The 51,989-nt window shown below is 31.0% G+C and carries 60 protein-coding genes and 2 tRNA genes; 54 read left to right on the forward strand and 8 right to left on the reverse strand.

The window, feature by feature from the left end:
- Positions 1-197 precede the first annotated feature (197 nt).
- The 4 genes from BUA92_RS21085 (at position 198) to BUA92_RS21095 (ending at position 2,394) form a co-directional block, all read left to right on the forward strand.
- On the forward strand, positions 198-587 hold the full coding sequence (locus BUA92_RS21085) for a hypothetical protein (protein ID WP_073022626.1): 390 nt from the start codon (positions 198-200) through the stop codon (positions 585-587).
- 139 nt (positions 588-726) lie between these two features.
- Positions 727-1,497 (forward strand): alpha/beta hydrolase, encoded by a 771-nt coding sequence (locus tag BUA92_RS21090; RefSeq protein WP_073022627.1) that lies wholly within the window; start codon positions 727-729, stop codon positions 1,495-1,497.
- Between the two features lie 119 nt (positions 1,498-1,616).
- A complete protein-coding gene (locus tag BUA92_RS23425) occupies positions 1,617-1,790 on the forward strand; it encodes a hypothetical protein (RefSeq protein ID WP_175550941.1) in 174 nt (57 codons plus the stop codon).
- Position 1,791: 1 nt separating this feature from the next.
- Complete coding sequence (locus BUA92_RS21095) at positions 1,792-2,394, forward strand: Fic/DOC family protein (RefSeq protein ID WP_073022628.1); 603 nt, start codon at positions 1,792-1,794, stop codon at positions 2,392-2,394.
- Between the two features lie 122 nt (positions 2,395-2,516).
- On the opposite strand, the gene BUA92_RS21100 is transcribed toward BUA92_RS21095, so the two are convergent.
- Together BUA92_RS21100 and BUA92_RS21105 are read right to left on the reverse strand one after the other, a co-directional pair.
- Positions 2,517-2,954, reverse strand: a complete 438-nt coding sequence (locus BUA92_RS21100; protein ID WP_021800378.1) for an ImmA/IrrE family metallo-endopeptidase — start codon at positions 2,952-2,954, stop codon at positions 2,517-2,519.
- Positions 2,955-2,969: 15 nt separating this feature from the next.
- Positions 2,970-3,392 carry a helix-turn-helix domain-containing protein gene (locus BUA92_RS21105; protein ID WP_021800379.1) on the reverse strand — a complete coding sequence of 141 codons (423 nt, stop codon included), beginning with the start codon at positions 3,390-3,392 and terminating at the stop codon, positions 2,970-2,972.
- Positions 3,393-3,613: 221 nt separating this feature from the next.
- On the opposite strand from BUA92_RS21105, the gene BUA92_RS21110 reads away from it, so the two are divergent.
- From BUA92_RS21110 to BUA92_RS23650, 22 genes are all read left to right on the forward strand, one after another.
- Complete coding sequence (locus BUA92_RS21110) at positions 3,614-4,135, forward strand: hypothetical protein (RefSeq protein ID WP_073022629.1); 522 nt, start codon at positions 3,614-3,616, stop codon at positions 4,133-4,135.
- Between the two features lie 502 nt (positions 4,136-4,637).
- Positions 4,638-4,922, forward strand: a complete 285-nt coding sequence (locus BUA92_RS21115; RefSeq protein ID WP_073022630.1) for a head-tail connector protein — start codon at positions 4,638-4,640, stop codon at positions 4,920-4,922.
- 9 nt (positions 4,923-4,931) lie between these two features.
- Complete coding sequence (locus tag BUA92_RS21120) at positions 4,932-5,273, forward strand: phage head closure protein (protein WP_073022631.1); 342 nt, start codon at positions 4,932-4,934, stop codon at positions 5,271-5,273.
- Positions 5,270-5,746, forward strand: a complete 477-nt coding sequence (locus BUA92_RS21125; RefSeq protein ID WP_073022632.1) for a phage tail terminator family protein — start codon at positions 5,270-5,272, stop codon at positions 5,744-5,746. Before BUA92_RS21120 ends, BUA92_RS21125 begins: the two co-directional genes overlap by 4 nt.
- A gap of 4 nt (positions 5,747-5,750) precedes the next feature.
- Positions 5,751-6,806 carry a phage tail sheath C-terminal domain-containing protein gene (locus BUA92_RS21130; RefSeq protein ID WP_073022633.1) on the forward strand — a complete coding sequence of 352 codons (1,056 nt, stop codon included), beginning with the start codon at positions 5,751-5,753 and terminating at the stop codon, positions 6,804-6,806.
- Between the two features lie 14 nt (positions 6,807-6,820).
- Entirely contained in the window at positions 6,821-7,264 is a 444-nt protein-coding gene (locus BUA92_RS21135; protein ID WP_073022634.1) for a phage tail tube protein, read from the forward strand.
- 61 nt (positions 7,265-7,325) lie between these two features.
- Entirely contained in the window at positions 7,326-7,709 is a 384-nt protein-coding gene (locus BUA92_RS21140; RefSeq protein WP_021800386.1) for a phage tail assembly chaperone, read from the forward strand.
- A 38-nt stretch (positions 7,710-7,747) separates the two neighbouring features.
- Positions 7,748-7,882, forward strand: a complete 135-nt coding sequence (locus BUA92_RS23785; RefSeq protein ID WP_278335155.1) for a hypothetical protein — start codon at positions 7,748-7,750, stop codon at positions 7,880-7,882.
- A 12-nt stretch (positions 7,883-7,894) separates the two neighbouring features.
- Positions 7,895-10,234 (forward strand): hypothetical protein, encoded by a 2,340-nt coding sequence (locus tag BUA92_RS21145; protein ID WP_073022635.1) that lies wholly within the window; start codon positions 7,895-7,897, stop codon positions 10,232-10,234.
- A 14-nt stretch (positions 10,235-10,248) separates the two neighbouring features.
- The gene (locus tag BUA92_RS21150) at positions 10,249-10,854 is read left to right on the forward strand and encodes a LysM peptidoglycan-binding domain-containing protein (RefSeq protein ID WP_073022636.1); all 606 of its coding nucleotides are present in this window, start codon (positions 10,249-10,251) and stop codon (positions 10,852-10,854) included.
- Complete coding sequence (locus tag BUA92_RS21155; protein ID WP_073022637.1) at positions 10,851-11,861, forward strand: XkdQ/YqbQ family protein; 1,011 nt, start codon at positions 10,851-10,853, stop codon at positions 11,859-11,861. Before BUA92_RS21150 ends, BUA92_RS21155 begins: the two co-directional genes overlap by 4 nt.
- A 1-nt stretch (position 11,862) precedes the next feature.
- Entirely contained in the window at positions 11,863-12,111 is a 249-nt protein-coding gene (locus tag BUA92_RS21160; protein ID WP_073022638.1) for a hypothetical protein, read from the forward strand.
- 1 nt (position 12,112) lies between these two features.
- Positions 12,113-12,556: a DUF2634 domain-containing protein gene (locus tag BUA92_RS21165; RefSeq protein WP_073022639.1), complete on the forward strand. Its 444-nt coding sequence runs from the start codon at positions 12,113-12,115 to the stop codon at positions 12,554-12,556.
- Positions 12,546-13,604 (forward strand): baseplate J/gp47 family protein, encoded by a 1,059-nt coding sequence (locus BUA92_RS21170; protein WP_083553621.1) that lies wholly within the window; start codon positions 12,546-12,548, stop codon positions 13,602-13,604. The genes BUA92_RS21165 and BUA92_RS21170 overlap by 11 nt, the downstream gene beginning before the upstream one ends.
- Position 13,605: 1 nt before the next feature.
- A complete protein-coding gene (locus BUA92_RS21175; protein WP_073022640.1) occupies positions 13,606-15,210 on the forward strand; it encodes a hypothetical protein in 1,605 nt (534 codons plus the stop codon).
- 3 nt (positions 15,211-15,213) lie between these two features.
- Positions 15,214-15,825, forward strand: coding sequence for a YmfQ family protein (locus BUA92_RS21180; RefSeq protein ID WP_073022641.1), 612 nt, complete (start codon positions 15,214-15,216; stop codon positions 15,823-15,825).
- 12 nt (positions 15,826-15,837) lie between these two features.
- Complete coding sequence (locus tag BUA92_RS21185) at positions 15,838-17,820, forward strand: serine-rich family protein (protein ID WP_073022642.1); 1,983 nt, start codon at positions 15,838-15,840, stop codon at positions 17,818-17,820.
- 17 nt (positions 17,821-17,837) lie between these two features.
- Positions 17,838-18,155, forward strand: a complete 318-nt coding sequence (locus BUA92_RS21190) for a hypothetical protein (RefSeq protein WP_073022643.1) — start codon at positions 17,838-17,840, stop codon at positions 18,153-18,155.
- 1 nt (position 18,156) lies between these two features.
- Positions 18,157-18,258: a CD1375 family protein gene (locus tag BUA92_RS23790; RefSeq protein WP_278335156.1), complete on the forward strand. Its 102-nt coding sequence runs from the start codon at positions 18,157-18,159 to the stop codon at positions 18,256-18,258.
- Between the two features lie 118 nt (positions 18,259-18,376).
- Positions 18,377-18,580: a BhlA/UviB family holin-like peptide gene (locus BUA92_RS21195; protein WP_073022644.1), complete on the forward strand. Its 204-nt coding sequence runs from the start codon at positions 18,377-18,379 to the stop codon at positions 18,578-18,580.
- Between the two features lie 20 nt (positions 18,581-18,600).
- Positions 18,601-18,783 (forward strand): hypothetical protein, encoded by a 183-nt coding sequence (locus BUA92_RS21200; RefSeq protein WP_073022645.1) that lies wholly within the window; start codon positions 18,601-18,603, stop codon positions 18,781-18,783.
- 34 nt (positions 18,784-18,817) lie between these two features.
- A complete protein-coding gene (locus tag BUA92_RS23650; protein WP_073022646.1) occupies positions 18,818-19,852 on the forward strand; it encodes a GH25 family lysozyme in 1,035 nt (344 codons plus the stop codon).
- A 447-nt stretch (positions 19,853-20,299) separates the two neighbouring features.
- Here the strand turns inward: BUA92_RS23650 and BUA92_RS21210 are convergent, their stop codons facing one another.
- Both BUA92_RS21210 and BUA92_RS21215 read right to left on the reverse strand, forming a co-directional pair.
- Positions 20,300-20,722: a hypothetical protein gene (locus BUA92_RS21210; RefSeq protein ID WP_073022647.1), complete on the reverse strand. Its 423-nt coding sequence runs from the start codon at positions 20,720-20,722 to the stop codon at positions 20,300-20,302.
- Positions 20,723-20,800: 78 nt separating this feature from the next.
- Positions 20,801-21,745, reverse strand: coding sequence for a fused DSP-PTPase phosphatase/NAD kinase-like protein (locus tag BUA92_RS21215; RefSeq protein ID WP_073022648.1), 945 nt, complete (start codon positions 21,743-21,745; stop codon positions 20,801-20,803).
- 428 nt (positions 21,746-22,173) lie between these two features.
- Between BUA92_RS21215 and BUA92_RS21220 the strand changes: the two genes are divergently transcribed.
- From BUA92_RS21220 to BUA92_RS21260, 9 genes are all read left to right on the forward strand, one after another.
- Positions 22,174-22,584, forward strand: coding sequence for a bacteriohemerythrin (locus tag BUA92_RS21220; protein ID WP_021800402.1), 411 nt, complete (start codon positions 22,174-22,176; stop codon positions 22,582-22,584).
- Positions 22,585-22,688: 104 nt separating this feature from the next.
- Positions 22,689-24,041: a glucose-6-phosphate isomerase gene (locus BUA92_RS21225; protein WP_073022649.1), complete on the forward strand. Its 1,353-nt coding sequence runs from the start codon at positions 22,689-22,691 to the stop codon at positions 24,039-24,041.
- 2 nt (positions 24,042-24,043) lie between these two features.
- On the forward strand, positions 24,044-24,493 hold the full coding sequence (locus BUA92_RS21230) for a YaiI/YqxD family protein (RefSeq protein ID WP_073022650.1): 450 nt from the start codon (positions 24,044-24,046) through the stop codon (positions 24,491-24,493).
- Positions 24,494-24,545: 52 nt separating this feature from the next.
- On the forward strand, positions 24,546-25,715 hold the full coding sequence (locus BUA92_RS21235; protein ID WP_083553622.1) for a CapA family protein: 1,170 nt from the start codon (positions 24,546-24,548) through the stop codon (positions 25,713-25,715).
- Between the two features lie 125 nt (positions 25,716-25,840).
- The gene (locus BUA92_RS21240; protein WP_073022651.1) at positions 25,841-27,847 is read left to right on the forward strand and encodes a triple tyrosine motif-containing protein; all 2,007 of its coding nucleotides are present in this window, start codon (positions 25,841-25,843) and stop codon (positions 27,845-27,847) included.
- 40 nt (positions 27,848-27,887) lie between these two features.
- Positions 27,888-28,577, forward strand: coding sequence for a lytic transglycosylase domain-containing protein (locus BUA92_RS21245; protein ID WP_073022652.1), 690 nt, complete (start codon positions 27,888-27,890; stop codon positions 28,575-28,577).
- Positions 28,578-28,828: 251 nt separating this feature from the next.
- On the forward strand, positions 28,829-29,011 hold the full coding sequence (locus BUA92_RS21250) for a hypothetical protein (RefSeq protein WP_073022653.1): 183 nt from the start codon (positions 28,829-28,831) through the stop codon (positions 29,009-29,011).
- Between the two features lie 54 nt (positions 29,012-29,065).
- Positions 29,066-29,401 (forward strand): YnfA family protein, encoded by a 336-nt coding sequence (locus tag BUA92_RS21255; protein WP_073022654.1) that lies wholly within the window; start codon positions 29,066-29,068, stop codon positions 29,399-29,401.
- Positions 29,402-29,680: 279 nt separating this feature from the next.
- Positions 29,681-30,916 (forward strand): EAL domain-containing protein, encoded by a 1,236-nt coding sequence (locus BUA92_RS21260; RefSeq protein WP_073022655.1) that lies wholly within the window; start codon positions 29,681-29,683, stop codon positions 30,914-30,916.
- A 35-nt stretch (positions 30,917-30,951) separates the two neighbouring features.
- On the opposite strand, the gene BUA92_RS21265 is transcribed toward BUA92_RS21260, so the two are convergent.
- The gene (locus BUA92_RS21265) at positions 30,952-31,920 is read right to left on the reverse strand and encodes a substrate-binding domain-containing protein (protein ID WP_073022656.1); all 969 of its coding nucleotides are present in this window, start codon (positions 31,918-31,920) and stop codon (positions 30,952-30,954) included.
- Positions 31,921-32,207: 287 nt separating this feature from the next.
- Between BUA92_RS21265 and BUA92_RS21270 the strand changes: the two genes are divergently transcribed.
- The 8 genes from BUA92_RS21270 to BUA92_RS21305 all read left to right on the forward strand — a co-directional run bounded on the left by BUA92_RS21270 (position 32,208) and on the right by BUA92_RS21305 (position 39,626).
- Complete coding sequence (locus BUA92_RS21270) at positions 32,208-32,813, forward strand: Fe-only nitrogenase accessory AnfO family protein (RefSeq protein WP_073022657.1); 606 nt, start codon at positions 32,208-32,210, stop codon at positions 32,811-32,813.
- A 721-nt stretch (positions 32,814-33,534) separates the two neighbouring features.
- Positions 33,535-34,362 carry a nitrogenase iron protein gene (gene nifH, locus BUA92_RS21275; RefSeq protein ID WP_073022658.1) on the forward strand — a complete coding sequence of 276 codons (828 nt, stop codon included), beginning with the start codon at positions 33,535-33,537 and terminating at the stop codon, positions 34,360-34,362.
- A 97-nt stretch (positions 34,363-34,459) separates the two neighbouring features.
- Positions 34,460-36,022 (forward strand): nitrogenase iron-iron protein, alpha chain, encoded by a 1,563-nt coding sequence (gene anfD, locus BUA92_RS21280; protein ID WP_073022659.1) that lies wholly within the window; start codon positions 34,460-34,462, stop codon positions 36,020-36,022.
- Between the two features lie 21 nt (positions 36,023-36,043).
- Positions 36,044-36,394: a Fe-only nitrogenase subunit delta gene (gene anfG, locus BUA92_RS21285; RefSeq protein WP_073022660.1), complete on the forward strand. Its 351-nt coding sequence runs from the start codon at positions 36,044-36,046 to the stop codon at positions 36,392-36,394.
- A gap of 15 nt (positions 36,395-36,409) precedes the next feature.
- Positions 36,410-37,798: a Fe-only nitrogenase subunit beta gene (gene anfK, locus BUA92_RS21290; RefSeq protein WP_073022661.1), complete on the forward strand. Its 1,389-nt coding sequence runs from the start codon at positions 36,410-36,412 to the stop codon at positions 37,796-37,798.
- Between the two features lie 100 nt (positions 37,799-37,898).
- Positions 37,899-38,330: a hypothetical protein gene (locus BUA92_RS21295; RefSeq protein ID WP_073022662.1), complete on the forward strand. Its 432-nt coding sequence runs from the start codon at positions 37,899-37,901 to the stop codon at positions 38,328-38,330.
- A 25-nt stretch (positions 38,331-38,355) separates the two neighbouring features.
- On the forward strand, positions 38,356-39,069 hold the full coding sequence (locus tag BUA92_RS21300; protein ID WP_073022663.1) for a type 1 glutamine amidotransferase: 714 nt from the start codon (positions 38,356-38,358) through the stop codon (positions 39,067-39,069).
- A 2-nt stretch (positions 39,070-39,071) separates the two neighbouring features.
- A complete protein-coding gene (locus BUA92_RS21305) occupies positions 39,072-39,626 on the forward strand; it encodes a pyridoxamine 5'-phosphate oxidase family protein (RefSeq protein ID WP_073022664.1) in 555 nt (184 codons plus the stop codon).
- 83 nt (positions 39,627-39,709) lie between these two features.
- Here the strand turns inward: BUA92_RS21305 and BUA92_RS21310 are convergent, their stop codons facing one another.
- The gene (locus tag BUA92_RS21310; RefSeq protein ID WP_073022665.1) at positions 39,710-39,916 is read right to left on the reverse strand and encodes a TOBE domain-containing protein; all 207 of its coding nucleotides are present in this window, start codon (positions 39,914-39,916) and stop codon (positions 39,710-39,712) included.
- 342 nt (positions 39,917-40,258) lie between these two features.
- Between BUA92_RS21310 and BUA92_RS21315 the strand changes: the two genes are divergently transcribed.
- The 5 genes from BUA92_RS21315 to BUA92_RS21335 all read left to right on the forward strand — a co-directional run bounded on the left by BUA92_RS21315 (position 40,259) and on the right by BUA92_RS21335 (position 46,321).
- Entirely contained in the window at positions 40,259-40,978 is a 720-nt protein-coding gene (locus BUA92_RS21315) for a pseudouridine synthase (protein ID WP_073022666.1), read from the forward strand.
- Between the two features lie 310 nt (positions 40,979-41,288).
- Positions 41,289-41,594 carry a YerC/YecD family TrpR-related protein gene (locus BUA92_RS21320; RefSeq protein WP_021800410.1) on the forward strand — a complete coding sequence of 102 codons (306 nt, stop codon included), beginning with the start codon at positions 41,289-41,291 and terminating at the stop codon, positions 41,592-41,594.
- Between the two features lie 155 nt (positions 41,595-41,749).
- A complete protein-coding gene (pcrA, locus tag BUA92_RS21325) occupies positions 41,750-44,032 on the forward strand; it encodes a DNA helicase PcrA (protein WP_073022667.1) in 2,283 nt (760 codons plus the stop codon).
- Positions 44,033-44,060: 28 nt separating this feature from the next.
- Positions 44,061-46,049, forward strand: coding sequence for an NAD-dependent DNA ligase LigA (gene ligA / locus BUA92_RS21330; RefSeq protein WP_073022668.1), 1,989 nt, complete (start codon positions 44,061-44,063; stop codon positions 46,047-46,049).
- Positions 46,046-46,321, forward strand: a complete 276-nt coding sequence (locus tag BUA92_RS21335; protein WP_021800413.1) for a hypothetical protein — start codon at positions 46,046-46,048, stop codon at positions 46,319-46,321. The genes ligA and BUA92_RS21335 overlap by 4 nt, the downstream gene beginning before the upstream one ends.
- A 64-nt stretch (positions 46,322-46,385) precedes the next feature.
- Here the strand turns inward: BUA92_RS21335 and BUA92_RS21340 are convergent, their stop codons facing one another.
- Entirely contained in the window at positions 46,386-46,613 is a 228-nt protein-coding gene (locus tag BUA92_RS21340) for a hypothetical protein (RefSeq protein WP_021800414.1), read from the reverse strand.
- 153 nt (positions 46,614-46,766) lie between these two features.
- On the opposite strand from BUA92_RS21340, the gene BUA92_RS21345 reads away from it, so the two are divergent.
- Positions 46,767-48,275, forward strand: a complete 1,509-nt coding sequence (locus BUA92_RS21345; RefSeq protein ID WP_073022669.1) for an ABC transporter substrate-binding protein — start codon at positions 46,767-46,769, stop codon at positions 48,273-48,275.
- A 46-nt stretch (positions 48,276-48,321) separates the two neighbouring features.
- On the opposite strand, the gene BUA92_RS21350 is transcribed toward BUA92_RS21345, so the two are convergent.
- Complete coding sequence (locus tag BUA92_RS21350) at positions 48,322-49,716, reverse strand: hypothetical protein (protein WP_073022670.1); 1,395 nt, start codon at positions 49,714-49,716, stop codon at positions 48,322-48,324.
- 121 nt (positions 49,717-49,837) lie between these two features.
- On the opposite strand from BUA92_RS21350, the gene rph reads away from it, so the two are divergent.
- The 5 genes from rph (at position 49,838) to BUA92_RS21375 (ending at position 51,983) form a co-directional block, all read left to right on the forward strand.
- Complete coding sequence (gene rph / locus BUA92_RS21355) at positions 49,838-50,587, forward strand: ribonuclease PH (protein ID WP_073022671.1); 750 nt, start codon at positions 49,838-49,840, stop codon at positions 50,585-50,587.
- 4 nt (positions 50,588-50,591) lie between these two features.
- Positions 50,592-51,218, forward strand: a complete 627-nt coding sequence (locus BUA92_RS21360; RefSeq protein ID WP_073022672.1) for an XTP/dITP diphosphatase — start codon at positions 50,592-50,594, stop codon at positions 51,216-51,218.
- Positions 51,218-51,697, forward strand: coding sequence for a metallophosphoesterase (locus BUA92_RS21365; RefSeq protein WP_073022673.1), 480 nt, complete (start codon positions 51,218-51,220; stop codon positions 51,695-51,697). Before BUA92_RS21360 ends, BUA92_RS21365 begins: the two co-directional genes overlap by 1 nt.
- Before the next feature lie 120 nt (positions 51,698-51,817).
- Positions 51,818-51,893 (forward strand) — tRNA-Pro (locus tag BUA92_RS21370).
- Between the two features lie 16 nt (positions 51,894-51,909).
- Positions 51,910-51,983, forward strand: a tRNA-Gly gene (locus BUA92_RS21375).
- The last annotated feature ends 6 nt before the right edge of the window (positions 51,984-51,989 follow it).

The raw sequence follows: 51,989 nt of genomic DNA on the forward strand, positions 1-51,989 counted from the left end.
GTTGAATGGTTGAATGGTTGAATGGTTGAATGGTTGAATGGTTGAATGGTTGAATGGTTGAATGGTTGAATGGTTGAATGGTTGAATGGTTGAATAGCGGAATAGTAGAACGGTAGAAAAGTGGAATCATTTTGAGGGTAAAGCATACTATAAGATTATAAGGAATTTAATGAAATATTATAAAAAAAGGAGGAGAAATGGGGAAGTCAAATAATGATAATAATGAAATACCACAGGAGGGAGAAAAAATTGAGAAGTTTGGTGTTTGGGGAGAAGTTAAGGGAGGAAATACTATAAGAGAGTTTGATATAGCTGATTTAGTGAAAGAAAAGCTTAAAAATAATCCCGTTAAAACGCCTTTTATAGAGCCGGAAAAGAAGAAGAAAGTTGCTATAGAAAGGGAATATGATCATTCAGATACTAAATGTAAAAAGAATTTTTACCTTGGTTTTCCTATAATAAGAATGTTAAATGACTTAAAGATAAAACATCCTAATGTAAATGTGAGAATCAGTAAAATAGTAGAAAGTGCAATAAAGCACTATTATAAATACATTATGGAAGAAGGGGGAACACAAGAGGAGTAGTTTATATAAGCTTGATTAAAATACTCTTAAGATCTTTATAAGAGGAAAGAAACTTATGGTTTAAATTGTGTGCAATCGAATAAAATGATATAATAAGGGCAGATGGAATAAATAAAACTACAGGAAATGAGGAGAAATCATGTCTGAGAAAACAAGTGAAAAATCTTTTTCAAGGAAGAAAAAAGTTTTATTAGTTGTGGGTGTTATTTTAGTAGCCTTTATCATAGGGATTGTAAGATATTTAACATTTTCTCTTCCAGCAGATGAAGAGGCAGTTGCTGCAATGGCATCTAAAAAGGATGTGATTGTAGAGGAGGTAGGCAATACTATTGTATTTAATCCTGTGAATGAAAAGACAAACATAGGTTATATTTATTATCCTGGTGGACAAGTAGACCCTAAAAGTTTTGCTTATGCAGCAGAGAAAATTTCAGAGAGTGGAATTAAGGTAGTGATACAGAAGATGCCTTTCAATTTGGCGTTTTTCGGTAAAGATAGAGCACTTGATGTTATTGATAGTTATCCTGAAATAGATAAGTGGTATATTGGGGGATTTTCGCTAGGTGGAGTTGCTGCAAGTATGGTGGCTTCTGATAATTCAGATAAGTTTGAAGGAATCATTTTATACGCAAGTTATACAACAAAAAAATACTCTTTGGCAAATACTGATTTAAAAGTACTTAGTTTATCAGGAAGCAATGATGGACTAGCTACACCAGAGAAAATTGAAGCAAGGAAAGATTTTTTACCAGCTAGTGCAACATATGTAGAAATACCTGGAGGTAACCACACTCAGATGGCGGTTTATGGTGATGGTAATTTACAAAAAGGTGATAATGAAGCTGGGTTAAGTCGTATGGAGCAGCAGAAGACTATAATAGAAGATACTGTTAAATTTATTAAAAGTTAAAAATAGCAATTAGATTTTAAAAACTTCTGTATTGATATAATATAGGAGTTTTAGTTGTTTTAACAGTATAAATTTACTTATAAATGTGATATAATAAAGGTATATATGGAGGTGGCATTATGAGTGAAAATGAAAGAATTATAGCTAACACAAATGCAACTATGAGTATGGAAAACATGCCACTCATGGAAGAAGATAAAAAAAGAATAAAAGAGTGTTTGGAAGGAAAGATTTCTTTTCAACTAGCTGTTGAAAACTTAGTGAAAAAGTATATGAGTAAACAGGTTATGTAGTATGAGTGATTTATACCATTACGAATATGAGCAAGATGAATTTTATTGTTATCATAAATCACATACATTAAAAAATAAATTAAATATAATTGATGAAGAAAAGTTAAAGCAAGCGGAAAGAGAAATTACAGCTTTAAGAACTGCGCAGTTAATGAAAAATCCTATAAAAGGTAAATTTGACTTTAACCATATAAAGAAAATACATGTATTTCTATTCGGAGATATTTATGAATGGGCTGGTAAAGTTAGAATTGTAAATATATCAAAAGGAAATCAGTTTTGTCTTTGTCAATATATCGATAGCCAGATGGAAGATGTACTTAATAAGTTGAAAAAAGAGAAGTATTTAGAAGGTTTGGATATTGTAAATATGTCTAAAAGGTTATCATATTACTTAGGTGAAATTAATGCAATTCATCCATTTAGAGAAGGAAATGGGAGGACTCAGAGAATGTTTATTCAAGAGCTTTCTGAGTATAATGGATATAGATTAGATTGGTCTAAAATTAAGGACGAAGAGATGTTAGAGGCCAGTGTACAATCCTTTAATTTGAAATATGAATTGATGGAAGAATTAGTATTAAGGGCATTGAGTTCTAAATAGCAATTTAGTTTTAAAGCCACAAACAAAGAATTAGTCTTTGTTTGTGGCTTTTTGCTACCATAACTACAAACATATGTTCTTTTAAAAACAAAAATATATAGATGCACCTGCATCAATCTCTTTTAATCTTCTATATTAAATCTAACTTTTAGTAAAGGAAGAGGAATACTTTCACAACAAGCTATTTGCTCAAGGGTATAGCCAGAATATACGGTTAGTATATCTGAAGGAATTAATAACCTTGCAGCAAAATAATTAGCTTGTTTTTCTAATTTATTAACAGAGTAGAAGGTGTTATTAATTAGAAAAGAAGTATTTGCATTAGGGTGAAAAATTGCATGCCCTAACTCATGACCACAGGTAAATAGTTGTTTTGAATATGATAAATCTTCATTTACATGTATCATTTTTTGTCTAACAAACTTGTTATAATACCCATTTATTAAGCCTAATGGCTCTTTTATAATAATTATATTTTCTCCTTTAGCTATCTCAAAAGGATTATTAGTTTTATATTTTTTTACTAATTTCTCTATCTTATTATCTATATTATCTCTCAATATCCCACACCCCATTTATTTCTTATATTTATTGGGAGTAAATTTATTTTTAGCTATTTGCTTAGCTAATCTCATGGAGTTTTCTAAACTGATTCTAAGTAGTTCTTTAGTTTCTTCGTCAATAGGTTCACCATCGAACATCAATCCTGATTGATCACTTTGAAGTTGTTCTAGAGTTTGACTTAGAGCTTTGCTTATATCTTTTTGATCTTTATTATTTAATTCAGAGGTATAGTTAATATCCTTTTCGTCAGATAAAAGGTAATCAACTGTAATTCCAAAATAGCTTGCTAATTTTATTAATAGTTCTTTACTTGCTCCACGATCATTTCTTTCAATCATTCCTATTGTAGACTGAGATATCTTTAAATCATCAGCCAATTCTTTTTGGGTTAATTTCTTTTTTTGCCTTAAGGCTTTAATTTTATCACCTAACAATTTAATCACCTCTTGTATACATAATAACACTATATGTGATAAAAGCAATAGTATTTTTAAGAAATCTAATGATAAATGGAGAAAAATTACTTTTAATCACTGAAAGTAATTAAAAATAGTACTATTAGTGATTAGGAATATATCACTTTAAGTGATAATATTGTTATATAAAGTAAGAGTGCTCTTAACATAATAAGATTTATAAATAAAGGAGATAGATTATGGAACAAGTAATAAATTATGAGGAATTAATACAAAGGGCTGCTGAACTAGGAGCAAAACAAGCTATTAAAGAATATAAGGCTAAGGAGAGAGAAGAGAAAAAGGGAAAGGTATTTCACAATACACGCTTATTAATGAAGAATTATAATGATTTAAAAAAACATTCGGAGAAGGGAATTGATAGTTTGAAGTTTGCTTTAGATAATGGAGATTATAACGCTTTAAGTGAAGATGAGGTGTATATATTATCAATTAAACAGAGCAAGGCTAAAACTTTAGTTATGATAGCTCATATAGATATAGCGCTGAAAGAGCTAAAGAAAAGACAAAAGTTGGCAGGAACTTCAGAGCAATATAAGGCACTAGAAATGTTTTATATAGATGAAGCTAGTTATACAGATATACAAGACTACTTCAACTGCGGAATAAATACCCCAAGACGTTGGATAAATGAAATGATAAACCAATTAAGTGTTTTGCTATTTGGAGTTGATGGATTGAAGTTAGACATGGTGATGTAGTGGTAAAAAGTTGGAGTTTTAATAGTAATTAAGACAAGCTAAAATGATAGTATGAAGAAATGTATTTAAACATAATAACTAGAAGGGAGCTTAGCTCTTATGATAGGCTAAAATGGACAAGAAGGTTTTTGAACTGATCTTGTCTTTTTTATTACTCAGCTTTGGTTGGATGATAGTAAAAAGCTGGAGTTTTGGTAGTAATTTAAAGATGTTAATATGATAGTATGAAGTAATTGTATTTAACAGTTACTTATAAGACTTAACTACTATTAATATAATCATGTGTGGTTATATGGTGGTAAAAAGTTGGAGTTTTAATAGTATTTTAAAAGAGTTAATATGATATTGTGAAGAAGCTGTATAGTAAATTAAATAATAACAGTAGAGGGACAAGGATAGGATAAAACTATTCATGTCCCTTTCATATTCTCTTGAAAGGGGGTGAGGGAAATGCGGAGATAAATGTATTAAGGAGAGGTGTATTAAAGGAGGTGAACATTGCTTGAAATTTAGTGAAGTGACGTTACAGGATGTTAAAGCATATGCTAGGATTGATTTTGATTATGAGGACAGTATATTAGAGATTATCTTAGAAGCTATGAAAGAGTATATAAAAAATTGTACAGAGCTTTCATATGAGCAAATAGATGAGAAGAGGGACTTAACCCTTGTGTTGTTGGCTTTATGCAATGAGGTATATGATAATAGACAAGTTACTACACAAAAATCAAATATTAATGTTGTGATTAAATCTATATTAAGTAAATACAACATTAATTTGATATAGGAGAAGTTTATGCAGGGGAATAAATTAAATAGAAAAATAGAGATTCAACAATATACAGAAGTTGAAAATGAGCTTTTTCAAATAATAAGGGAATGGAAAACTGTAAAAGAGCCTTGGGCATTGGTTAGATATCTTGGAAGTGAAGTAAAAAAGTTCGAAGAGATAGGTAAAGAAGAACTTCATGTGGATTATGTAATAGTTATTAGGTATAGACCAGGAATAACTACAAATATGAGAGTTAAATACCTAGATAAGATACTTAATATTGATTCCATAATTAATATTGGGGAGCAAAATAAGGAGCTCTGTTTACTTTGTAAGTTCCAAGGGGAGGAGGATTTTAGCGCTTGATTAGTTATGAAAATATATTAAAAGCTATAAATAATCTTCTAAAAGTTAATCTTCCAGAAGTTAATAGAATATCTGATGAAATAATCAGTAGGTTTAAGAAACCTGCTTTTTTTACGCAGTTAAATAGCACATCAGAGAAAGATTTTAATGATTATTTAGAGAAATCAGTAACAATTAATATTATCTATTTTTCAGATGTGGATTCTAATGTAGATAATGTAAAAATGATTGATAAGTTAAACTCTATATTTAAAAATAACCTAGAGATTGGGGACAGAGTTTTAACTATATCAGAAAAAAGATATTCGCTGATTGATAATATCCTTAAGTTTAAGTTTGATTTATATTTCAGTGATACCTGTGAGTTCATTGAGATTGAAGATGTATATATACCCGAAAGCATAATAAATAAGGGGTCAGGGTATAGTGAAGAAAATATAGAAACCCCAAAAGAATTAGAAAGTGAGGTTTAATAATATGGGATTACCAGAAGTAATAATAAATTTTAACAGTAAGGCAAGTAATGTTATTGAAAGAAGTGGGAGAGGAATAGTAGCTTTAGTAATACAAGATTCCACTAAACAAATTGAGAGTGCATCTTATAAGGGATTAGAAGAGGTTAATAAGGAAGACTATACTGCGGAGAATTATGATTATATATCAATGATTTTTAAGGGCGCTCCTAATAAAGTTATAGTAGAGAGAGCTTCAGAAGCCTCTGATTATACTGAGGTATTACAAAGGTTAAAAAGTAAAAGATTTAACTATCTAACTATTCCTAAAATAGTAGAAGGACAAGCTGAGGCAATAGTTTCATGGATAAGAAATTGCAGAAAAAATGATAAGAAAACTTTTAAAGCAGTTTTACCTAATGTAGCAGCTGATTATGAAGGAGTTATAAACTTTTCAACTGATAAAGTAAAAGTTGGAAGTAAGGTATATTCTACAGCAGAGTATTGCCCAAGAATTGCAGGAATATTAGCAGGATTATCTTTAAGCAGAAGTGCTACTTATCTTGTATTAAGTGAAGTTGAAGCTATTGAAGAAAATGAAAATCCTAATGATGCTATAGATGAAGGCAAGCTTATTTTAATAAGTGATGGAGAAAAAATTAAAATAGCAAGAGGAGTTAATAGCTTAGTAACTTTAACTGATGATAAGAGCGAAGACTTTAAAAAGATTAAAATAGTTGAATCTATGGATTTAGTTAAGGATGATATTAGAGAAACTTTTGAAGATTCTTATGTAGGTCAAGTTATTAATGACTATGACAATAAAAGCTTATTTTTAGCTGCAATAAATTCATATTTCAAGGAATTAGAAGGAGATAATATTTTAGATTCTAATTCAGAAAACAAGGCTGATATAAATGTTTCAGCACAAAAGAAATACTTGATTGAAAAGCAAGTTGATGTAACTAATCTAAATGATCAACAAGTTAAAGAATACAATACTGGAAGCAAGGTGTTTGTAACATCTAGTGTCAAATTCGTTGATGCTATGGAAGACTTATACTTTGATATTAATATGTAAGAGGAGGAATTGAAATGGCAAAAATCAGAGGTGGAAATCAAATTAACGGTAGTTGGGGACAAGTATGGTGGGATGGAGAATTAATCCTAGAACTAGATAGTTTTGAGGCTAAGGTTACTGCAAAAAGAGAAGAAGTTAGTATAGGAATGGATGAAGATAGTAAGCTTGTAGGTCTTAAAGGTGAAGGAACTATGAAGGTTAAAAAAGTCTATACTAGAGGAAAGAAAAAGCTTTTAGAGGCATGGAAAAAAGGAGAAGATCCTAGAAGTACTTTAGTAGGAAAGATTCAAGATCCTGATACTGTAGGAAAACAAAGCGAGAGAGTTTCAATAGGTAACGTATGGTTTAGTGAACTTACTCTTTTAACTTTTGAAAAATCTAAAAAAGGTGAAGAAGAATATAAGTTTGGATTCACTCCAAGCGATGCAAGCTTCATGGATACTATACAAGTTATATAAAAATTCAATGTAGATGTCCTAAAAGGGCATCTACAAATATTACATTATTGGAGGAATTTAAATGAGTACAAAAAATAATTCTATGGCAAGTAAAAAATTAAATATAAAGGATCTAATAGCAAACGCTGAAAGATTAAAGAAAAGGAAAGAAGAAACTAAAGAGTTAAGAGTTAAATCACTAGATGGAAATATTGTGATAGGAAAGCCAGATAGACAGCTTATTTTAGAAGCTATGGATATGAAGGATGAAGATGGAGATTTATATCTAGTTTATGAATGTGTACTAGAGCCAAATCTAAAGGATAAAGAACTTCAAGAAGCTTATGGAGTAAATGGATATGAAATAGTAGACGCAATATTTGAGGTTGGAGAAATAAGCTCTATTTCCAAAGAAATAACTAAATTCGCTGGCTATGGAGATAGTGTTGAAGAGATAAAAAACTAATAAAAGGTGATTTAGATTTATACTTTCTACATTATTATGTGCAGAAAGGTTACACTCTAGATTACCTTTTAAATTTATCTCTTTCTGAGAAACTTTTTTATGAAAGCAGCATGAGTTTAGCCTTCGATGAAAAAGTTGAAGAAATAAAAGCAAGAGCACAATTTATCCTTTAAGGAGGTGGTAATTTGGCAGGGATTAGTTATGAAATAGGAGCAATAGTTACCTTAAAAGACATGACAGCTTCAGTGTGGACAAAGCTTCAAAAGCAGCAAGATGATTTTAAGAAAAGTATTAAAGAAACAAAAAAAGATTTAGAAAGTGCGTTTAGTGGGAGTATTTCTATTAAATTAGATACTTCTAGTTTTATGAGCTCTATAAATGAGGTTAAAAACCAGGTTAATAATATACAATCTACAAGTGTTGAAGTAAATGTGCATATAAACAAGAAGGAAGAAGAGGCTCCTAAAGCAAAAAGTAAAACTAGAGAAGAGATTGATGAGAAGAAAAAAGAGTTAAAACAGGCATTAAGTGAAAAGTTTCCTTTTAAAGTTGATAATTCTCCGTTTTTATCCAGTATTAGAGATGCTAAAAAGGAACTTGATAAGTTAAAGCAAGAAAAGATAGAATTAAAGGCTAAAATGAAGTTAGAAAAACAGCAAAGAGATGAACGTAGAAACGAGATTAAATTAGCTTTTAGAGATGATAGTGTTAATAAATCAAAACAAGAAATAACAAAATTTATATCTTCTCTCAAAAATAAGAATTCAAAGCCATCAGTTAAAAATACAGAAGTCAGTGGGAAAGAGAAGATTAAATCTCTAGGGAAAAAAGCAATAACAGCTGTTAAAGAGAATAAACCATATTATATGACATTAGCATTAAAAGATATGGCAAGTCAAAAAATTAAGTTAATAACTGCAAAGCCTAAGGCCATGACAGTAAGTGCTGTAGCGAAAACGGCATCAGCATTATCAGGAGTAAAAGCATTGGCATCTACAGTTAAAAAACCTTTTGTTGCTGCTATAGCAGTTAAGGAACTTGTTACTGGAAAAGTTAAGGAGATTAAGTCTTCTCTTAGTGAACTTGGAAAAAAAGTTTTTAGTCCAGTAATTCAAATTAAAGATAATATTGCAGGAGCTGTTGGAAAAGTTGGTACATTTGCTAAGGGTGCAATAGGTGCTGGGATTCAAGCAGGAAAGGTTCTAGCTGATGTAGGCATTTCTATGATGACAAGTGGTGCTGAATTAGAGCAACAACAGATATTTATGAAACAGGCTATGGGTGAAAATAATAAGGGAAAAAGTGACTCAGAATTATCTAGTATGTCAGCTAACTATATGAAAGATATAAGAGATAGCGGAGCTTCCAATGGATTTCAAAGTAAGGATATTGTACAGGCAGGTACCAAGGCATTGGGAATTGCTGGTGGAGATACTAGTGAAGCGATGAATTTAGTTAAGATGGCACAGGATATGGCAGCATTAAATCCTGGGAAAAGTGCTGAGGATGCTATGGAAGCATTAGAGGAGCTAAAAAGTGGAGGTACATCAAAACTTAAGGACTTTAATATGGATGTATCTGAAGGTGATGCTAAGAATTTGGGACTTAAAGGAGTTATGGATCAAAAACTTAAACCTAAGTTTGCTGGAGGGGCAGAGAAAATGGGTCAAACTGGAACAGGACTTGTTTCAACTATTAAGGAAAAAGTTAAAAATAGAACACAAGATATAGGATTAAATATGCTTGAAAAAATGAAACCTGTACTTTCTGGAATTGTAAAGATATTAGATAGTCCAGGCTTTGCAAATTTCTCTAGTAAATTAGGTGATGGTATAACTTTTGTTTTTGGGAAAATAGGAGAATTTGCAACATTTATTCAAGGAAAAATGCCTCAGATACAAGGTTTTATAGGAGGTGCAATGCAGTTTATAGGTGATAAGTTTAGTTGGATAGGAGAAAAAATGCCATCTTTACAACAAATACTTGAAACAGGATGGAATGTAATAGCCAATGTGTTTACAACGGTACAACCACTAATTGAACCTCTTTTGTCTATCTTAATAAATGGAGTAAGACTGATTTATGAAGGTTTCCAATTAGCTTTCCCTTATATTCAGGAAATTGTAACTAGTGTATGGGAAAATGTTCAACCTATTTTTGAAGCTCTGAGTAATGGATTGAGTTGGGTTGCTGATAAGTTTGGGAAATTGCTTGATTGGATAGGTGGTGGTTCATCTAGTAGTGATAGTGGGTCAAGTGGTGGAGGAAGAAATGTAGATGGTAGCCATGCTAATGGACTTAAGAATGTTCCTTTTGATGGATATATAGCAGAGCTTCATAAAGGCGAGGCAGTTATTCCAGCAAGTCAAAATCCTTATAATTCAAGCACTAGCTATTCAACAGGTGGAAGCGTAGTTTTCACAAAACTTGCAGATCAAATAGTTGTTAGAGAAGAAGCTGATATAGATAGAATAGCAGATAAACTTGTTAAACAACTTCAAAAAACAAGCTTTAATAAAGCTTAAAAGGAGGAGAGTATATGGAATTTTGGTTAATACAAGATAATGAAAAATTATGGTTACCTGTGCCTCCACAAAGTTTTGAAGTTGGTATTGGTAACATGAATGAAACTATAAGTGTTGAGAGCGTAGGAGAAGTTAATCTATTAGGAAAATCCAAGCTTAAAACTATTTCTTTAAGCAGTTATTTTCCTAAGAGAAGATATACTTATTGTCAGTATGAAAATATACCTAAACCTTATGATGCAATAGCTTTGATAGATAAGTTCAGAAAAAATGGTCAAGTAAGAGTTTTAATTACAGAAACTAATATCAACAATGTTTTCTATATAGAGGAATTTACCTATGGTAAAAATGATGAAACTGAAGATGTAATTTTTAATATATCTTTTAAGGAATATAAAAAGGTTACAGTTCCTAAAGTCAGTGTTACTATTACTCCATCAGCACCTCTAAGAGAGGCACCTAAACCTACTTCTATTACCTATACTGTAAAATCCGGAGATACTCTTTGGGGTATAGCTAAAAAATATTATGGAAATGGAGCTAGGTATCCAGAAATAGCTAGTAGAAATAACATTAAAAATCCCAATCTCATATATCCAGGGCAGGTGTTTCAGTTATGATTGAGGTACATTGTTTATATAAGGACTCTAGCAGTTATTTTAAAAGTAATATAACTGAACTTGTACAGGATATTTCAATTAGTGGAAGCAAAGGAGAAGCTGCTAGAAAGGCAGAGATAACTCTTCTTCATAGTATTTTTGATAAAAATCACGACAATGTTCCACTAAATCCTGGGGCTAAGATATGGATAGTTTTAGATGGAAAAGAGGTATTTAGAGGGATAGTTTGGGAAAGAGAGATTAATTCAAGTAAGCAATTAACTATAACTGCTTATGACTATTTGATATATCTTCTTAAGAGCTCAGTTACCTATAACTTTCAAAATATATTAGTTGAAGATGGAGTAAAAAAGATAATAGCAGATTTAGGAATACCCTATAAAAATATAGAAGCTACAGGAGTAAGAGTTGATAGGCTTATTCAAGATGCAACAGCTTATGATGCAATTATGGAGCTTTACACTCAAGCCTCAAAAGTGAATGGATATCAATATATGCCTATATGTGAAGGTACCGAGGTATCTGTAATGAAGAAGGGGACAGTTTTGTCTGATTATTTACTTGTAACTAGAGACAGCTTTAAATCTGAGACAAATGAAGGTAATATCATAAATACTAGCTATAAAGACAGCATGGAGAATATGGTAAATGTAGTTAAGATATATGGAGATGAAGGCAGTTATATTGATAAGGTTGAGGATAGCAGTTTATTTGAATATTATGGAGTAGTTCAAAAGGTTTATCAAAAGGAAGAAGATAAAAATCCTATAACTGTAGCTAAAAACATGCTTCATGGTATAGATAATGAACTTACTGTAGAGGCTTTAGGAAATTGGAGTTGCAGAACTGGTTATGCTGTGGCTACTGAGATATTCTATATAGATAACTTAAAGAAGGGGATTTTATATATTGATGGTGATTCACACACTTGGGATGTAGGAACTAATAAATATACAATGACCCTCAATTTAAGTTACAAAAACGAAATGGATTCAAGAGAGGAATAAAATGATGAAAAATCCTTATAGTGAAATGATAGATTTAATGAGAGTGCAAGGAGCAAGTTATAACCCTCCTAGCATAAAAATAGGAACTATGCTTTCATCAAATGTCCTTAAAGTTGGAGATCTTCAGGTTAATAAAAGAAATTTACTGATTAATGAGTATTGGGTAAGTAAGTTAAGTACTGGCGATAGTGTTGCAGTATTATCTACAGATGACAGACAAAAATTTATTATACTTTGTAAGGTGGTGTAATATGAGTATATTTCCAAGTAACACAATAAATATTGATGATGTGGTAGCAGATTCAATTAGTAATATAAATAAAGAACTGCCCATGTTTAGAGAGTATGCCTATGATTTTATAGAAAATAAGTTTGTAACTATAGATGGAAGAAATATAGTTATGGAAGGCAATGAGGCTCTTAAAATATGGGTATATAAAAACTTAAAGACTCCACGTTTTAGGTATCAAGCTTATACGTGGAATTATGGACATGAACTTGAAGGTTTAATAGGAACAAGTCTTAGTAAAGCGGCTATTGAAAGTGAGGCTAAAAGATATATTGAAGAGTGCTTATTAATAAACCCTTATATCTTATCTATAGAGGATTTAAATATAAATATAGATGGGGATAGGGTGGAGGTTGGCTTTACAATAAACACTATTTATGGGGAGGTGGATATAGTTGTATCTTGAGGATAGTGAGATTATAAAAAGCAGAATGCTGGAGAAAGTATCTAATGATCTAAATAAATCAGAGGGTACTTTTCTTTATGACTCAATTTCACCTATAGCAGAAGAAATAGCACAAAGTAAACTTCAGTTAGATGAAGTTTTGAAAAGGGTATTTGCAACTACTGCAGCTGAAAATGGTTATTCAGAGGAACTTGAAAAAAGGGCAGCAGAGTATGCAATATATAGAAAAGAAGGAAATAAGGCAAGTGGAAAAGTTAAGTTTTATGGAAGTGAAGGTGCCTTAATACCTAAAGGAACAATAGTACAAACAGAAGGAACTCTTCAATATAGGACATTAGAGGAAATAAGCATAATTAATAAGGAAGCTTCAGTAGGGGTAGAAGCCCTGAATATAGGAACAAAATACAACGTTCAAAGTAATCTTATTAAAGAACTTCCTATACAAATCTTAGGGATAACCTCAGTAATAAATGAAGAGGGGATATCAGGAGGAACTGAGGTAGAAAGTGATGAGGAGCTACTTAACAGATTGTTGCTTAGACAAAGAACTCCAGGAACTTCTGGTAATGCCAATCATTATAAATTATGGGCAACAGAAATAGCAGGAATAGGAGATGCAAAGGTATTTCCTTTATGGAATGGAGCAGGATCAGTAAAGGTGGTGGTGGTTGATTCAAATAAGCATAAACCTAATGAGACTTTGCTTAATGAAGTAAAAAACAATATTGAAATCAATAGACCAATAGGAGCAGATGTAACAGTTGTAGGAGCTTCAGAAAAGCAAATAAATATAACTGCAAAGGTAGTTTTATCAAACAATTATGCAATTTCTCAGATCCAATCAAGGTTTTATTACTTGTTAGAAGATTATTTTAAAGAAATAGCATTTTCATCAAGTTATATAAGCTTTGCAAAGATAGGTAATATTTTATTATCAACACCAGGGGTTTTGGATTACTCAGAATTAAAGGTAAATAATTTAACAATTAATGTAGGGTTACAAGAAGAAGAAATTCCTATTGTTGGAGCCTTGGAACTGGGGGTGTAATATGTATCCAGAGAAGATTGATAGCTTTGTAGAAAAGTTAAATAAATTGGACAACAACACCTATGTAATTGAGGAAGAGGTCAAACCTATAAGCGGAGTGTATGAAGGGGAGCTTAAACATGACAATATAAGCAATTCAAGCTTAAGGGTTTATACGGGAAGCAAGTTGACAGGAGATAAAATAGAAAACTTTATCCTATCAACCCCAAGTAATACTCCTTGGAAAAAGTCTATAAAGGTATTTTCAAACAGTCAAAAGGTGTATATAACCTATGAAACTCAAGGAGATACAGTTGAGGCAGAGGATATAAATATACTTCAAGAAAGCATAGTAAATACCCAAATAGAAATTGATAGATACAAGACTTCAAATGATAATGAAGTTCTTAATTTAAAGAATAGAGCAACTTCTTTAGAGAATGGAAAAGCTGCTAAGACCTATGTTGATACAGAATTAGCTAAGAAAATGGACAAAACATCGGCCTACACCAAAACTGAAACAGATCAAAGAATTCAAAACGTTGTAGGAGCTGCACCAGCAGCTTTAGATACTTTAAAGGAACTAGCAGATGCCCTTGGAAATGACGCTAACTTTGCAGGAACAATGACTAGTGCTTTATCTAATAAAGTGGATAAAGTATCAGGAAAACAACTGTCAACAGAGGATTATACAACAACTGAAAAAAGTAAATTAGCAGGAATAGCAGCAAGTGCAAATAACTATGTACATCCAAGCACACACGCCGCAACAGTAATTGTAGAAGATTCAACTCATAGATTTGCTACAGACACGGAGAAAGCTAACTGGAATGATGCCAATAGTAAAAAACACATCCATTCAAACAAATCTATAATAGATGCAATAACTCAAACACTTATTGATACATGGAACAGTGCTTATAGTCATATTTCAGACGTAGTAAAACACATAACAGATGACGAAAGAACTTTATGGAATACTGTAGTTAACAAAGTGGATAAGGTTGAAGGAAAGCAACTTAGTACTGAGGATTACACAACTACTGAAAAAAGTAAATTAGCAGGAATAGCAGCAAGTGCAAATAACTATGTGCATCCAAGTACCCATGCAGCAACAGTAATTGTAGAAGATTCATCTCATAGATTTGCTACAGATACAGAAAAAGCAAACTGGAATGATGCAAATAGTAAAAAGCACACACATTCAAACAAATCTATAATAGATGCAATAACTCAAACACTTATTGATACATGGAACAGTGCTTATAGTCATATTTCAGACGTAGTAAAACACATAACTGATGACGAAAGAACTCTGTGGAATACTGTAGTTAACAAAGTTGATAAAGAAACAGGAAAAGTATTATCTACAAATGACTTTACCTCAGCATATAAAAGCAAGGTAGATGGAATAACTACAGGTGCAACTAAGGTGGAAAGTAGCTCTACTAATGGAAATATAAAAATAAATAGCACTGAAAAAACTGTATATACTCATCCTGCAAATCATGATGATAGATATTATACAGAGAGTGAAGCTGACACTAGATTTGCTATAAAAGCAGATTTAGATACAGTGTATATTAGAAAAGGTGTAGTAACCTGGAATGATTTAAAGGGGGTGTAGTTTTTGTATGGTGATAATGTTTATGGATTATTTAATTATGGAAAAGAAACTACCCTAACAGAGGATGAAATTAACTCCAATAAACCTAAACTCTTAGAATATTTACCTCACTTTTTAAGAGGTGTTTTGGAGTTTAAAGAATGGGACAACGTTTCAGGTTATGAAATATCTAAACTTAATTTAGATATAAAAGACATAATAGCTCAATGTTTTATAGACACTGCGACCTGGGGACTAAACCTATGGGAAGGGCAAATAGGAGTATCAACTGATATAAATAAGTCCTATGAAGAAAGAAGAGAAATAATAAAAGCCAGACTTAGAGGAAGTGGAACTGTAACTAAAAAGATGATAAAAGAAACAGCAGAAGCTTTTAGTGGAGGACAGGTTGATATAATCGAACACACTGAAAGCTATTCTTTTACAGTTAGATTTGTTGGTGTAAAAGGTATTCCTAAAAATATGGCAGCCTTTATAGAAATGATAAATACCATTAAGCCTGCACATTTAGATTATGATATAAAGTACACTTATACAGTTTGGAATGATATAAAGTCAAAAGCTTGGAGCAATCTAAGTAATAAAACTTGGAACGAATTAAAAGTTTATGAATAGGAGGAAGAATATTTGAAAACTACAACTAATTATGGATTTAAGCAACCAGAAGGAACAGACATAGTAAATATAGATGATATTTCAGATAACTTTGGAAGCGTAGATACAGAAATTAAAAAAGCAAATGACAAAGTAATAGCTCATGAAGGAAAAGGAGGAAGTGTTCATGCTGATGTAACAACAACGAATTCTGGTTTTATGAGTGCAGCAGACAAGACAAAACTTAATGGAATAGCAACTGGAGCACAAACAAATCAAAATGCAGTACAAAGTATACAAGTAGTAACTCCAACTGGTACGGTAGTAGGAACTGCAACAGCAGCAAATACTACAGATACTATCCAATTAAAGGAAGGGAATAATATAGATATAGCTGTTAGTGGGAAAGTGGTAACCGTTAATAATACCTATAGTTACACTCATCCAACTGGAGATGGAAATTTACATGTACCAACAACTGGAACAAGCAATAATGGTAAAGTGCTAAAAGCTGGCTCCACTGCGGGTAGTTTAGCATGGGGAACTTTAACTCCTACAGATGTTGGAGCTTTACCGACATCACATGAAGGACAAGGGGGAACTGTACACGCAGATGTAACAACAACAGTGTCAGGATTTATGAGTGCGGCTGATAAGACAAAACTTAATGGAATAGCTGCTGGTGCCCAAACAAATCAAAATGCAGTACAAAGCATACAGGCAGTAACTTCATCAGGAACTGCTATAGGAACAGCAACAGCAGCAAGTGCTACAGATACAATTCAATTAAAAGAAGGAAATAATATAGACATAGCTGTGAGTGGTAAAACATTAACACTAAACAACACTTATAGTTATACTCATCCAACAAGTGATGGAAATTTACATGTACCAGCAACAGGAACAAGTAATAGTGGGAAAGTACTAAAAGCTGGATCGACTGCAGGTAGTTTAGCATGGGGTACATTAACTTCTACTGACGTAGGACTTTCAAATGTAACAAATGATTCCCAAGTAAAAAGAAGTGAGATGGGAGTAGCCAATGGAGTATCAACTTTAGATGCTAATGGGGTGAATAAACAACCACCAATTTCTCATGCAAGTGCTGGAACATCTTATGGAGTAGCTGATACTAGTAATTATGGACACGTAAAAATTGGTAATGGAATAGCTGTTTCTAGTGGTACTATAAGTGTAGACGTAGGAGACGGAGTAGTATTGTCTGGCACTTCACCTAATCAAAAGTTGTTAGCTGATGTAGGTACGGGATTAACGCTTGAAGGTACATCACCTAATAAAAAGATAGCACTTTCAAATAGTGGAGTTACAGCTGGAACCTATGAGAAGGTAACAGTTGATGCAATGGGAAGAGTTACTTCAGGAAGTGATCTTATAGCTAGTGATATACCGAATCTTCCATGGAGTAAAATAACATCAGGGAAGCCTACCACTTTAGATGGATATGGAATAACTGATGGAGTATCAGCATCACATATTGGAAGTGTAGGAAATTCTCATGGAGTTGCAACAACTAATACTAATGGATTTATGAGCGTAACGGACAAAAGTAAATTAGATGGAATTGAAGCTGGGGCCAATAAATACATTCATCCAAGTATACATCCTGCTAGTATGATTACCCAAGATTCCTACAATAGATTTGTTAGTGACTCTGAGAAAAATACATGGAATAACAAAGCCGATAAGTCATATGTAACTAATGCTGTAAGCTCTGGTAATTTTACTATGACAAATGGATGGAAAGCTTACTCTTATACACCTGGATACTTTAAAGATGTAATGGGAGTAGTACACTTACTAGGTGATTGTCAAGGAGGCGCAACAGGAGCAGCTTTTACTCTCCCTAGTGGATGTTATCCAGGATATAACACCTATGTAACTGGAGCAGATTACGCTACAACAAATGCAGTAACTATATTTATAGCATGGGATGGAAAAGTAACATTAAATTCCGGTAAAATTTATAGTTTGCATGGTATATCATTTAAGGTATAAAGAGGGAAGGTGAGAGCATGTTAGTAAGAAAAATAGATAAAAATGGTTTCTTTATTGTAGATGTTATAGTTGACAAGTTAGAAAGAAATACAGATGAACTAATTTTAGAGGAATGTCCAGGGGGATTTTATAAGCCACGTTGGAATGGAGCAGAATGGATAGAAGGCATTATAGAAGATGAGATAAGAGATATAAAGAATGTGGAGAAGAAACTCTCACAAACTGATTTAGTTATGTTAGCCCTAGCAGACCTAGACACCCAAAGGCAACAAGATAAACTAGACACTCAACTAGCAATTGCAGAGTTAACTAGCACACTTATGGGAGGTGAGTAATTTGGTTAAACTTTACGTTGATTTAATACAAGCTGGATTATGGACAATAGATAAGGTTCCAACAGTATGGAAAGAAAAAGTACAAGAAGAACTTAATAAATAACAGCAAAGAGCACAAGTAAGCTCTTTTTTTATTACCAAAGGAAGGTTAAGACTATTTTTATAGAAACTTACCTTCCTTATTATTAATACAACTAAATTTTTATATAAGGAGTGAAGTGATGGAGAGTGAAATAGTTAAATATATAATAACTCAAGGCGTGTTTTGTGTTTTATTTGTATGGCTTCTAATGGACACAAGAAAAGATTCAAAGGAAAGAGAGAGCAAGTATCAACAAACAATAGATAAGCTTGCTAGTTCACTAGGAACTATTGAAGAAATAAAAGAAGATATAGATGATATTAAAGAAATAATTTTAAAATAATTTGAAAAGGAGGTTTACAAATGAAAGAAATAAAAGGTTTATTACAAGTGAAGAAGATAATAGCCTTATTACTAACAATAGTGTTTTGCATTTTAAGTATTAAGCAGAAAGTTAGTTCACAAGAATTTCTCACAGTGTTTAGCCTGGTTATTGCATTTTATTTTGGACAATCTACGGCGAGACAATCATCTAAAAATGGATAGCTTTTATGCCAGAAATTAAAAGGGGGGAATGTAAATGTTAAAAGGAATAGATATATCAAATCATCAGCCAAGTATAGATTTTAATGCCTTGAAAAATTCATTACAAGTAGTAATAATGAAGGCTACCGAGGGAACCACATACTTAGATCCAAAGCTAGAATCTCATTATCAAGGGGCTAAGGCAGCAGGTTTTCCAGTAGGATTTTATCACTTTATGAGTGAAAAAACTTCACCTTCAGAACAAGCTACATTTTTTTATAATGCTATTAAAGATAAGCAGTATGAAATAGCGCCAGTACTAGACATAGAAACTAACTCACAAAATAGAACTGCATATCAAATAACTGACAGATGTTTAGAATTTTTAGCTAGGTTTAAAGAATTATCAGGATTAGATTGTATTATTTATACTGGAGGATATTTTGGTAGAGATAATTTGGATAGTAGAATCAAAGCATATAAAGCTTGGATAGCTCATTATGGAGTAAATTCTCCAATGGAAACAGGATTTAATAATGTAGTGGGACATCAGTATACTTCTAGCGGAAGCGTATATGGAATTAATGGAAATGTAGATCTTAATAATTTTACAGAGGGTATGTATATCAATAGGAATATAGAAATACCCAAGGAAGATACGAAAACTCAACAAGTTGAAAACAAATATGGAATAGTAACGGCATCGGTACTTAATGTTAGAGATGGAGCAGGTATTAATTATAGTGTTATAGGGCAATTAAAAAATGGTTCTAGAATTAGGTTAGGGCCCAAGGTTGGAAGTTGGTATAATATATACTTTGGAAATCATGGTGGATGGGTATCCTCAGAGTATGTAACCCTAGAAGGTTCTCAAATAGTAGAGGCAATTCCTCAAAAAAGTGGAGCTTACGGAGAAGTAACAGCATCAGTACTTAATGTCAGAGGTGGAGCGGGTACAAATTATAAAATAATAGGACAACTCCAAAATGGCGAAATAGTAAGACTTGATGTCAAGTTAGGTAATTGGTGGAGCATTTACTATGGGGATCATGGTGGTTTTGTTAGTGCAGATTATATACAAATATTATAAAGTATAAAGCTCCTGCATCTAAGGATACAGGAGCAAATTTCATTGGAAAGGAGGTGACAAGAATTATTGCCTAGTTAATTCTCTCACAGTTTAGGATATTCATATAAGGGGAATTTTGTTACAAGTTCGGAATTAATTTTAAAATAAAATCTTTTTTGTAGAAGAATGAATAATAAAAGGGCAGAAAAGTAGACTACCCTATGGTTGAATGGTTGAATGGTTGAATGGTTGCACTAATATTCGGTAGGCGTCCTTTCAGCGCCAGTCTAATCCTTTATGTTAGTAAAAGGAATTGAGAAGAAACTCCTACAGGGCAGAAGTGCACTACTAACCGGTAGAAGCGGTTCTCAGCTTCAGTCTAATCCTTTTATATTGAATAGAAAGGAATTTAATGGAGCTTGAGAAGAAGCTCCTACAGAATATAGGTGCGTAATGTCACAATATAAATCAAGGTACTCTTTTAAAATAGGATGTTGCTTCCTCACCGTCTGGATAAACAATTAAAAGTGAGAAGTTGTCTTTATCACTGAATTCATAGGAGTTTCCTTCAGTAGTAGCAGATCCTATTTTAAGTATATTATCTTCAAAGGTATAGGATGTGGAAGCTTCGCCTTCTTCATTTTGAATTATTACTATGTTATCATTTTGAAAAGTAACATATAGGTTATCATCAGGATAGAAATTACTAAGATCAGTATCACCTGATAGTCTCCACTTTCCAAGAAAAGGATTGTTGTTTATTTTACTTAAATGCAGTTTAAAAATTAGCCTATCAATAAACTTGTATTGAGAATTAAGATAGCTAGTTCCTAAGAAAATAAATATAATAGAAATTATTAAAGCCAAAATCAGAGTTCGTGTATTTTTCATAAGTCCCCCATATAATACATAATTTGATATATCTATATGTTTTCATACTTATGTTTAAATGTCAATTTAAGGATAGTTTTAAGCAGCATGGATGTATTGAGAACTGTTCCTTAAGCTAATAAACCCATCATATTCCTTACTCCAAGTACTCCAACTCATCTTAAATTCTCTACCATTTTCTTTACAGTAGTTATAGAAATTAAGTAGTAATTTATATCTCTCAGGGGTATAGAATTCTCTAATAGTAACTTCGTCGAAGTTTGCAAGTTTTAGCTGACGGTCTATAATATCTGTAGCAGACACTTCATTATAATTTATGAGCATATCATACATAATCATAAAGGTTGTTGTTCTTCCTACACCAGCTTTACAGTGGAAATGAACCCAGGAATCTTTAGGAAGATTTTTAAATACCTCTATAAAATAATCAACCATATCATCAGTAGGTAACCCTAAATCTGTTACAGGAATTCTTATGTAGGACAAGTTTTTTGAAGTAACTAAAGCATCTTCATTAAAAACTTCAGTAGGAATCATACTATTATTAGGGGCTCTATAAACTGTAAGAGGAGTATTTAATGGTATGGAACTTAATTGCTTTGCTTCTTTTTCTATTACCTCATCTCTAGTTAATCCTTTATTAACATCATTGTTTAGATTCTTCCAGCTAACAGGAAGCCCATTTATAAAACCATGAGATTCTTGCCGCAGGTCTACAATAGTAATTGGTTTTGATGTGCCTATTTCCTCTAATAAAATAGGAAGATTTTTTTCGGAAAATTGCTGACTTCCTGAAATATTTAATTTATCTATTCCCTTCAAAGAGAACTTTTCATTTTTAGTTAAATAAATAGGTGTAGAAGTTTTACGGAAATTTCGTGGAGTAGATTCATTTAAAGAATCTAGTGCTAGCTGAACTTCATCAGATGCAATAGCTGCAGCTGTATCTAAAGACAGAGTAGTAGAAGATAGAGAAATAAAAACCAAGATAAATGCAAAAAAGATGGCAGTACTTTTTTTCAATTATATCACCTCTCAAATAGTTCTATAGGATAGTATTCCCTAAATACAAAAAATTACTATTAACCACGGCCTATGTAATCTATATTAAAAATCAATATTAGTGCTACTATAACCAAAATAAAATAAATAACCATGTCTCTAACCAAATCAAGTCGAATTAATTCTTTTCTAAATTTCATTAATAATCACCTCTTAATTCTTTTAAAGTTATTAATAATTACTTCATTATTGAAAGTATGGACAAACAATCTGAGTTGTATACACATTATTGCTGTAGCATGTCACAAAGTGACTGCATCAAATTCATTAAAGTGATTATTACCATAGAGTTTTTCTAAAAATGAAAATTTACATATAGGCTCTTTTATATTTAATTTAATAATAGTATAATCTACCATAGGGAGTATATTAGTAAAGGGGGCTATTAAATGTTTCAATGGAAAGATGAGTATGTTACAGGTATACAATTTATTGATGAACAACATAAGATGCTATTTGAAATAGCACACAAAGCCTATGATATATACAAAAATGACCTAGTATTAGATAAATACGACAAGATAGTTGAAGTAATAGAAGAACTAAAGGAATACACTAAATATCATTTTGGTGAAGAAGAAAAATTTATGGTGGAGAGTAAGTATAAAAAATTCTTTTCTCATAAAATTCAACATGATGATTTGATAAGTGATCTTGATAAGATGAACCTTAAAGATATGGATCATAATCAGGATAAGGCATTATTAGATATTCTTAATTTTGTTTTAGAGTGGATACAAAATCACATATTAAAAACTGATTTGGGTATGACTGCTGAAATCAAAAAAAGTTTATCATAATCTAAATAACTAAAGGATAAAATACATAGAGCAGCAAGCTAACAATGGTTTCATTATGTTATAATTACGGATGGAACATTAAATATATTCACGGAGGTAAGGAAATGAAAAAAGGATTAACTCTAGACATTACAAAAGCTAAACCATTTTTAAGAGACGAAGAAATAACTAACTTAAGCAGCATAGTTAAAGCAGCACACAAGGATTTACACGAAAAAACAGGTGCAGGCAATGACTTTTTAGGGTGGATTGATCTTCCAGTTAATTATGATAAAGATGAATTTAATAGAATTAAAGATGCAGCAGAAAGAATAAAAGGACATTCTGATGCTTTAATAGTTATAGGAATAGGTGGATCTTATTTAGGAGCAAGAGCAGCTATCGAAGCTATAAATCACTCTTTCTTCAATGTTTTAAGCAAAGATAAGAGAAAAGCTCCACAAGTATTTTTTATAGGAAACAGCATAAGTTCAACTTATTTAGCTGATTTATTAGAAGCTATTGAAGGATTAGATATAAGCGTAAATGTTATATCTAAGTCAGGAACTACTACTGAACCTGCTATAGCATTTAGAATATTTAAAGACTACATGGAAAAGAAATATGGAAAAGAAGAAGCTAAAAAGAGAATATTTGCAACTACTGACGGAAAAAGAGGTGCATTAAAATCTTTAGCTGATGAAGAAGGTTATGAAACTTTTGTTATTCCTGATGATGTTGGAGGAAGATTCTCTGTATTAACAGCAGTTGGTTTACTTCCAATAGCAGCTAGTGGAGTAAATATAGATGAATTAATGCAAGGTGCAGCTGATGCAAGAGATGCATATTCAAGTGATAATGTAGAAGAAAATGACTGCTACAAATATGCAGTTGTAAGAAATGCATTATACAACAAAGGTAAGGTTACTGAAATATTAGTAAACTATGAGCCAGCTCTACAATACTTTGGTGAATGGTGGAAACAACTTTATGGAGAATCAGAAGGAAAAGATGGTAAGGGTATATTCCCAGCAGCTGTTAACTTCTCTACAGATCTTCACTCTATGGGACAATACATTCAAGATGGTTTAAGAAACGTATTTGAAACTATAGTAAATGTTGAAACTGCTAAAAAGAATGTAACTATAGAAGAATCTAAAGAAAATGTTGACGGATTAAACTTCATAGCTGGAGAAACCATGGATTTTGTTAATAAAAAAGCATTCCAAGGAACTGTTTTAGCTCATAATGACGGTGGAGTACCAAACGTTATAGTTAATGTTCCAGAATTAACTCCATACTACCTTGGACACTTAATATACTTCTTTGAAAAAGCTTGTGGATTAAGTGGATATATTTTAGGAGTAAATCCATTTGACCAACCAGGAGTTGAAGCATACAAGAAAAACATGTTTGCATTATTAGGAAAACCAGGATTCGAAGATTTAAAAGCTGAACTTGAAAAAAGATTACAATAATTATGAGAATTCTGATTGACGGCGATGGCTGTCCAGGAAGAAAAATCATAGAGAAAGTTGCAAGGGAATTTCAAATTCCCTTGTTCTTATATTGTGATATTCATCATAGTATAACTTTAGAGTATGGAGAGGTTAAATATCTAGATAGCGGATTTCAATCTGTGGATATATTTTTAGCTAATGTGACTAAAAAAGGCGATGTTGTAGTTACAGGAGATTATGGATTGGCATCTATGATATTAGCTAAGGAAGCCATACCTGTAAATCCAAAAGGAATGGTATATAATAAAGACAATATAGATAGACTACTTATGGAAAGGCATATATCAGCAAAAGTTAGAAGAGGTGGAGGAAAAACCACAAACCACAAAAAGAGAACCAAAGAAGATGACGATAATTTATATAGGGCTCTAAGGAATATAGTTCAAAATATTGTCCAGACTAAAATATAAGCTGTGTAGTAAAACAATCTACATAGCTTTTTTTGAAAAGGAGTATTGTGATTTGAGAAGAGAAAACATAAAAAAGAGAAGAAGAAAAAAGAGAAAGAGAATATTATCAGTAGTTCTCATAATAGGATTGCTATTAATTATAATTCCAACTGCATTTGTAATATCTAAAAACATTCTTGAAAAAAACATTTCTAAAAATCAAGATAAGACACCTGAAGAAGATACAACTCAAAATGAAAAACCAGTTGAACCAGTAAAACAAGATGTGAAAGAAGAAGTTATAATATCTGCAGCTGGAGACTCAACTTTAGGAACAGATACAAAGTTTTCAGGAGAAACTCTACCTGCTGTATTTAACACCACAGGAAAAAACTACGCTTATTTTTATCAAAACGTATATGATATATTTTCTAAGGATGATTATACTTTTGTAAATCTTGAAACCACCTTTACTGATGCAACGGCTAAAAAGGATAAGGGAGCTCCTCCTTATTATCATTTTAAAGGACCTAAGGATTACGTAAATATACTTACCTCTGGCAGTATAGAAGGTGTCACAGTTGCTAACAATCACATATATGATTATGGACAGCAAGGCTTTAATGACACAATAGAAGTGCTAAAAGGTGCTAAGGTAGACATAGCTGGAGAAGGATATAAAATAGTTAAAGAGATAAAGGGAATAAAGTTTGGATTTTTAGGTTATCAAGCTTGGAGTGATACTAAGGAGCTAAGAGATAAGATAAAAGCAGATATAGCTGAACTTAAAAATAGTGGCTGCGAAGTAGTAATTCCATACTTCCATTGGGGAATAGAAGGACAATATAAACCCTATGATGTTCAAGTTAATATAGGAAGATATGCTATAGATAGTGGGGCTGACTTAGTATTAGGATCACATCCTCATGTAGTTCAAACCTTAGAAAACTATAAGGGAAAACTTATAGTATATAGTTTTGGTAACTTCTGTTTTGGAGGAAACAATAATCCTACAGATAAGAGAACTTTCATATTACAAGCAAAACTTAATTTCACAAACGGAAAATTAGAGCAAACCAGTTTTAAAGTGATACCTTGTTCGGTATCTTCAGTAAATAACAAAAATGATTATAGACCAACTCCTATGAAGGATCAAAATAAAACAAACTTATTAAAATTTTTAAATGAATTATCTCCAACACTTAATGGAGAGATAAAAGACGAATTTTTTCAGATACAATAAAATTTAACACTAATATGTCATAAAAGAGAGTTTTTCTTCGTTAAAAACTCTCTTTTAAACAATTCATTTTGTAGCAAATAATGGTATAATACTCTTGGGTAAATATATTTGAGGAGCGAATGAGAATGGATGAGATTTTGTTAAAGTTTAATAGAGAAAATCCTATTAGTAAGGAAGAAGAAGTTGAAATACAAGTTGAAAACAATACGGATGAAAAGCTAGAATACAAGTTCATTTTAGGTAATTTCGGAATATGGACAACCTTAAGAGAATTTTCATCTGAATCAGTATATAAATGGATTCCCACGGAAAACGGCAGCTATATTTTCATGGTTCAAGGCAAAAAGAAAGATAGCTCAAAACCCTTTGATTATTTATGTAAGGGTGAAATTTTAGTTGGGGAAGAAGAAGAAAAAATAATTAAAAATGTATTTGTTAATTCTCACGAGTTACAGGTGGGAGAAAAAATAAGTATAGAAATAGAAAGTTCTAAAAGACCTGTATTATTTAGATTCTGGAAAAGTGGACAAAGAGGCTGGGAGCTTATAAAAGACTATTCACCAGAAAATAGCTTGATTTTTACTGCTAGTGAAGAAGGAAATCAAGAGATATTAATAGAGGCCAAGGAGCCAGCATCAGAAAATAACTTCGACGATTTTTATTCAGTAAAATATAAGGTAAATCCAAGAGCAAAGGTTGAAATATCAAACTTTAGATGTTTAACTCAAGACTTATTATGTGGGGAAGAGTTAAATTTTCAGGTTGAATCTAAGGGTGAAGAAACCTCCACAATGCTTTATAAGTTTGTAAAAATCAATGAAGAGGGAAAAGCTTTATGTATTCAAGATTATTCCTCCAAAACAATAGTGAGCTTTTCAGAGCAAGAACCAGGCGAATACAAACTTCTTTGTTTAGCAAAAGATATATATTCAAACAAGGAACATGATGATAGAGCCTTAATGGTTTATACAATAAAAGCCTATAAACCTATATTAATAAAAAGCTTCACAACAGATTTAGCTTCACCTCAAGTAAATGGAGCAGCTATTTTATTAAGAGCTTTTGTAGAAGGTGGAAAAAATTTATTATATAGATTTAAGATAGATGGAACTTATGGGGAAGACTCTGGATTTATAAAGAACTCAACATATTTATGGAAGAGTAAATCAGAGGGAGAATACAAAATAACCCTTTATGTAAAAGATGCAAGTTTTGAAGGTGACTATGAAGACACTGTAGCTATGGAATATTTTATAGATAGAAAAAGTGCCAGAACAATTAAGATTACAGATGTAGTTATGGACAAAGATAGCAATTATTTAGTTGGAGTACCTATAAACATAAAAGTGTTAGCTGAAGGTGGATCATCACTAAAATATTCATTTACAGTTTTTAAAAACAAAAAAGAAATAGAAAAAGTAAATTATGGAACAGCAAATTGGGTTAACTTTACTCCAGAGGAATCTGGAGAGTATGAAATGGAAATACGTGTAAAGGATAAATATTCTCCTAAGGAATATGATTGTCATAGTGTAGTGTACTTTGATATAATAACTTATATACCTGGTAAGATAGATTATATTTTGTTGCCATCAAAGGAGTTCTACATGGTTGGAGATGATGTTGAGCTCGAGGCAATAGTTCAAAATAGTCAATCAACCCTCATTAATTACATCACAAAAATAAATGGACATGTAGTTGAAGAGACAGGTTTTATTAAAAATAAAAAGTTGAAATTGACACCTAAAATTCCTGGGAAATATACCTTTGAACTTTATGCCAAAAACATAAAATGCCAAGGTGAATATGACACCAAAAAAGAGTTCCACATATATATAAACGACTCTGCACCAATTACTGGAACAAAGATAATTTCTAATAACATTAACTTCAAGTTACAAGATGAAATTAACTTTAATGTTGAATGTAAGGGTGGAAAAGATGTATGTTATGAGTTTTATATAATGGAAAGAGGGAATTGGGTTAGGACTCAAAGTTATAGCAAAAAGTCATATTATAGCTTTAGACCTTTCGTAGCAGGTCAATTTAAGATATTAGTTTTAACAAAAAGTTATTATAAAAAAAATGCCTATGAGGATTATGACATCATTGAATTTAAAGTTTCAGAATAACTAGACGATAAATAACTATAAAAAATATGGAGAGATGCATATGAAAATAGAGAATACAGAACAAATGTTAGCTATGACCATGATGTCATCCATACTAAAGCAATCAATGGGAAATAGTCAGTCCTTTGACATAATACTTCAAGGATTATTACAAAGTATGGATAGTAGCAGTAGCGATAGTCAAAGTATACTTAGTGGATTATTAGGAAATCAGCTTGGAGAATCCATAGGTGGAAGCAGTAGTTCATTAAGTGATTTGAACACTTTAAACTTAAAATCATATTTAAGTCAAGGGGTAGATTCATCCTATAAGGGAACTGATGCTACAAGACTTAGAATAGAAACAGCAGTAAAAAGTGCTTCTCAAAAGTATGGTGTAGATGAAAACTTAATTAGAGCAGTTATAAAGCAAGAATCTGATTTTAATCCTAAGGTAGTTTCAAGCGCTGGAGCACAAGGACTTATGCAGCTTATGCCATTTAATTCAGAAGCATATGGACTATCAAATCCATATGATATTGAAGGTAACATAAATGTTGGTACTCAAATGCTTAAAAAACTTCTAGATAGATATGGAAATTTAGATATGGCTTTGATGGGATATAACGCAGGGGAAGGAACCATGGCAAAAAGAGGAGTAACCTCACCAAGCGATTTATACAAGATGCCAGCAGAAACAAGAAATTATGTAGTTAAAGTAACGAATTATTATAGAAATGGAATATCTTAAAGGCTATTAGGCTAGTACAAATTATTGTACTAGCCATTTTTTATTGCACAAATAATTAGATAATTATCTAAACAACTAATTACTTGATTATCTAAGTATTTAATTAACTAATTACTTAAGTATCTAATTACTTAATTATTACCGTAGTTATGGGAGTACGGTGATACTTAGATAATTAGGTACAATTTTTATTCATTATCTTAGCTTTAAAACCATATAGTATTAGAGTTAAAGAAAGAGAGGTTGAGAGCATGAATAAAAATGAAAATGAGCCTTTTGATGTAAAAAAGACCTTTAATATCAGAAGATCCACAGCAGAAATGATAATAGAATTGAAATTAATTCATCCTAACATAAATATTAGATATAATATATTAATCGATGAAGCTATAAGACATTATTATGAACATATCAAAGAAAAAGGCGGATTTTAGAGAGGATAAATGATAGAATATTAGATATTAAATTACAGAAATGAGGGAGCTAGCTTGGAATTTATAAAATCAATATTCTATTTTATAGTGGCAGGTGTATTTGAGATTGGCGGGGGTTACCTTGTATGGTTATGGCTTCGTGAGGGGAGAAGCTTTTTATATGGAGTAGCTGGAGCCGTAGTATTAATTTTGTATGGAGTCATACCAACATTACAGCCTCCAAACTCTAATTTTGGAAGAGTGTATGCAACATATGGAGGAATATTTATTGTTTTATCTATATTATGGGGATGGAAGGTTGATAAGGTAGTTCCAGATAAATTTGATTTGATTGGAGGAGCAATAGCCTTAGTAGGAGCCCTTATAATAATTTACGCACCTCGTAATTAAATTCTCTACACCACGTAATTAAGTTCTTTACACCTAGAAATTAAATTCGGACACTGTGAAAAAAATAGTTATATGTGATAAATTTAGTTAATTTCATAATATATAAACTTAATAAGCCGTTTACATTAGAAATATATCAATTTTTCTATTTTGAAGCAGTTTATAATTGAAGAATTTTAAATTTGAAGTATCATATTATCATGGGATTTTTATAAATAAAAGTAGTATAAGTGTAGGACTGGGGTTTATTGTATACAATGCTTTAAGGGAGATGATAATATGGATATAAAATTAGATGTATTAGAAAATATAATAGAACAAAAAGACATTGAAGTACATTATCAACCTATTGTATCAATAAGAAAAAAAACAGTTATCGGATTAGAAGGGTTAAGTAGAGGTGTTTTTGAAAATGAATTAATAGATCCACTTACTCTATTTAAAAAGGCATCAAAAGAAAAACTAAATGTTCAGTTAGATAGGATATGTAGAGAAAAGGTTGCAGAAGGGTTTAAAGATATTTATAAAAAGAATAAGGACTTATTGCTTTTTATGAATATTGATATATCAACTATGACTAACGAAACTGTAGGGTCAGGATTTTTGATAAATTTGGTTCAGGAATGTCAAATAAGGCCTGAGAGTGTAGTTTTAGAGTTTGTTGAATCTAAAGTTAGTGACGTAGAGGCTTTAAAAAGATTTGTGGATTCTTATAGAAGTTATGGATTTTTAATAGCATTAGATGATGTTGGGTCAGGGCACTCTAACTTAGATAGGATTGCAATCGCGCAACCTGATATTGTGAAAATTGACGGAGTAATTGTAAGGGATATCCACCTAGATTATTATAAACAAGAGGTGTTTAAATCTTTGGTGAGCCTTTCAAAAAATTTAGGTGCAACAGTTGCAGCTGAGGGAGTAGAGAATGAAGAGGAAGCCTTAAAAGTTATGGAACTTGGTGCAGATATGCTACAAGGATTCTATTTTTCAAAGGCACAGCCTATATCATCTGGCATATTAAAAAATTCTAATTATTCAATAAAAAAAATTTCTAATAATTATTCGGATTATATGACTGGTAAAGTGAATGATGAAAAAAATAAGCTAGTAGAATATGAAATAGTTATAAAAGAAGTATTGCACAAACTTTCTTTAGCTGAAGAAAAAAGATTTGATTTTACTTTATTAGATATAGTTAATAATTATAGAATATTTGAGTGTTTATATATACTTGATTCTAGAGGAATTCAAGTATCGGATTCAGCCACAACATACAATCACTTTCTAAAGCATAAGAGTTTGATATTTCATTCATCTAAAAAGGGTGAAAATCATTCTTTTAAAAAATATTATTATTTTTTAAAGATAATGAAATTAAGTAAATATATGACGGAGCCGTATATCTCAGTTGCGACAGGAAGTTTGTGTGTAACTATGTCTTGTATATTTAAAAATATTGAGAATAAAAAATATATATTATGTTTAGATTTAAATCCAGATAGTATATATATTTAAAATACTCTCCATACCAATTTGGTATGGAGAGTATTTTAAATTTCAGCAATTATTTTACCAGTTTCAGAAATATCATAGCCACCAATTCCTTGAATTTCTAGTTTAAATTCCTTTGAATTAATTATGTCTATGAGAGTTTGAAAGACAGGATTATCGAGATCTTCCTTTTTAATTATTAAATCATAATTTTCTTTTTGTATTGGTATAAATTCAATACCATCTACTTGAAGAGCAGTTTTTTCATTTCCTATACCTACATCTGCAGCACCTCTAGCTACAGCACTTGCAATAGCAAGATGTGATAACTCCTCTTGTTCATATCCTTGAATAGATTTAGAAGGTATATTTAGATTTCTTAAGTGTTCATCAATAAGAACTCTAACGCCGCAACCACGCTCTCTATTTACCATTTTAATATTAGATTTAGTCAAATCACTCCAAGAAGTTATATTTTTGGGATTGCCTTTCGCTACATAAAAACCTTCCATGCGGCAAACTAAGTGTATTATTATGCAAGGAATGCCTGGAAGTAATCTTCTGACATAAGGTATGTTATATTTTTTAGTTTCTCCATCCCACAAATGAGCTGAGGCTACTGTAACATTTCCCTTATAGAGTTCTACTAAGCCGTTATAGCTCCCTGTGTAATATCTAAAAGCTTGAGTGCCATTAGGATGCATATCTAAATATCTTGTCAAAATATCTAATATCATATCTTGCCCGCAGATTATAAAACCATCCTTTAATTTTGAAGTATTATGAAGATTTTTAGGTGAAGTTTTTTCGTAAGAAACATTAGAAGTAGATTGAAATTCGGTGGTATGAACTTTATTAGATCTGCTTTTATTTTTATAATACTCAATATCATTTAAATCAATACGAACTTTTCTACCTACACGATAAGAGGGTAATTCACCTCTTTTTATAAATTCATAAACTGTATTTTTTGAAACACCAAGAATATCAGCGGCTTCTTTTGTAGAAAGTGATCTATTTTCAGTCATAAAGTTTATCCACCTTTCAAAATAAAATAGTAAAATCAGTTACTTAAAGTATATTATAAGTTACATTGATGAAAAGTAAAACAAGCTAAGTTATAAATTTATTATGTTATAAATATGGAAATTGTTATTAAGATAAATGATTGAATTAATATAGAAAACGAGTAAATTGTGTGAGTAATTATTAATATATAAAAAAGCAGGACAATAGCTTGCTATTGTTGTAGGAATACAATAGAGGGATTAAAATTTTTATAAGGTTAACTATTAAATTATATGGAGGGATAAGGATGAAAATAGCAGTATTAGTGAATGAATATGAAAAAAGTATATCTTCCCTTGAAGATGGCATTATTAAAGTTTATTCTAAAGATAGTAGTGGTGCCTGGGAAGTTGAAAAAGAGCTTTCGTATAGGATAAATAATCAATCTAGTACAGTGGCTTTGCATAAAATGATGGCTGAAATACTCGAAGATCTTGGTGAGTGCAGGAATTTTGCTGCACTAGAAATTAAGGGAATGCTATTTACTTTTTTAGATGGATACAATTTTAATATGTGGAGAATGAGTGGAGCACCTGAAGAATTTTTAGATTATATTTATGAAAAAGAGAAGGAAATAGCAATTAGTACTCCGGAGGTAGTGCCTAATATGTTACCTATTGATATGGGAGATGGATGTTACTTTATTGATTTGAAAAAAGCCATAGAAAATGATGAGAAAACTACATCTAAAAAGATATTGCTTCCTTTTTTAAGAAACAGCTCCTTTAAAAATTTGAAAATATTCTGTGATCATATTCCACGTTGGTTTAAGTCAGAATTTGATAATTTAAATTTATCTTTTAATCAAGAAGAAAGCAATAAAGGAATTGAGGTTACAGTATATCATAATTAGGATATTTAGATATAGCATAAGAAACTGTCAAAATAATTTATGATAGTTTCTTTTTTATTAAAGAAAATAAATTAGTTTATTGAACATATATGAATTTGTGTGAATTTGGTTATAAAAAAGTGAAATAGTGGATTTATATATAAATTAGAACAAATACATATGGGCATTTTAAAAACTTGGGTATTAATAATGAAATATTAATGTACGTACAATGATAAATTCGTATAGAAAACGAACTCAAAAAGACTTGTATTTATAAATGTGTTAAAAAAGTTTTTAGAATTTATCAATTATTGTGTTATACCTATATTAATTTTACTATAGGTATATAAATTTAATTAATTTTGTAGATTTTCAAACTTTATAACACCACGAATGTTTTAAAGTTTAATTTCTAAATAATATGACTTCTTGGGTGGCTTAAAATTGATAAACTTTATGCTTTATGAAATGCTAATTTTTATTTAGGAGGGGGATGATCAATAATAGGACATTGTGATGGTTTTTTAGACAAAAATAAAACTTCATAGATACCACGAATATCTATGAAGTATGGCTAATCTTATTTACTTGTGACATCAAGCTTATTTAATTCGCCTAATTTTATTATAACGATTTAATTAGGGTATTTCAAGAATTTTAAATAAGCAATAATAAGTTTAATGAATTTAAATGAAATATGGATTTTGAAAAGTTTGTTTATTTGAGAGGAGAGAATAATATGACAAGAAAAATCGCTATATATGGAAAAGGTGGAATCGGTAAATCAACAACTCAACAGAATACAGCTGGAGCTATGGCTCATTTTTATGATAAAAAAATATTTATACATGGATGCGACCCCAAAGCTGATTCAACTAGACTTATTTTAGGTGGTATGAATCAAAAAACTTTAATGGATATGCTTCGTGATGAAGGAGAAGAAAAGATAACTGTTGATAGAGTAGTTAAGGAAGGGTTCCATGGAATTCGTTGTGTTGAATCAGGTGGACCTGAACCAGGAGTTGGATGTGCTGGTCGTGGAGTTATAACTGCAATAGATCTTATGGAGAAAAATGGTGCATATACTGAAGATCTAGATTTTGTTTTCTTTGATGTTCTTGGTGATGTTGTATGTGGAGGTTTTGCAATGCCAATACGTGACGGTAAGGCTCAAGAAGTTTATATAGTTGCATCTGGTGAAATGATGGCTATATATGCAGCTAATAATATTTGTAAGGGATTAGTGAAATATGCAAAACAAAGTGGAGTAAGATTAGGTGGAATAATATGTAACAGTCGTATGGTTGATAGGGAAAGAGAATTTTTAGAAGAGTTTACTGCTGCTATAGGAACTCAGATGATACATTTTATGCCTAGAGATAACATCGTTCAAAAAGCAGAGTTCAATAAAAAAACGGTTGTAGAATTTGACGATACTTGTAATCAAGCTAAAGAGTATGGAGAGTTAGCACGTAAGATCATTGAAAATCAAAATTTTGTTATACCTACACCACTCCAAATGGATGAATTAGAGGCTATGGTTGTTAAATACGGAATAACAGATTAATTATTTGTTTGATAATATTATCATAAAATTTCAGGACTTATAAACTAAAAATATAAGTCTTGAAATTAAAAAATGTTAGATAGAGGAGGAGAAATTTATGCCGCATCATTTGTTTAAATGTAGTGAATGTATTCCAGAAAGAGAAAAACACGCTGTTATAAAAGGCGAAGGGGAAGATTTAAGTGATGCTCTTCCATTGGGGTATCTTAATACAATACCAGGTACAATATCTGAACGTGGATGTGCTTATTGTGGTGCAAAACACGTTATAGGAACTCCAATGAAAGATGTTATTCATATGAGCCATGGGCCAATAGGATGTACTTATGATACTTGGCAGACAAAAAGATATATAAGTGATAATGACAATTTTCAAATAAAAAACACCTTTGCAACAGATGTAAAAGAAAAACATATAGTTTTTGGAGCCGAAAAAGTATTAAGAGATAATATTAAGGAAGCCTTTAAAGCCTTCCCTAATATAAAGAGAATGACAATTTATCAGACTTGTGGTACTGCCCTTATAGGAGATGACATAGAAGCTGTTGCAAAAGATGTAATGGAAGAGATGCCTGATGTGGACATATTTGTTTGTAATTCTCCAGGATTTGCTGGTCCTAGCCAATCTGGTGGACATCACAAAATAAATATAGGATGGGTGAATAATAAGGTTGGAACATATGAGCCAGAAATAACAAGTGACTACGTTATTAATTATGTTGGTGAATACAATATTCAAGGTGACCAAGAGGTTATGCAAGATTACTTTAAAAGAATGGGTATTCAAATTCTTTCAACCTTCACTGGGAATGGATCTTATGATAATTTAAGAGGAATGCATTTAGCTCATTTAAATGTGCTTGAATGTGCTCGTTCAGCAGAATATATATGTAATGAATTAAGACAAAGGTATGGAATACCAAGACTTGATATAGATGGATTTGGATTTAAGGCATTAGCGGATTCTTTAAGAAAAATTGGATTATTTTTTGGTATAGAAGATAGGGCCCAAGCCATAATAGACGAAGAGGTTGCTAGATGGAAGCCAGAACTTGATTGGTATAAGGAACGTCTAAAAGGTAAAAAGGTTTGTTTATGGCCAGGTGGATCTAAGTTATGGCACTGGGCTCATGCTATTCATGAGGAAATGGGTGTTGAAGTTGTATCTGTATATACTAAATTCGGACATCAAGGAGATATGGAAAAAGGAATAGCTAGATGTGAATCTGGAGCTTTGGCAATAGATGATCCTAATGAATTAGAATCCTTAGAAGCTATGAGAACATTAAAACCAGATGTTATATTTACAGGTAAAAGACCAGGAGAATTTGCAAAAAAGGTTGGGGTTCCATATTTAAATGCTCATGCATACCATAATGGACCTTATAAAGGATTTGAAGGTTGGGTAAGATTTGCTCGTGATATATATAATGCTATATATTCACCAGTTCATCAGTTAGCTTTAGTTGATATAACTAAAGATGAAATAGCTGATACTAATTTCTTAACACCAAACTTGATATCAGATAAAGATTTAAGTGAAGAAGTTAAGAACTCAACTACATTAAGAGAATATACAGGGAATTATGACAGTGTTTCACAGTTTAGAACCAAGGAATATCCTGAATTTGAAAGAACTAAAAAAGCTGCTAATTCATAATAATTGGAGGTGTTGATATTTATGATAGATCAAGGTAAAACTCAACTAAATCAGCTTACAGATTATATTATGAAAAATTGTCTTTGGCAATTCCATTCACGTGTTTGGGATAGAGAAAGACAAAATGAAGGAATATTAACAAAAACAATGCAATTATTATGTGGAGAACCTGTGGAAAAAGAAACTCCAGCAGATAAATGTTATTGGGTAGACGCAGTTTGTTTAGCTGATGCTTATAAAGAAAATTTTACATGGATAAATGACATGGAAAAAGAGGATATAAAAAGCTTAATGAAAGAACTTAAAGAACGTATCGATTTTTTAACAATTACAGGGTCTCTAAATGCAGAGCTTAAAGACCCACGTTACTAGAAAGGATGTGGAATTATGTCATGTGAAGTAATAACCAAAGAGCGTGTTGGTGTTATCAATCCTATATTTACTTGTCAACCAGCAGGAGCACAATATGTTAGCATAGGTGTAAAAGACTGTATCGGCTTAGTTCATGGTGGACAAGGTTGTGTAATGTTTGTTCGTTTAATTTTCTCACAACATTTTAAGGAAAGTTTTGAAATTGCATCTTCATCATTACATGAGGATGGTGCTGTATTTGGAGCACTTAATCGTGTAGAAGAGGGCGTGGATGTACTTTTAATGAGATATCCAGATGTAAAAGTAATCCCTATAATATCCACTTGTTCAACAGAAGTAATAGGTGATGATATAGATGGTGTTATAAGAAAACTTAATAATGGTCTTCTTAAAGAAAAGTATGCAGGGAGAGAAGTTCACCTAATTCCAGTTCATACTCCTAGTTTTAAAGGCAGTCAGGTTAGTGGATATGATGTTGCAGTTGAAGCCTTTGTTAAGCATTTTGCTAAAAAAGGAGAAAAAAGTGAAAAGATAAATCTAATCACTGGATGGGTTAATCCAGGAGATGTAAAAACATTAAAACATCTTTTATCAGAAATGAACATTGATGCAAATGTTTTATTTGAAATAGAAAGTTTTGATTCTCCTCTAATACCGGAGGAAAATACAGTTTCTCATGGAGAAACAACAATAGAGGATCTTCAAGATACTGCAAATGCCATTGGAACAATAGCACTTAATAGGTATGAAGGGGGGAAGGCAGCAGAATATTTAGAAAATGAATTTGAGATTCCAGCTATAATAGGACCTTCACCTATAGGAATACGTAATACTGACATATTCTTAAAAAATCTAAGTAAAATGACTGGGAAACCAATCCCGAAATCTTTAGCACATGAACGAGGTATTGCTTTAGATACTATTACGGATTTAACTCACATGTTTTTTGCAGGTAAAAAGGTGGCTATATATGGACATCCAGACTTAGTAATAGGGCTTGCTGAATTCTGTTTAGATTTAGAAATGAAACCAGTACTTCTTCTTTTAGGAGATGATAATACCACCTATGTTAAAGATCCTCGCATAAAGAGTCTTCAAGAAAATGTTAATTTTGATATGGAAATTGTTTTAAATGCTGATTTATGGGAATTAGAAGATAGAATAAAGAATAAGGGACTAGAAGTTGATCTTATTATGGGGCATTCCAAAGGAAGATTTGTTTCTATAGATAATAATATTCCTATGCTTAGAGTTGGTTTCCCTGTATTTGATAGAGCAGGTTACTTTCGTCATCCAGTAATGGGATATGAAGGCGCTATGTGGCTTGCTGAAGAAATGGCAAATATCATATTTAATGATATGGAAGTTAAGAAAAATAAAGAATGGATACTTGCAATGTGGTAAAGTCTTAAAGTGATTTATATATAAGTAATAATTTTATTCTGCCAGAGTATGATTTTAATCAGGCTCTGGCAGAACTACTAAAAAAGGAGGTGTAGTGCATATGAGCAAAGATTTATTTAAAGAAAAAGATCTTGAAGCTTTTGAAGAAAATTATAAAGCTGCTAAGGGATATCACAGAAGAGCCAAGCAATTCTTAGAAGAAGGTCAAGCAGCTAGCGTGGTGTTTAATATTTCCTCGGTAGCTCTAGAGAGATATTTAATAGCTTTATGCAATTTATATGGCTTTAATCCAGAAAATCATAATTATGGATCTCTTATGGATACAGCAGAAGTTTTAGTAGATTTTCCAGAAATACTAAGTCAAAAAATAAGATCCTTAGATTCAATATTTAATATCTGTTCTTTAGAAAACTATCACTATGAAAATCCTAAGGACTCTGATGCAGATAACATTTTATCTATGTGCTTAGATGCAAGCGAATTATTTGATTTTGAAAGAATAAAAAGAATGAGAGATGCTTTTAAGCAATGAATATTTATTTTTAGGAGGAATTAAAGTGAAAATACATTACTTGCAGCATATATTTTTTGAAACACCTGCAACAATAGTAGATTGGGCAAGAGAGAAGGGGCATAAACTTATAGGTACCCATTTATATAATTATGAGGAACTTCCTAATACTGATGACTTTGATTGGCTTATTATTATGGGGGGCCCAATGAATATATATGAAGAAGAGAAATATCCTTGGCTAAAGGATGAAAAAAAGTTTATTAAGAAGGCTATTGATAGGGGGAAATTTGTTATAGGTATATGTTTAGGTGCTCAATTAATAACTGATGTTTTAAATGGTAAAGTAACAAAAAATCCTTACGGAGAGATAGGATGGCTGCCTATTGAATTTAATGACGAAGCGTTAGGTTTACCTGTATTTAAAAATTTCCCTGAGACAAGTTATGTTTTTCAATGGCATAATGATACTTTTAGCACATTAGGAGAGGAGTGTAAAAGTATAGCTAGTAGTGAAGCTTGTAAAAATCAAGGTTTTATATATAAGGATAGAGTTATAGGATTTCAATTTCATATGGAAAGTAGTAAGGAAAGTATACTGGAGCTTACTAAAAACTGTTCAGAAGAAATTATTGATGGACCATATATACAGACTGTTGAGCAAATTGAGGAAAACATGGAGTATATAGAAACAGCTAATTTTTTTATGGATGAGTTTTTAAATAATTTAGAGTCTTATTATATAAATTTGGAGGAATGATTATGGAGAAAATAAGTTATACTAGAAGAATTTGCAATGATAAAGACAAAATAAATAATTTTGTAACTGAGCAAAGAGTGGGAACCTTAAGTATGTGCACTAAAGAGGGGATTCCATATGCGCTGCCAGTAAATTATGTTTATTGGAATGAAAAAATATATATTCATGGCATGGGCAGCGGGAAAAAGAATAGATTTCTTTCTGAAAATCCATCAGTATGTTTTACTATTTTTGAGGAATTAGGAACTGTGACAGATCCTATGCCAGCTAAATGTGATACTTCATATCTGAGTGTAGTTGTATTTGGTAAAGCAACTTTAGTGGATGATTTAGAAGAAAAAACTCAAGCCCTTACAAAATTTTTAGATAAATTTGTTCCTAACTTTTTTAAAACTCCTCTATCAAAGCATTTTGTTGATAAATATCGTTCCTCTTTAGATAATAATGCAGTAGCTGTTTATTGCATAATACCAGAAGACCTTACAGCCAAAGAAAATCCAATAGATATGGAGAATATGTTTGATAAGCATAAGTCTATGCATAGGCATCAAATTTAGAGAATAGTTAAGATTGGAAATGAATTGTTACATTATATAAAGGTACAAGAGACAGTCTATAGAGCTCTTGTACCATGGATAAGCTATACGCCTAATAAAACAGAAGTAGCTTTTATTATAGCTGTTACATCAGAGCCGATTTTTAATTCAAGATCTTTTACGGCTTCTAAAGATATTGTAGATTTAATTATATTTCCACCTCCAATATCTACAGTAACACTTGCATTAACTGCACCTTCTTTGATTTCAATAACCTTACCTACTAATTGATTTCTAGCACTAAGTTTCATGTTTAAGTCCTCCTACTTTGAAATTTTACACGACATTATATGTATAATATTACTATGCAGAGTATTTGGATGTCGTGTTTTAAGGATTTTATCATGTTGAAGGATAAAAGTATGTCGAAATAAGTTTTAAAAATTACTTTTATCATATTGATGAAAAAATATCTGGTTGTACAAAATAAATTATTAAACTACTATCTATTTAAGATAAATATTGCTTATTAAATAACGTAATTTTGATTTTTATAATTATTTAGTTGACAATTAAGTTTTAACAAAGGACAATTAGGTTAAATTTGAAAATTAGTATATAATTTTATATAAGTTTAACTAGGAGGTTTCTTAATGGAAAGATTAGATAAAATACTTTCTAATTTAGGTTATGGAAGTAGGAAAGAAATAAAGTCAATAGTGAAAAAAGGATTAGTAGAAATTGACGGAAAACTTGCAAAAGATAATGGAGTGCAAGTAGATCCTGAAGCAAGTGTAATAAAAGTGAATGGTGAAGAGATTGTATATAAAAAATACATATACTTAATGATGAATAAGCCTGATGGGGTGATTTCAGCTACTCACGATAAATATGATGAAACAGTTGTGGACTTATTGTATGCAGAAGATGCTATATTTGAGCCTTTTCCTGTAGGTAGATTAGATAAGGATACTGTAGGATTACTTCTTTTAACGAATGATGGTGAGCTAAATCATAAATTAATATCGCCTAAACACCATGTTGATAAAGTTTATTATGCAGAAATTGATAAAGGTGTTAATGAAGAGGATATAAAGGCTTTTGAAAAAGGGATAGTGCTAGATGATGGTTATAAATGTATGCCTGCAAAATTAGAGATTATTGAATCAGAGACTGAGGGGGCAAGGGTACATGTAACTTTGCAAGAAGGGAAGTTCCATCAAGTTAAAAGAATGTTTGAAAGTGTTGGGAAAAAGGTGGTTTATTTAAGAAGAATATCCTTTGGAGGGTTACCTTTAGATGAATCTTTAGAAGAAGGAGAATATAGAGAGTTAACTGAAGAGGAATTAAAAGTATTAAGAAGAGAAGATTAAAAGCACTATTTTAGATAACGATACTATACCTATCGAACGTTTACAAGAAATGAGGTAAAATCATTCATGTAGACAAGAAGATACAATATTTTTTTCAGAAATTCCTTGCAATTAAGTACAAGTTAACATATAATATTTTTGCAAGGATAAATAAAAGGAATAAATAGCCCCCTTTTTATTTATTGCTTATTGCTAAAACGCAACCTAGCCCCAAGGGTTGCGTTTTTGTTTTTATCTTTTACTTTACTACTTTACTTTATTAAAATATAATAAGAGGTAAAGACGAATGTGCGACTAAAGGAGTGTATTTATGGATACTTATAAGTCAAATTTAAAAAGCAAGGAAATGGATTATCTAATGGAAGCCATTTTAAGTTTAAAAGATAAAGAAGATTGTTATAGATTCTTTGAAGATATATGTACAATAAATGAGATTAAAGCAATTGATCAAAGGATTCAAGTTGCAAGGATGCTTAAGGATGGCAAAACTTACACTGAGGTTGCAAAACTTACAGGGGCCAGCACCGCAACCATTAGCAGAGTTAATAAGTGTATCAATTATGGAAGCGATGGATATAATAGAGTTATTAGCAGAATAGATTGGAACGAAGATTAAATCATGGGAAATTTTTATTAATATGTTAAATTTATAGTTTCAATTATGATATAATGAAATATAGTTTATAATATAAAGAGGAATATGGATATATTCCTCTTTCTAATTACATAAGAAAGAACATACTTTCTTATTTAGTATTCAAGGAGGTTAAAATGGATCTGAAAAAGTTATTAAATAAAGAGCAATATGAAGCAGCTACCACTATAGAGGGGCAGGTTCTTATATTAGCAGGAGCAGGTTCAGGAAAAACTAGAGTTTTAACTCATAGAATTGCATATATGATAGAAGATAAAGGGATAGCACCATATAATATCTTAGCTATAACATTTACCAATAAAGCAGCTGGAGAAATGAAGGAAAGAGTTAAAGCTTTAATTGGGGATGAAGCAGAAAATATGTGGATATCTACCTTCCATTCATCTTGTGTAAGGATTTTAAGGAGAGAAATAGAAAAGTTAGGATATAAAAAGGATTTTACTATTTATGATTCCTATGACCAAAAGTCTTTAGTTAAGCAATGTATGAAAGAACTTAACATAAATGATAAAGATATAGAAGATCGTGAAGTCTTATCTAAAATAGGTAAAGCTAAGGATGACTTAAAAAATCCATCCTCTGTAACCTTAGAGAGTCAAGGTAACTTTAGAGAAGAAAAAATAGCTCAAGTTTACGAATTATATCAAAAAAAATTAAAACAAAACAATGCCTTAGACTTTGATGATTTAATTTTTAAAACAGTTGATTTATTTAGAAAAGAACCAGAAGTTTTAGAATTTTACCAAAGAAAATTCAGATATATAATGGTAGACGAATATCAAGATACTAATAAAGCCCAATATGAGTTTATCAAACTCCTTGCAAAGAAGTTTAAGAATATCTGTGTTGTTGGGGATGATGATCAATGCATCTATGCTTGGCGTGGTGCTGATATAAGAAACATATTAGATTTTGAAAAAGATTATCCAGGGTGTAAAACTGTTAAGCTTGAGCAAAACTACAGAAGTATGGGGAATATATTAGAAGCGGCTAATTTTGTTATAAAAAATAATAGCGAAAGAAAAAGCAAGATTTTAAGAACAGAAGCTGAAAAAGGAGAAAAAATAAAAATATATAGAGCTTTTTCAGATATGGATGAAAGTAATTTTGCTGCTACAACTATTGAAAATGGTAGAAAAGAGGATAGAAAATATAGAGATTTTGCAGTGCTTTATAGAACTAATGCACAATCACGTATATTTGAAGATACTTTTATAAAAAGAGGTATTCCTTATAGATTAATTGGTGGACTTAAGTTCTATGATAGAAAAGAAATTAAGGATATATTAGCTTATTTAAAGGTTATAAATAATCCAACCGATTCTGTAAATCTTAGAAGAATAATTAATGTTCCGAAAAGAAGTATAGGGGATGCAACTGTAGATAAGGTATTACAATTTGCAGCTGACAATGAAATGAGTTTATTCGATTCATTAATTGAAGCAGAAAATATCTCAAGCTTAACTCCTAGAAATGTAACGGTTATAAACAAATTTACTGCATTAATGGAAGAACTTATTGAGTATAGTGAAAGTATGCCTATATCTAATTTAATTGAAGATATTTTAAAGAATACTGGATATTTAAAAGAGCTTAAGGAATCAAATAATCCAGAGGACTTAAGTAGGGTTGAAAACCTAGAGGAATTAGTTTCAGCAGCAGTTGACTTTGAGAAAAATGAAGAGGATAATTCTTTAGCAGCCTTCCTTGAAAAGGTGGCTTTAGTTCAAGATGTAGATAATTTTGATCAAGAGGCAGACTCAGTAACTTTAATGACTCTTCATTCAGCTAAAGGACTAGAGTTTCCAGTAGTATTTATGGTTGGTATGGAGAATGGGTTATTCCCAGGGGCATCTTCTTTTAATTCTGAAAGCGAGATGGAGGAGTCTAGAAGACTTTGTTATGTTGGAATTACTAGAGCAAGAGAATTCCTATATATGACGTCGGCAGAGGTTAGACGAGTTTTTGGTAGAACTGTTGCTTATCCACAATCAGATTTTATAGCAGAGATCCCTACAGAATTAAGGGAGTATGTTAATGTTACTAAACACTCAGGGACACTTGCAGGAGGTAAGTCTGCATATGCTAATTACAATATAAGTGGAGGTAATCCACATACTCTAAGAAATTCTTATGGCAATAATGCTTCAAAAGGTAATAAATTTATTAGCTCTGCAGAAGCTACTAAGAAGTTAAATAATATTCTAAACGAAGATTCAGAGAAGATGCTGACTAAAGGTGAGGCCACTTTAGGAAGAAAAGTTAAACATCCTAAGTTTGGTATAGGTACCATAGTTAAAGCTATTGAAGTAGATGATGATGTTAAGATTACTATTGCATTTGATTCACAAGGAATAAAGACACTATTACTCAGCATGGCTTCTTTAGAATTATTATAAGTTAGGTAAATATCAGGAGGTCATTAATATGGATAACAAGGAAAGAATGGAGCAATTAGCAACGGATTTAAATAAATATGCCTACGAGTATTATGTATTAGGTAATCCCTCCATTGCAGATAAAGATTACGACGAGATGTATTATGAATTAGTTGAGCTAGAGAAACAGGAAGGGGTAATCCTTCCTTATTCCCCTACACAAAGAGTAGGAGATGTAGTTCTTCCTGAGTTTAATAAATATGTCCACAAAGGAAGACTGTGGAGTTTAGATAAGGCTCAAGTTTCTACAGAATTACAAGATTGGCATAATAGAAATGTAAAGTTTATTAATGAATACAATAAAAATAATTCTGATAAGCTTCCAGAGATAAGCTATATAATTACTAAAAAGTTTGATGGGTTAACTCTTAACTTAACTTATAATAATGATGGGATTCTTCAGGTAGCTGCAACTCGTGGTACAGGGTCTATAGGTGAGGATGTAACTGCACAAGCAAAAACTATAAAAACTATTCCACTAAAAATAGATAACCATAACGTGTTTGAGATTCATGGGGAAGCTATAATGACCAAGGAAGCTTTCGATAACTACAATAGTAGTGCTGCTGTACCTCTTAAGAATTTAAGAAATGGAGCTGCTGGAGCTTTAAGAAATTTAAATGTCAAAGAAACTGCTAAGAGAAATCTATCTGCCTTCTTTTATGATATTGGATATAATGAAGGAACTCAGTTCACTACATATGAAGAGATGTTAACTTTTATAAAAGATAAGGGATTTCCTATAGATTCTTATATGAAACGTTGCACTACTTTAGAGGAAATAAATAAAGAAATAGAATATATTAAATCCATAAGATTTGAGTTAAATTATGATATAGATGGTGCAGTAATTGCAATTAATGACATGAGAACTAGGGAGCTTTTAGGATATACTATAAAATTCCCTAAATGGGCTATAGCATATAAGTTTGAAGCACAAGAGGCAACTACGAAGTTATTAGATGTAGAATGGAATGTTGGAAGAAGTGGAAGAGTTTCTCCTACAGCAATATTAGAACCTGTTGAGTTAGCTGGTGTAACAGTTAAAAGAGCAACATTAAATAATATGGATGACGTTAATAAAAAAGGTGTAAAAATAGGAGCAGAAGTGTTTGTAAGAAGGAGTAATGATGTTATTCCAGAGATTATGGGAGTAGTTGAGAGCTCTTTAGAAAATACTCAGGAAATAACTCCACCTACTAAATGTCCTTATTGTGATGGAAATGTTGTTTTAAATGGTGCACATTATTTTTGTGAAAATACTCTTTCTTGTAAACCTCAACTTGTAAAAACTATAGTTCATTTTGCATCTAGAGAAGCTATGAATATAGAAGGCTTTTCTGAGAAAACAGCTGAGCAGTTATTTGAAAAGTTAGATATTAAATCTATATCAGATTTATATAGGTTAAATAAAGAAGAGTTATTATCCTTAGAGAAGTTTAAAGAAAAGAAGGCTACTAATCTTTTAAATGCAGTAGAAAAGAGTAAGGACTGCGAGCTTTATGCATTTATATATTCACTTGGAATACCTAATGTAGGTGTTAAAACCTCAAAGGATTTAGTGAAGAGATTTAAAACTTTAGATAATATAATAAAGGCAAATCTGGAAGAGTTACTTGATGTACCTGATATTGGAGGAATAGTTGCAGAATGTATAGTAGGGTTCTTTAAAGAGGAGCAAGTAATAAATACTATAAATGATTTACTGAGTCTAGGAGTAAAACCTAGGTATGAGCAGATTGAGGTATCAGAAAATATTTTTGAGGGTAAAACTGTTGTAGTTACTGGAACATTAGAGAATTACTCAAGATCTTCTATTAAAGATAAACTTGAGTCACTAGGGGCAAAGGTATCAGGAAGTGTAAGTAAGAAAACGGATTATGTGATAGCTGGAGAAGAGGCAGGATCTAAACTTACAAAGGCTCAAGAACTAGGAGTAACAGTATTATCTGAGAAAGAGTTTGAGGATATGATATGATTAAGAAAGCTGTAAATGCAATCAGTCTTACAGCAGCAGTTGTATCTATAGTAGTTATTATTGCAACCTTTTTAACTTCTTATAGATATGTATATATCAATGAAATTTTTACAGGATATTATCCCCTACAAGTCTCCATTACAGTAACTATGATAGCCTGGGGATTTAAGTTTTGGATGAATAATACTGGACTAAGAAAATATCTATATACCTTTATATGTTTTATATTATCAGTAGCATCAATCTTTTTTTTAAGCAATTTAGTAAAGTAATTTATTTAAAGAGGGATATATCTAAAATCTAGATATATCCCTTATTTTTATGTATATTTAAACTTTATAAATTAGAATCATCATGGATTTCATTAGTTTTTTTAGAACCATTACATGAAATAGATACATTATTTTGAACTAACATATAAATATTTTGAGTCAGTTTTTCCAATAGATAATTTTGATATTTCATTTGTGCGTAAGTTTGTTTTGCAACAATAAAACCCCAGATTGCAACAAACATTATAGTAAGCATAGATAATATGCCTAAGATCTCTAACAGTATTTTCATTATTAATACCTCCACTAAAAAACATATTAATATTATAACACGAAATATCTTCCTATATAACCTAGAATAATGTAATTAATATTTAAAATTGCAGTTTAAATTACTTTATTTTGTCAATAATTAAGAAGAATGTTTAAAAAAGGAGAGTAAAATATGAAGAGAAAATTAACATTAGTTATTGTTTTAATATTGTCCTTAGTGTTAATGAGCTGCAAAAAAATAGATACGACAAATGTTTACTCCCCAAGCGATGAACTTAATTATGGAGTATACAATTTACCTACAAGTTTATTAGAAAGTAGTGTTGGAATTAATGATGAGCTTTTGTCAGCTTTATTTGATGGATTAATATATAAGGATAGTGAAGGTAATATTAAACCTCAATTAAGTGAGAGTTATACAGTAAGTGAAAATAAGCTTGAATACACTTTTAAAATAAGAAGAGATATCTATTGGAGTAATGGAGAAAAGATAACATCAAAGGATTTTGTAACTTTTTTTAAAGAATTTATTAATAATGCTAAAAGCATTGATGATTTAGAAGAGTTAAAATCTATATATGGTGTAACTGATTATTTTAATAAAAAAGAGAATTTTGAGAAATTAGTAGCTATAAGTTCAGATGGTGAACTTTTTAAAATTAGATTAAATTATAAAGATGATAAGTTTATAGATACTCTAACAAAAAATAAATTTAAAATAAAAAAAGATTTTACAAAACTTAGTTCCTATAAAGACTATTATAAAAACATACCATATTCTGGGCAATACAAAATAAGTAGTATAGAAGAATCAGGGAAATTAGTACTTGAGAAAAACCCTAAATATTATGACAAAGGAAATGGAGAAGATAAAATTAATATAATCTCCTATAATGATAATGAGTCTGCTCTTGCTAGCTATGAAACAAATAAGATAAATGTAATGAAAGACCCCCCATTAAGTTATTTACCTAACTTAATTAGTAGAAATGAAATATCTCAAAGTCCTTCTTATAGCAATACGTTTATTAGTTATAATAGTAAAGAGGATAATGTATTTAATAATAGCAAGCTTAGAAAAGATTTTGGAGAGTATGTTAAGGGAATAATGTCTACAGAAGAATTTAAAAATATTATTCCATCTAATTTAATAAATGATTTTTCTAGTAATAAGGGTGAAAATGGCAGTTCTGTAAGCAGAATAGAACCTGCAAGCTCTTTGATGGAACTAAAAAGTATTAATATAGTTTCTTTAAATACTGAATACAACAAAGAGGTTTTAAAATTTATTTCTGAACAAGGTAAAAAAGATAATTTAATAATATATTATAGGCTTCTTAGTTCAGAAGAATTAGAACAAGAAATAAAGAATGGAAAATTTTCTGTTTATATAGGTAGTACTGATAATATTGGAGACTATAATAAGATATATAACGATGTTTTAAATAGAATATATAAAGATGAGAGTTTAGATAAGAAGATGAAAGAATTTGAGGGTAAAGAGAGTAAGGAGAATATAGTTAAATATATGGTTAAAGAAAACTATTGTATTCCACTATATAATAAAGAGTCTATAATTGTAAAAAAGAATGATATAAAAGAATTAAATAAAGATTTTTATGGGAATATAATTTTAAGCAGTATGGTTATTGGAGAAGATGTAAGTAGAAGCACAGAATAATAAAGGTGAAAGCTTCCTTTTTTGGGGGTGCTTTCACCTTTGATGTTTAAACTTCAGATATATCAAATGTTTTTTGTATGATGTCTTTTTTAAATAAATATATAGCTAAAAAATAGATCATCATATTTCTTTGAGCATAAAATGTATCTTTTGAAGGAGTTATAGTTTCTTTCTTTTTGGAATAAGTAATTTCTTTTCTGAAAACAGGACATAGGTCTGAAGAATCGGATATATTAGAGATTTTAAATAATTGTTCATTAAACATGTCTTCAGATCTTAATGAGGCATTCCTATATCGCTCAGCTGAATCTATATCGGGAACATCAGGCCAAGAGGTAGTAAGTTGCCCATTTAATAAAATTCTTTTGTACAAAGATGATATATTGTTTTCGTAGCTACTATCGGCATCTTCATCAACAAAATAAATTAATGAACTAAACATATAATTCAATAACTCTGTTGAAGAGTATTTTATTTCTTTTTTATCTGAGTTTTTATTAAAAATAGATTTATCACTATCAAAAAGCTCTAAGTGTTTTTTAGAAAAGGACATAAAATCTTCTTTAAAGTCTAAATAACCAGTGTTTTTATAAGTTAAATAGAAGTTTATATTTTCTAAGGTTGTAAGCTCTATATCTTCATTAGATAGCTCATTAAAAGTATGTTTTTCTTTAATTAAATCCATTAAGTCAAGAACAAGTTCTTTACTTTTTTCTTCTTTAGAATAGTCGTAAAAGATATTTAAAGCTAAACAAAGCTTATTGCATTCTTGACTTGATAGCGAATAAATTTCTTCTTTAAAATCAGATAACATCCTTAGTATATCTAAAGCAAAATTTTTATAAACGGCAGCATCATCATCAGAAGGCGCTAAATTAGAATAGTTATAATAAGCACACATCATAAATGCTTGATCTGAAAATTTAAATTTATTTTTTTTATCTATAAAAGTACTGTCATTTGAAGACGATGTTTTTTTGTCTACAAAAAATCCTTCTGGACTTCTTAATGATGTAGAATAAAAATCAAGTTGATATTTAGCTAACTTTTTATAAACTTCTGATAATTCATATAGTTGTTTATCTACATCTTTAAAAAATGAGTAGTAATCAGATAACTCTAGTATACTTAAGGTCATAAGAGCATTTGATATTACATTTATCTCTTTCTTAAATGTATTTTCATCCCAAGATAAATTACTTTTTGAAACAATCTTAGGATTCCCTTTTTTATAAATACATAGAAGTGGTGAATACTTATCAAATATGTTATTATCAGAATTGGATGAATGTTTTTTGTTTGATTTTGTGTAGTGAACTATTCCACACTTTGAATTTAGTACAATGTTTTTTAATGATTCTTTTGAAAAAAAGAAAAGTTGATGTTTTATTTCTTCAGCAGAAATACTATTCATTCTGAAAAAAGGTCCTATATATCTCAAATAAAATTCCACCTCTTAAATTAATCCTTATATAAATAATATGAAAATATTAACAAAATGTTGCATAATAATAATACATTTATATATTAAAAGTAGTAAAATAATACGGGAAGGTGATTGCATGAGAATCGATGGAAGAAAAAATGAACAAATAAGACCAGTTAAAATTACAAGAAAATATACTAAGTTTGCAGAGGGATCTGTATTAATAGAAGTTGGAGAAACTAAGGTTATATGTACAGCGTCTATTGAGGATAAAGTTCCTCCATTTTTAAAAGGTTCAGGTGAAGGATGGATTACAGCAGAGTATAATATGTTGCCTAGATCTACCCATGTAAGAAAGCCTAGGGATATAGCTAAGCTTAAGATTGATGGAAGAACAATGGAGATACAAAGACTTATAGGAAGAGCGTTACGTTCAGTTGTTGATTTAAAGGCATTGGGAGAAAAAACCATATGGATAGATTGTGATGTAATCCAAGCAGATGGTGGAACAAGAACTACATCAATTACTGGAGCGTTCATAGCTTTAGTGGATGCTGTTAACAAGCTTCATAGGGAAAGAAATTTTCAGGTTTATCCTATAAGAAATTTTGTTACAGCTGTAAGTATAGGTATAGTTGATGAACAAAAAGTAATTGACCTATGTTATGAAGAGGATTCGAATGCAAAAGTTGATATGAATGTTGTTATGACTGATGAGGGCGAGTTTGTGGAAGTTCAAGGAACTGGAGAAGAGGCTCCTTTTAATAGAAATGAATTAAATGATCTTTTATCTTTAGCTGAAAAAGGTGCTAAACAAATGATTTTGGCTCAAAAAGAAGCTTTAAAGATGGATGCTCTTTGGATAGGGACAGGAGAGAGAAAATAGAGATATGAGGAAGTTGATTTTAGCAACAAACAATAAAAATAAAGTTAAAGAAATAAGAGAAATATTAAAAGAACTTAAAATAGATATAATGAGTTTATCTGATCTAAACATAGATGTTGATATAGAGGAAACCGGAAGTAGTTTTGAAGAAAATTCATTGATTAAAGCTAGAGGAATAGCAGATATTTTGAAGAAAAATAATTATAAAAACTTTATTGTAATGGCAGATGATTCAGGTTTAGAGGTTCCTTATTTAGGTGGAGAACCAGGTATTTTTTCTGCACGTTATTCTGGTGTACATGGTGACGATAAAGGTAATAATAATAAGCTGCTTTTAAAGCTTCAAGGGATACCAAAAAGTGATAGAAAAGCAAACTTTAGATGTGCAATAGGACTAATTGATAGCAATAATGTTGAAAAAGTAATAGAAGGTACAGTTGAGGGATTTATTACTGAAAGGGAAGAAGGAGAAGGTGGATTTGGGTACGATCCATTATTCTTTTATGAGCCATTAAACAAAACTTTTGGAGAACTTTCTTCAGAAGAAAAAAATTCTATTAGTCACAGAGCTAATGCTTTAAATAAACTTAAGAATGAAATAGAAGAACTATTAAATAAACAGGAGGAATAATGTTAGTTGCAGTAGTTTCAGATACCCATGGAGTTAGTGAATATATAAAAAAAGTAGCTAATGTAATAACTAAAGCTGATATCTTAATTCATTTAGGAGATAATATAAGTGACTTAGATGAATTAAAAACAAAATTTACAGGAACAGTTTATGGAGTAAAAGGAAATTGTGATTTTGAGAATTCAATTCCAAAAGAATTATTGATAGATATAGAGGGTAAAAAAATATTAATTACTCATGGGGATAGATATAATGTTAAGGCTGGAATTAACACATTATATTATTCAGCACTTGAGAAAAAAGTAGATGTTGCACTATTTGGACATAGCCATATACCCTTAATTGTAGAGCAAGATGGAGTGTTGTTTGTTAATCCTGGAAGTCCTTCTCTGCCAAGGCTTAATGCAAGGACAATAGCCTTTTTAGAGGTTAATAAAGATAAGCCAGTAAGTGCTTATTTATATGAGATTAGAGTGTGAATAAAGAGCTAGACTTAATGCATGTTTTAGAAAGTAATAAAAAAATTTAAAAAGGGTATTGACGTATTAAAATATATCGTGTAGAATAATCATTGTCGCCGCGAGATGGTAGCGACATTGCGGGGTGTAGCGCAGATGGGAGCGCGCGTGGTTTGGGACCATGAGGTCGCAGGTTCAATCCCTGTCACCCCGACCACTTTTAAATTTAATAAGCGGGTATCGTATATTGGTAATACTCTAGCCTTCCAAGCTAGTAAGGTGGGTTCGATTCCCACTACCCGCTCCAATAAAA

The organism is Clostridium intestinale DSM 6191 (genome assembly GCF_900130055.1).
Classification (GTDB): domain Bacteria; phylum Bacillota; class Clostridia; order Clostridiales; family Clostridiaceae; genus Clostridium_T; species Clostridium_T intestinale.

What these genes read in the sequence shown, in the direction of transcription:
- BUA92_RS23425 (WP_175550941.1), top strand. Translation starts at nt 1,617, where the DNA reads ATGAGTGAAAATGAAAGAATTATAGCTAACACAAATGCAACTATGAGT.
- BUA92_RS21175 (WP_073022640.1), top strand. Translation starts at nt 13,606, where the DNA reads ATGTATCCAGAGAAGATTGATAGCTTTGTAGAAAAGTTAAATAAATTG.
- BUA92_RS21155 (WP_073022637.1), top strand. Translation starts at nt 10,851, where the DNA reads ATGATTGAGGTACATTGTTTATATAAGGACTCTAGCAGTTATTTTAAA.
- ligA (WP_073022668.1), top strand. Translation starts at nt 44,061, where the DNA reads ATGGATAACAAGGAAAGAATGGAGCAATTAGCAACGGATTTAAATAAA.
- BUA92_RS21260 (WP_073022655.1), top strand. Translation starts at nt 29,681, where the DNA reads ATGGATATAAAATTAGATGTATTAGAAAATATAATAGAACAAAAAGAC.
- anfD (WP_073022659.1), top strand. Translation starts at nt 34,460, where the DNA reads ATGCCGCATCATTTGTTTAAATGTAGTGAATGTATTCCAGAAAGAGAA.
- BUA92_RS21315 (WP_073022666.1), top strand. Translation starts at nt 40,259, where the DNA reads ATGGAAAGATTAGATAAAATACTTTCTAATTTAGGTTATGGAAGTAGG.
- BUA92_RS21240 (WP_073022651.1), top strand. Translation starts at nt 25,841, where the DNA reads ATGGATGAGATTTTGTTAAAGTTTAATAGAGAAAATCCTATTAGTAAG.
- BUA92_RS21220 (WP_021800402.1), top strand. Translation starts at nt 22,174, where the DNA reads ATGTTTCAATGGAAAGATGAGTATGTTACAGGTATACAATTTATTGAT.
- BUA92_RS21160 (WP_073022638.1), top strand. Translation starts at nt 11,863, where the DNA reads ATGATGAAAAATCCTTATAGTGAAATGATAGATTTAATGAGAGTGCAA.
- BUA92_RS21140 (WP_021800386.1), top strand. Translation starts at nt 7,326, where the DNA reads ATGAGTACAAAAAATAATTCTATGGCAAGTAAAAAATTAAATATAAAG.
- BUA92_RS21310 (WP_073022665.1), bottom strand. Translation starts at nt 39,916, where the DNA reads ATGAAACTTAGTGCTAGAAATCAATTAGTAGGTAAGGTTATTGAAATC.
- BUA92_RS21150 (WP_073022636.1), top strand. Translation starts at nt 10,249, where the DNA reads ATGGAATTTTGGTTAATACAAGATAATGAAAAATTATGGTTACCTGTG.
- BUA92_RS21130 (WP_073022633.1), top strand. Translation starts at nt 5,751, where the DNA reads ATGGGATTACCAGAAGTAATAATAAATTTTAACAGTAAGGCAAGTAAT.
- anfG (WP_073022660.1), top strand. Translation starts at nt 36,044, where the DNA reads ATGATAGATCAAGGTAAAACTCAACTAAATCAGCTTACAGATTATATT.
- BUA92_RS21365 (WP_073022673.1), top strand. Translation starts at nt 51,218, where the DNA reads ATGTTAGTTGCAGTAGTTTCAGATACCCATGGAGTTAGTGAATATATA.
- rph (WP_073022671.1), top strand. Translation starts at nt 49,838, where the DNA reads ATGAGAATCGATGGAAGAAAAAATGAACAAATAAGACCAGTTAAAATT.
- BUA92_RS21305 (WP_073022664.1), top strand. Translation starts at nt 39,072, where the DNA reads ATGGAGAAAATAAGTTATACTAGAAGAATTTGCAATGATAAAGACAAA.
- BUA92_RS21360 (WP_073022672.1), top strand. Translation starts at nt 50,592, where the DNA reads ATGAGGAAGTTGATTTTAGCAACAAACAATAAAAATAAAGTTAAAGAA.
- BUA92_RS21340 (WP_021800414.1), bottom strand. Translation starts at nt 46,613, where the DNA reads ATGAAAATACTGTTAGAGATCTTAGGCATATTATCTATGCTTACTATA.
- BUA92_RS21225 (WP_073022649.1), top strand. Translation starts at nt 22,689, where the DNA reads ATGAAAAAAGGATTAACTCTAGACATTACAAAAGCTAAACCATTTTTA.
- nifH (WP_073022658.1), top strand. Translation starts at nt 33,535, where the DNA reads ATGACAAGAAAAATCGCTATATATGGAAAAGGTGGAATCGGTAAATCA.
- BUA92_RS21200 (WP_073022645.1), top strand. Translation starts at nt 18,601, where the DNA reads ATGAAAGAAATAAAAGGTTTATTACAAGTGAAGAAGATAATAGCCTTA.
- pcrA (WP_073022667.1), top strand. Translation starts at nt 41,750, where the DNA reads ATGGATCTGAAAAAGTTATTAAATAAAGAGCAATATGAAGCAGCTACC.
- BUA92_RS21320 (WP_021800410.1), top strand. Translation starts at nt 41,289, where the DNA reads ATGGATACTTATAAGTCAAATTTAAAAAGCAAGGAAATGGATTATCTA.
- BUA92_RS21165 (WP_073022639.1), top strand. Translation starts at nt 12,113, where the DNA reads ATGAGTATATTTCCAAGTAACACAATAAATATTGATGATGTGGTAGCA.
- BUA92_RS21250 (WP_073022653.1), top strand. Translation starts at nt 28,829, where the DNA reads ATGAATAAAAATGAAAATGAGCCTTTTGATGTAAAAAAGACCTTTAAT.
- BUA92_RS21120 (WP_073022631.1), top strand. Translation starts at nt 4,932, where the DNA reads ATGCAGGGGAATAAATTAAATAGAAAAATAGAGATTCAACAATATACA.
- BUA92_RS21265 (WP_073022656.1), bottom strand. Translation starts at nt 31,920, where the DNA reads ATGACTGAAAATAGATCACTTTCTACAAAAGAAGCCGCTGATATTCTT.
- BUA92_RS21230 (WP_073022650.1), top strand. Translation starts at nt 24,044, where the DNA reads ATGAGAATTCTGATTGACGGCGATGGCTGTCCAGGAAGAAAAATCATA.
- BUA92_RS21085 (WP_073022626.1), top strand. Translation starts at nt 198, where the DNA reads ATGGGGAAGTCAAATAATGATAATAATGAAATACCACAGGAGGGAGAA.
- BUA92_RS23650 (WP_073022646.1), top strand. Translation starts at nt 18,818, where the DNA reads ATGTTAAAAGGAATAGATATATCAAATCATCAGCCAAGTATAGATTTT.
- BUA92_RS21110 (WP_073022629.1), top strand. Translation starts at nt 3,614, where the DNA reads ATGGAACAAGTAATAAATTATGAGGAATTAATACAAAGGGCTGCTGAA.
- BUA92_RS21190 (WP_073022643.1), top strand. Translation starts at nt 17,838, where the DNA reads ATGTTAGTAAGAAAAATAGATAAAAATGGTTTCTTTATTGTAGATGTT.
- BUA92_RS21270 (WP_073022657.1), top strand. Translation starts at nt 32,208, where the DNA reads ATGAAAATAGCAGTATTAGTGAATGAATATGAAAAAAGTATATCTTCC.
- BUA92_RS21345 (WP_073022669.1), top strand. Translation starts at nt 46,767, where the DNA reads ATGAAGAGAAAATTAACATTAGTTATTGTTTTAATATTGTCCTTAGTG.
- BUA92_RS21245 (WP_073022652.1), top strand. Translation starts at nt 27,888, where the DNA reads ATGAAAATAGAGAATACAGAACAAATGTTAGCTATGACCATGATGTCA.
- anfK (WP_073022661.1), top strand. Translation starts at nt 36,410, where the DNA reads ATGTCATGTGAAGTAATAACCAAAGAGCGTGTTGGTGTTATCAATCCT.
- BUA92_RS21295 (WP_073022662.1), top strand. Translation starts at nt 37,899, where the DNA reads ATGAGCAAAGATTTATTTAAAGAAAAAGATCTTGAAGCTTTTGAAGAA.
- BUA92_RS21210 (WP_073022647.1), bottom strand. Translation starts at nt 20,722, where the DNA reads ATGAAAAATACACGAACTCTGATTTTGGCTTTAATAATTTCTATTATA.
- BUA92_RS21090 (WP_073022627.1), top strand. Translation starts at nt 727, where the DNA reads ATGTCTGAGAAAACAAGTGAAAAATCTTTTTCAAGGAAGAAAAAAGTT.
- BUA92_RS21135 (WP_073022634.1), top strand. Translation starts at nt 6,821, where the DNA reads ATGGCAAAAATCAGAGGTGGAAATCAAATTAACGGTAGTTGGGGACAA.
- BUA92_RS21095 (WP_073022628.1), top strand. Translation starts at nt 1,792, where the DNA reads ATGAGTGATTTATACCATTACGAATATGAGCAAGATGAATTTTATTGT.
- BUA92_RS21195 (WP_073022644.1), top strand. Translation starts at nt 18,377, where the DNA reads ATGGAGAGTGAAATAGTTAAATATATAATAACTCAAGGCGTGTTTTGT.
- BUA92_RS21335 (WP_021800413.1), top strand. Translation starts at nt 46,046, where the DNA reads ATGATTAAGAAAGCTGTAAATGCAATCAGTCTTACAGCAGCAGTTGTA.